This is a genomic window from Streptomyces chartreusis (genome assembly GCF_008704715.1).
Lineage (GTDB): Bacteria > Actinomycetota > Actinomycetes > Streptomycetales > Streptomycetaceae > Streptomyces > Streptomyces chartreusis.
The window spans coordinates 6,630,414-6,686,015 of record NZ_CP023689.1; the positions used below are offsets into that span (position 1 = coordinate 6,630,414).

At 70.3% G+C, this 55,602-nt stretch carries 52 protein-coding genes and 1 pseudogene (2 of these 53 running past the window's edge); 29 read left to right on the top strand and 24 right to left on the bottom strand.

Annotated elements, in window-relative coordinates; all coding sequences use genetic code 11:
* The 3 genes in view from CP983_RS29150 to CP983_RS29160 are tightly spaced (at most 46 nt apart) and all read right to left on the bottom strand, a layout consistent with a single transcriptional unit that may run on beyond the window.
* Window positions 1-617, bottom strand: the start of a protein-coding gene (locus CP983_RS29150; protein ID WP_150502783.1) for a GH1 family beta-glucosidase. Its footprint begins 730 nt before the window's first position; 617 of the gene's 1,347 nt are visible here — the first part of the coding sequence; it begins with the start codon at window positions 615-617; its stop codon lies off the left edge, out of view.
* Between the two features lie 46 nt (window positions 618-663).
* Window positions 664-930 carry a protealysin inhibitor emfourin gene (locus tag CP983_RS29155; protein ID WP_107906625.1) on the bottom strand — a complete coding sequence of 89 codons (267 nt, stop codon included), beginning with the start codon at window positions 928-930 and terminating at the stop codon, window positions 664-666.
* Between the two features lie 21 nt (window positions 931-951).
* Window positions 952-2,022 (bottom strand): M4 family metallopeptidase, encoded by a 1,071-nt coding sequence (locus tag CP983_RS29160; RefSeq protein ID WP_150502785.1) that lies wholly within the window; start codon window positions 2,020-2,022, stop codon window positions 952-954.
* Window positions 2,023-2,341: 319 nt separating this feature from the next.
* Here CP983_RS29160 and leuA point away from each other — a divergent pair, with 319 nt between their 5' ends.
* The 7 genes from leuA to CP983_RS29200 all read left to right on the top strand — a co-directional run bounded on the left by leuA (window position 2,342) and on the right by CP983_RS29200 (window position 14,470).
* Window positions 2,342-4,063, top strand: a complete 1,722-nt coding sequence (gene leuA, locus CP983_RS29170) for a 2-isopropylmalate synthase (RefSeq protein ID WP_107906626.1) — start codon at window positions 2,342-2,344, stop codon at window positions 4,061-4,063.
* A 227-nt stretch (window positions 4,064-4,290) separates the two neighbouring features.
* The gene (locus CP983_RS29175; RefSeq protein ID WP_150502787.1) at window positions 4,291-4,989 is read left to right on the top strand and encodes a TerB family tellurite resistance protein; all 699 of its coding nucleotides are present in this window, start codon (window positions 4,291-4,293) and stop codon (window positions 4,987-4,989) included.
* A gap of 97 nt (window positions 4,990-5,086) precedes the next feature.
* A complete protein-coding gene (locus tag CP983_RS29180) occupies window positions 5,087-9,085 on the top strand; it encodes a tetratricopeptide repeat protein (RefSeq protein WP_150502789.1) in 3,999 nt (1,332 codons plus the stop codon).
* 93 nt (window positions 9,086-9,178) lie between these two features.
* Entirely contained in the window at window positions 9,179-11,263 is a 2,085-nt protein-coding gene (locus CP983_RS29185; protein ID WP_150502791.1) for an MMPL family transporter, read from the top strand.
* A gap of 103 nt (window positions 11,264-11,366) precedes the next feature.
* Complete coding sequence (locus CP983_RS29190; protein ID WP_150506959.1) at window positions 11,367-12,581, top strand: sensor histidine kinase; 1,215 nt, start codon at window positions 11,367-11,369, stop codon at window positions 12,579-12,581.
* A complete protein-coding gene (locus CP983_RS29195) occupies window positions 12,578-13,240 on the top strand; it encodes a response regulator (protein WP_150502793.1) in 663 nt (220 codons plus the stop codon). Before CP983_RS29190 ends, CP983_RS29195 begins: the two co-directional genes overlap by 4 nt.
* Window positions 13,241-13,279: 39 nt before the next feature.
* Window positions 13,280-14,470 carry a sialidase family protein gene (locus CP983_RS29200; protein WP_150502795.1) on the top strand — a complete coding sequence of 397 codons (1,191 nt, stop codon included), beginning with the start codon at window positions 13,280-13,282 and terminating at the stop codon, window positions 14,468-14,470.
* 22 nt (window positions 14,471-14,492) lie between these two features.
* On the opposite strand, the gene CP983_RS29205 is transcribed toward CP983_RS29200, so the two are convergent.
* The 5 genes from CP983_RS29205 to CP983_RS29225 are packed head-to-tail and all read right to left on the bottom strand — an operon-like array spanning window position 14,493 to window position 21,042.
* On the bottom strand, window positions 14,493-15,425 hold the full coding sequence (locus tag CP983_RS29205; protein ID WP_150502797.1) for a dihydrodipicolinate synthase family protein: 933 nt from the start codon (window positions 15,423-15,425) through the stop codon (window positions 14,493-14,495).
* 2 nt (window positions 15,426-15,427) lie between these two features.
* Window positions 15,428-16,462 carry an oligopeptide/dipeptide ABC transporter ATP-binding protein gene (locus CP983_RS29210; protein ID WP_150502800.1) on the bottom strand — a complete coding sequence of 345 codons (1,035 nt, stop codon included), beginning with the start codon at window positions 16,460-16,462 and terminating at the stop codon, window positions 15,428-15,430.
* Complete coding sequence (locus tag CP983_RS29215; RefSeq protein WP_150502802.1) at window positions 16,459-18,447, bottom strand: dipeptide/oligopeptide/nickel ABC transporter permease/ATP-binding protein; 1,989 nt, start codon at window positions 18,445-18,447, stop codon at window positions 16,459-16,461. Before CP983_RS29215 ends, CP983_RS29210 begins: the two co-directional genes overlap by 4 nt.
* Window positions 18,444-19,403, bottom strand: a complete 960-nt coding sequence (locus CP983_RS29220; RefSeq protein WP_150502804.1) for an ABC transporter permease — start codon at window positions 19,401-19,403, stop codon at window positions 18,444-18,446. Before CP983_RS29220 ends, CP983_RS29215 begins: the two co-directional genes overlap by 4 nt.
* A 10-nt stretch (window positions 19,404-19,413) precedes the next feature.
* Entirely contained in the window at window positions 19,414-21,042 is a 1,629-nt protein-coding gene (locus tag CP983_RS29225; protein ID WP_150502806.1) for an ABC transporter substrate-binding protein, read from the bottom strand.
* A gap of 248 nt (window positions 21,043-21,290) precedes the next feature.
* Between CP983_RS29225 and CP983_RS29230 the strand changes: the two genes are divergently transcribed.
* The 4 genes from CP983_RS29230 (at window position 21,291) to CP983_RS29245 (ending at window position 25,720) form a co-directional block, all read left to right on the top strand.
* The gene (locus tag CP983_RS29230) at window positions 21,291-22,031 is read left to right on the top strand and encodes a FadR/GntR family transcriptional regulator (protein ID WP_373309812.1); all 741 of its coding nucleotides are present in this window, start codon (window positions 21,291-21,293) and stop codon (window positions 22,029-22,031) included.
* 257 nt (window positions 22,032-22,288) lie between these two features.
* Entirely contained in the window at window positions 22,289-22,699 is a 411-nt protein-coding gene (locus CP983_RS29235) for a VOC family protein (protein ID WP_107907345.1), read from the top strand.
* A gap of 60 nt (window positions 22,700-22,759) precedes the next feature.
* Complete coding sequence (locus CP983_RS29240) at window positions 22,760-25,123, top strand: ATP-binding cassette domain-containing protein (protein ID WP_150502810.1); 2,364 nt, start codon at window positions 22,760-22,762, stop codon at window positions 25,121-25,123.
* 180 nt (window positions 25,124-25,303) lie between these two features.
* The gene (locus tag CP983_RS29245) at window positions 25,304-25,720 is read left to right on the top strand and encodes a helix-turn-helix transcriptional regulator (RefSeq protein WP_229914758.1); all 417 of its coding nucleotides are present in this window, start codon (window positions 25,304-25,306) and stop codon (window positions 25,718-25,720) included.
* 66 nt (window positions 25,721-25,786) lie between these two features.
* Here CP983_RS29245 and CP983_RS29250 read toward each other — a convergent pair whose 3' ends face one another.
* Genes CP983_RS29250 through bla form a run of 3 tightly spaced genes read right to left on the bottom strand, consistent with a single transcriptional unit; the run spans window position 25,787 to window position 28,159 of the window.
* Window positions 25,787-26,713, bottom strand: coding sequence for a hypothetical protein (locus CP983_RS29250; protein WP_150502814.1), 927 nt, complete (start codon window positions 26,711-26,713; stop codon window positions 25,787-25,789).
* Complete coding sequence (locus tag CP983_RS29255; protein ID WP_030961023.1) at window positions 26,710-27,234, bottom strand: SigE family RNA polymerase sigma factor; 525 nt, start codon at window positions 27,232-27,234, stop codon at window positions 26,710-26,712. The genes CP983_RS29250 and CP983_RS29255 overlap by 4 nt, the downstream gene beginning before the upstream one ends.
* A 58-nt stretch (window positions 27,235-27,292) precedes the next feature.
* Complete coding sequence (bla, locus tag CP983_RS29260) at window positions 27,293-28,159, bottom strand: class A beta-lactamase (protein WP_150502816.1); 867 nt, start codon at window positions 28,157-28,159, stop codon at window positions 27,293-27,295.
* Between the two features lie 161 nt (window positions 28,160-28,320).
* On the opposite strand from bla, the gene CP983_RS29265 reads away from it, so the two are divergent.
* On the top strand, window positions 28,321-29,451 hold the full coding sequence (locus CP983_RS29265; RefSeq protein ID WP_150502818.1) for an abortive phage infection protein: 1,131 nt from the start codon (window positions 28,321-28,323) through the stop codon (window positions 29,449-29,451).
* Window positions 29,452-29,531: 80 nt separating this feature from the next.
* Here CP983_RS29265 and CP983_RS29270 read toward each other — a convergent pair whose 3' ends face one another.
* The gene (locus tag CP983_RS29270; RefSeq protein ID WP_150502820.1) at window positions 29,532-31,013 is read right to left on the bottom strand and encodes an alpha/beta hydrolase; all 1,482 of its coding nucleotides are present in this window, start codon (window positions 31,011-31,013) and stop codon (window positions 29,532-29,534) included.
* An 82-nt stretch (window positions 31,014-31,095) separates the two neighbouring features.
* Window positions 31,096-31,542 carry a GNAT family N-acetyltransferase gene (locus tag CP983_RS29275; protein ID WP_229914747.1) on the bottom strand — a complete coding sequence of 149 codons (447 nt, stop codon included), beginning with the start codon at window positions 31,540-31,542 and terminating at the stop codon, window positions 31,096-31,098.
* Window positions 31,543-31,809: 267 nt separating this feature from the next.
* Here CP983_RS29275 and CP983_RS29280 point away from each other — a divergent pair, with 267 nt between their 5' ends.
* The 6 genes from CP983_RS29280 to CP983_RS29305 all read left to right on the top strand — a co-directional run bounded on the left by CP983_RS29280 (window position 31,810) and on the right by CP983_RS29305 (window position 38,390).
* A complete protein-coding gene (locus CP983_RS29280) occupies window positions 31,810-32,604 on the top strand; it encodes an SCO2525 family SAM-dependent methyltransferase (RefSeq protein WP_229914746.1) in 795 nt (264 codons plus the stop codon).
* An 85-nt stretch (window positions 32,605-32,689) separates the two neighbouring features.
* The gene (locus tag CP983_RS29285) at window positions 32,690-34,540 is read left to right on the top strand and encodes an SCO2524 family protein (RefSeq protein ID WP_125526060.1); all 1,851 of its coding nucleotides are present in this window, start codon (window positions 32,690-32,692) and stop codon (window positions 34,538-34,540) included.
* Window positions 34,541-34,543: 3 nt separating this feature from the next.
* Window positions 34,544-35,461, top strand: coding sequence for an SCO2523 family variant P-loop protein (locus tag CP983_RS29290; RefSeq protein WP_125526061.1), 918 nt, complete (start codon window positions 34,544-34,546; stop codon window positions 35,459-35,461).
* The gene (locus tag CP983_RS29295) at window positions 35,458-36,438 is read left to right on the top strand and encodes an SCO2522 family protein (RefSeq protein WP_125526062.1); all 981 of its coding nucleotides are present in this window, start codon (window positions 35,458-35,460) and stop codon (window positions 36,436-36,438) included. The genes CP983_RS29290 and CP983_RS29295 overlap by 4 nt, the downstream gene beginning before the upstream one ends.
* 1 nt (window position 36,439) lies before the next feature.
* Window positions 36,440-37,411 carry an SCO2521 family protein gene (locus tag CP983_RS29300; protein ID WP_107906645.1) on the top strand — a complete coding sequence of 324 codons (972 nt, stop codon included), beginning with the start codon at window positions 36,440-36,442 and terminating at the stop codon, window positions 37,409-37,411.
* A gap of 106 nt (window positions 37,412-37,517) precedes the next feature.
* Window positions 37,518-38,390: a DUF6879 family protein gene (locus CP983_RS29305; RefSeq protein ID WP_229914745.1), complete on the top strand. Its 873-nt coding sequence runs from the start codon at window positions 37,518-37,520 to the stop codon at window positions 38,388-38,390.
* Here the strand turns inward: CP983_RS29305 and CP983_RS29310 are convergent.
* Entirely contained in the window at window positions 38,374-38,568 is a 195-nt protein-coding gene (locus CP983_RS29310) for a DUF397 domain-containing protein (protein ID WP_150502824.1), read from the bottom strand. The genes CP983_RS29305 and CP983_RS29310 overlap by 17 nt on opposite strands.
* Window positions 38,550-39,383, bottom strand: coding sequence for a helix-turn-helix domain-containing protein (locus CP983_RS29315; protein WP_150502826.1), 834 nt, complete (start codon window positions 39,381-39,383; stop codon window positions 38,550-38,552). Before CP983_RS29315 ends, CP983_RS29310 begins: the two co-directional genes overlap by 19 nt.
* A 317-nt stretch (window positions 39,384-39,700) precedes the next feature.
* Here CP983_RS29315 and CP983_RS29325 point away from each other — a divergent pair, with 317 nt between their 5' ends.
* The 5 genes from CP983_RS29325 to CP983_RS29340 are packed head-to-tail and all read left to right on the top strand — an operon-like array spanning window position 39,701 to window position 42,325.
* A complete protein-coding gene (locus tag CP983_RS29325; RefSeq protein ID WP_107906648.1) occupies window positions 39,701-39,916 on the top strand; it encodes a hypothetical protein in 216 nt (71 codons plus the stop codon).
* Between the two features lie 30 nt (window positions 39,917-39,946).
* Complete coding sequence (locus CP983_RS29330) at window positions 39,947-40,567, top strand: DUF1266 domain-containing protein (protein WP_150502828.1); 621 nt, start codon at window positions 39,947-39,949, stop codon at window positions 40,565-40,567.
* Window positions 40,568-40,593: 26 nt separating this feature from the next.
* The gene (locus CP983_RS45100; RefSeq protein ID WP_327597064.1) at window positions 40,594-40,725 is read left to right on the top strand and encodes a hypothetical protein; all 132 of its coding nucleotides are present in this window, start codon (window positions 40,594-40,596) and stop codon (window positions 40,723-40,725) included.
* Window positions 40,722-41,468, top strand: a complete 747-nt coding sequence (gene recO / locus CP983_RS29335) for a DNA repair protein RecO (protein ID WP_107906651.1) — start codon at window positions 40,722-40,724, stop codon at window positions 41,466-41,468. Before CP983_RS45100 ends, recO begins: the two co-directional genes overlap by 4 nt.
* A 17-nt stretch (window positions 41,469-41,485) precedes the next feature.
* Window positions 41,486-42,325 carry an isoprenyl transferase gene (locus CP983_RS29340; RefSeq protein WP_125526066.1) on the top strand — a complete coding sequence of 280 codons (840 nt, stop codon included), beginning with the start codon at window positions 41,486-41,488 and terminating at the stop codon, window positions 42,323-42,325.
* Between the two features lie 70 nt (window positions 42,326-42,395).
* On the opposite strand, the gene CP983_RS29345 is transcribed toward CP983_RS29340, so the two are convergent.
* The 5 genes from CP983_RS29345 to CP983_RS29365 all read right to left on the bottom strand — a co-directional run bounded on the left by CP983_RS29345 (window position 42,396) and on the right by CP983_RS29365 (window position 46,064).
* Window positions 42,396-42,788 carry a hypothetical protein gene (locus tag CP983_RS29345; RefSeq protein ID WP_150502830.1) on the bottom strand — a complete coding sequence of 131 codons (393 nt, stop codon included), beginning with the start codon at window positions 42,786-42,788 and terminating at the stop codon, window positions 42,396-42,398.
* Between the two features lie 136 nt (window positions 42,789-42,924).
* Complete coding sequence (locus CP983_RS29350; RefSeq protein ID WP_107906654.1) at window positions 42,925-43,341, bottom strand: Fur family transcriptional regulator; 417 nt, start codon at window positions 43,339-43,341, stop codon at window positions 42,925-42,927.
* Window positions 43,342-43,402: 61 nt separating this feature from the next.
* On the bottom strand, window positions 43,403-44,305 hold the full coding sequence (locus tag CP983_RS29355) for a metal ABC transporter permease (protein ID WP_093745953.1): 903 nt from the start codon (window positions 44,303-44,305) through the stop codon (window positions 43,403-43,405).
* Window positions 44,305-45,096, bottom strand: coding sequence for a metal ABC transporter ATP-binding protein (locus tag CP983_RS29360; RefSeq protein ID WP_107906655.1), 792 nt, complete (start codon window positions 45,094-45,096; stop codon window positions 44,305-44,307). Before CP983_RS29360 ends, CP983_RS29355 begins: the two co-directional genes overlap by 1 nt.
* Window positions 45,093-46,064: a metal ABC transporter solute-binding protein, Zn/Mn family gene (locus tag CP983_RS29365; RefSeq protein ID WP_107906656.1), complete on the bottom strand. Its 972-nt coding sequence runs from the start codon at window positions 46,062-46,064 to the stop codon at window positions 45,093-45,095. Before CP983_RS29365 ends, CP983_RS29360 begins: the two co-directional genes overlap by 4 nt.
* Window positions 46,065-46,226: 162 nt before the next feature.
* On the opposite strand from CP983_RS29365, the gene CP983_RS29370 reads away from it, so the two are divergent.
* Entirely contained in the window at window positions 46,227-47,609 is a 1,383-nt protein-coding gene (locus CP983_RS29370; protein WP_107906657.1) for a glycine--tRNA ligase, read from the top strand.
* Window positions 47,610-47,669: 60 nt separating this feature from the next.
* On the opposite strand, the gene CP983_RS29375 is transcribed toward CP983_RS29370, so the two are convergent.
* Window positions 47,670-48,779 (bottom strand): endonuclease/exonuclease/phosphatase family protein, encoded by a 1,110-nt coding sequence (locus CP983_RS29375; RefSeq protein WP_150502832.1) that lies wholly within the window; start codon window positions 48,777-48,779, stop codon window positions 47,670-47,672.
* A 189-nt stretch (window positions 48,780-48,968) separates the two neighbouring features.
* On the opposite strand from CP983_RS29375, the gene CP983_RS29380 reads away from it, so the two are divergent.
* Window positions 48,969-49,580, top strand: a complete 612-nt coding sequence (locus CP983_RS29380; RefSeq protein ID WP_107906659.1) for a LysE family translocator — start codon at window positions 48,969-48,971, stop codon at window positions 49,578-49,580.
* A 342-nt stretch (window positions 49,581-49,922) separates the two neighbouring features.
* On the opposite strand, the pseudogene CP983_RS45105 reads toward CP983_RS29380, so the two are convergent.
* Window positions 49,923-50,744: pseudogene (locus CP983_RS45105) on the bottom strand (methyltransferase domain-containing protein); the annotation flags it as partial.
* A 174-nt stretch (window positions 50,745-50,918) separates the two neighbouring features.
* Here CP983_RS45105 and CP983_RS29390 point away from each other — a divergent pair.
* Together CP983_RS29390 and CP983_RS29395 are read left to right on the top strand one after the other, a co-directional pair.
* A complete protein-coding gene (locus CP983_RS29390; protein WP_150502834.1) occupies window positions 50,919-51,584 on the top strand; it encodes a maltokinase N-terminal cap-like domain-containing protein in 666 nt (221 codons plus the stop codon).
* A 26-nt stretch (window positions 51,585-51,610) separates the two neighbouring features.
* Window positions 51,611-52,147, top strand: a complete 537-nt coding sequence (locus CP983_RS29395; RefSeq protein ID WP_150502836.1) for a GNAT family N-acetyltransferase — start codon at window positions 51,611-51,613, stop codon at window positions 52,145-52,147.
* Here CP983_RS29395 and CP983_RS29400 read toward each other — a convergent pair.
* Window positions 52,125-53,171, bottom strand: coding sequence for a chitinase (locus CP983_RS29400; RefSeq protein WP_150502838.1), 1,047 nt, complete (start codon window positions 53,169-53,171; stop codon window positions 52,125-52,127). The two genes, CP983_RS29395 and CP983_RS29400, sit on opposite strands and share 23 nt — an antisense overlap.
* A 170-nt stretch (window positions 53,172-53,341) precedes the next feature.
* Here CP983_RS29400 and CP983_RS29405 point away from each other — a divergent pair, with 170 nt between their 5' ends.
* Both CP983_RS29405 and CP983_RS29410 read left to right on the top strand, forming a co-directional pair.
* Window positions 53,342-54,349 carry an aldo/keto reductase gene (locus CP983_RS29405; RefSeq protein ID WP_150502840.1) on the top strand — a complete coding sequence of 336 codons (1,008 nt, stop codon included), beginning with the start codon at window positions 53,342-53,344 and terminating at the stop codon, window positions 54,347-54,349.
* A 29-nt stretch (window positions 54,350-54,378) separates the two neighbouring features.
* A complete protein-coding gene (locus CP983_RS29410; protein ID WP_150502841.1) occupies window positions 54,379-54,978 on the top strand; it encodes a TetR/AcrR family transcriptional regulator in 600 nt (199 codons plus the stop codon).
* Window positions 54,979-54,982: 4 nt separating this feature from the next.
* Here the strand turns inward: CP983_RS29410 and CP983_RS29415 are convergent, their stop codons facing one another.
* Window positions 54,983-55,602, bottom strand: the 3' portion of a protein-coding gene (locus tag CP983_RS29415; protein ID WP_150502843.1) for a GNAT family N-acetyltransferase. The gene runs 4 nt beyond the window's last position; 620 of the gene's 624 nt are visible here — the last part of the coding sequence; its start codon lies off the right edge, out of view; the stop codon is at window positions 54,983-54,985.

Consider the following 55,602-nt stretch of genomic DNA (forward strand, 5'->3'; position numbering starts at 1 on the left):
CGTACCGCCAGGCCGTGCCCGAGCAGCTGGTGGTGGGCGACCGGGAGGGCGTCGAAGAGCAGCCGTTTGCCGGGGGCGTGGGTGCCGAGGGCGTGGCCCAGCAGGGTGTGCTCGGCGGGTTCGTTGAGGGTGATCCACTTCTTCACGCGGTCGCCGAGGCGCTCGGCGACCACGGACACGTACTCGGCGAACCGGGCTGCCGTGTCCCGCTCCAGCCAGTCCAGCGTGAGGGGCAGATCCCAGTGGAAGAGGGTCGGGACCGGGCGTACGCCCGCCGCGCACAGCTCGTCGACCAGGCGGTCGTAGAAGTCGAGGCCCTTCGGGGAGTTCACCCGGGGCCAGGAGACCGAGAAGCGGTACGCGCCCACTCCCAGGCCGGCCAGCAGGGCCACGTCCTCGCGGTAGCGGTGGTAGTGGTCGCACGCCACCTCGGCCGTGGAGCCGTCCTTCACCGTTCCCGGCTCGGCCGTGAAGGCGTCCCACACGGACCGCTCGCGCTCGTCCACGGCGCCCTCGATCTGGTGGGCGGACGTCGAGACGCCCCACAGGAAACCGGCCGGGAAACGGGGTATCGGGCTCTGCGCAGCGCGCTCATCGATCGCCATGCGCCGGATCATCCGTACCGGCGGTAACGGAAGTCAACGCCCCGGCGTGAACTGCCCGTTACGCTCCCTCCTTCAGCACCCTGGTGATCAGCCTGCGCTGCTCGTCGGTGAGCCGGGGATCCGAGCAGTACACCGTCGTGCCGTCCACGGTGATCTGGTAGCTGAAGCCGTCCGGAACCCCGACCGGGGGCGTGCCCCGGCCGGACGCGACCGCGCTCTCGGCCAGGGCCTGCCACTCCGCCGCGTCGGGCCGCCCCGAGGTGTCCACCTCGGCGAACCGCTCGATGCCCGCGAATCCGCCCGTGCGCCGTACCTGAATACGCATGGGTCCCTGTCTAGTACGGAGCTACGGGATCCGCACCCCGACCTGCTCCCAGGCCTTCGAAACGGCCTGAAGCTCCTCGCCGCCGTCGCCGAAGCGCTCGCGCGCGGCCTTCACGGTGAGCGCGGCGAAGTCGGTGAACATGGCCCGGTCCGACAGCTCGCCGCCGGTCAGCACGTCGTACCAGATCCGTCCGGCCTTCTCCCAGGCATGTCCGCCGAGCGCGGTGGCGGCCAGGTAGAAGGCGTGGTTGGGGATGCCGGAGTTGATGTGGACGCCGCCGTTGTCGCGGCCGGTGCGGACGTAGTCGTCCATCGTCGCCGGCTGCGGGTCCTTGCCGAGCACGTCGTCGTCGTACGCGCTGCCCGGCTCCTTCATGGAGCGCAGGGCCTTGCCGGAGACGCTCGGGGCGAGGAGTCCGGCGCCGATCAGCCAGTCGGCCTCGGCGGCGGTCTGGCCGAGGGTGTACTGCTTGATCAGGGAGCCGAAGACGTCCGACATCGACTCGTTCAGCGCGCCCGGCTGGCCGTAGTACGTGAGGTTGGCCGTGTACTGGGTGACGCCGTGGGTGAGCTCGTGGCCGATCACGTCGATCGGGATGGTGAAGTCGAGGAAGATCTCGCCGTCACCGTCGCCGAACACCATCTGCTCGCCGTTCCAGAAGGCGTTGTTGTAGTTCTCGTCGTAGTGGACGGTGGCGTCCAGCGGCAGGCCGTCGCCGTCGATGGAGTGGCGGGCGTAGGCCTTGAGGAAGAGCTCGAAGGTGGCGCCGAGCCCGGCGAAGGCGCGGTTGACCGTGGCGTCCTGGCCGGGGTCCGTGCCCTCGACGCGGACCTCGGTGCCGGGCAGGGCGGTGCCGTGCCCGGCGTCGTAGATGGTGCGCAGCGGCCGGTCCGACGGTGCCTTCGCCGTCGGGGCGGCCGCGAGGGCGAACTCGGTCGTGACACGGCGGCGGCCGCGCAGCTCGCTGTCGCGCATCAGGGTGCGGCGGGCGGGACCGGCGAGTGCCGGGTCGTCATTGCGGGCCAGTTTGTCCAGCACGTGTGGTGGTACGACGGTGCAGAAGACGGGCTCGAAGCCCCCGTTGGTCGTCATGTCCGGCACCATTGCACTGCGTTAGTCCGGTGTCACTAGCCGCAACCATGATTGGTGAAATATGCGGATAGGGAGCGCCACTCTCCGTGACGAAGTGGTATGGCGCACGTTTTGCCCTTTTCGTCCCTGGGGTCCCGCATACTGATACAGCGCCCCGCATCCGGAGAGGCTCGGCTAGCATGCTTCGCATCATGCGTTTCGGGCTGCTTCTTCTTAGCTGCCGCGGCGAGGGCCTGTAGTCCAGGTCGACTCCCTCCCCGCGGAGCTTCGCGTTGCGTCGTCGGCCGTCCTTCCGGACATCCTGAGGAGCCCCGCAGACATGGCGAACCGCCAGCAGCCCAGCACCATGCCGATCCACAAGTACGGCCGCTACGAGCAGGTCGACATCGCCGACCGGACCTGGCCCGGCAAGCGCGTCACCGCCGCCCCCCGCTGGCTCTCCACCGACCTGCGTGACGGCAACCAAGCCCTGATCGACCCGATGTCGCCCGAGCGCAAGCGCCGGATGTTCGACCAGCTGGTCAAGATGGGCTACAAGGAGATCGAGGTCGGCTTCCCCGCGTCGGGCCAGACCGACTTCGACTTCGTACGCTCCATCATCGAGGAGCCCGGGGCCATCCCCGACGACGTCACCATCTCCGTACTGACCCAGGCCCGCGAGGACCTGATCGAGCGCACGGTGGAGTCCCTGAAGGGCGCCCACCGGGCCACCGTGCACCTGTACAACGCCACGGCCCCCGTCTTCCGCCGCGTGGTCTTCCGCGGCTCCAAGGACGACATCAAGCAGATCGCCGTCGACGGCACCCGTCTGGTGATGGAGTACGCCGAGAAGCTGCTGGGCCCGGAGACCGAGTTCGGCTACCAGTACAGCCCGGAGATCTTCACCGACACCGAGCTGGACTTCGCGCTGGAGGTCTGCGAGGCGGTGATGGACGTCTACCAGCCCGGTCCCGGCCGCGAGATCATCCTCAACCTGCCCGCCACGGTGGAGCGTTCGACGCCGTCCACGCACGCCGACCGCTTCGAGTGGATGCACCGCAACCTGACGCGCCGCGAGCACGTCGTGCTGTCGGTCCACCCGCACAACGACCGCGGTACGGCGGTGGCGGCGGCCGAGCTGGCGCTGATGGCCGGCGCCGACCGCATCGAGGGCTGTCTGTTCGGGCAGGGCGAGCGCACCGGCAACGTCGACCTGGTCACCCTGGGCATGAACCTGTTCTCGCAGGGCGTCGACCCGCAGATCGACTTCTCCGACATCGACGAGATCCGTCGTACGTGGGAGTACTGCAACCAGATGGAGGTCCACCCGCGCCACCCGTACGTGGGCGACCTGGTCTACACGTCCTTCTCCGGCTCCCACCAGGACGCCATCAAGAAGGGCTTCGACGCCATGGAGGCCGACGCGGCCGCCCGCGGGGTCACCGTCGACGACATCGAGTGGGCCGTCCCGTACCTGCCGATCGACCCGAAGGACGTCGGCCGCTCCTACGAGGCGGTCATCCGCGTCAACTCGCAGTCCGGCAAGGGCGGTATCGCGTACGTCCTGAAGAACGACCACAAGCTGGACCTGCCGCGCCGGATGCAGATCGAGTTCTCGAAGCTGATCCAGGCCAAGACGGACGCCGAGGGCGGCGAGATCACCGGCGGCGACATCTGGGCGGTCTTCCAGGACGAGTACCTGCCGAACCCCGAGAACCCGTGGGGTCGCGTCCAGGTCAAGAACGGTCAGTCGACGACCGACACGGACGGCGTGGACACGCTGAAGGTGGAGGCCACCGTCGACGGCGCCGACACGGTCCTGGCAGGTACCGGCAATGGTCCGATCTCGGCCTTCTTCGACGCCCTGGCGAAGATCGACATCGACGCGCGGCTGCTGGACTACCAGGAGCACACGATGAGCGAGGGTGCGTCCGCGCAGGCCGCCTCCTACATCGAATGCGCGATCGACGGCAAGGTTCTGTGGGGCATCGGCATCGACGCCAACACCACTCGTGCCTCGCTGAAGGCGGTCGTCTCGGCCGTCAACCGGGCGGCGCGTTGACGGTGTGCCCGCCGTGCGCCCACTGACGAGTGAGTGAGTGCGGCGCCGTCGTGGCTGGTCGCGCAGTTCCCCGCGCCCCTCAGGGGCGCGGGGAACTGTCTGTTTTCGGCCATCGGCACGTGCAGGTCACGGAAAGGTCTCGTCCGGGGTACTGACTCCGCGTCCGTGATGTGGCTAACATCACGCAAGCGCGGCGACGTTGCCGCGGGGTTTCGCGGAGGTGCGACGTGCTGCCAGGACGGGGACGAGACGGCCGTGCCGCCAGGCTTGCGCGCATCCTGGGCACCCGCACCGCATGGTCGGCCGTGGGCGACGGTGAGTTCTTCTGCCCCGGCTGCGGAGGCGACCGCAACTACCAGCGGCTGACCGGCCATCGTCGTTTCACGCTGCTCGGCGTGCCCGTGCTGCCGCGCGGCGAGACCGCCCCCGTGGTGGAGTGCGCGGCCTGCCGCCGGCACTTCGGCACCGAGGTCCTCGACCATCCGACCACCACCCGCTTCTCCGCGATGCTGCGCGACGCCGTCCACACGGTCGCCCTCGCGGTGCTGGCGGCTGGCGGCACCTGCGCCCGCCCGTCCCTGGAGACGGCCACGGCCACCGTGCGCGCGGCCGGCTTCGACGACTGCACGGAGGACCAGCTGAGCGCCCTGGTCGAGGCGCTCGCCGCCGACACCGGCCGGGTCTTCTCCGAGCCCTGCGGCGCCGGCCTCGCCATAGAGCTCCACGAGGCCCTGGACCCCCTCGCCCCGCACCTCGCCCCCGCCGGCCGCGAATCGATCCTCCTCCAGGGAGCCCGCATCGCCCTCGCCGACGGCCCCTACACCCCCGCCGAACGAGACGCCCTCGCGACGGTGGGCGCGGCCCTCACGATCTGCACGGACGACGTGACAAGCCTGCTGGCGGCAGCGGCCCGCACGCCTTCATGAGCTTCACGGGCCGACTCGGCCGTTCGCCTTCCTGAGCTGCCCGCCCTCCCGCACAATCGTGCCGTGCGCCGGAGGGGCGGCGCCTGAAGGGGGCGGCATGCGGCCGGGAGCGCGCTGGGCGGTGGCGATCGGGCTCGCCCTCCTGGGATTCGGAGCCACCTTCGCGGTCTTCTACGGCGGGGGCCTGCCCCTGCTGCCCTCGGAAGAAGGCGATCGCGCCTCGGTCGCCGTCGGCGCCGGCACGGTCGTGGCCGCAGCGATCACCGCCTGGAGCGCCTGGTACGCCACGAACAGAACCGCGCCCGCCCCGGCCGCCGACGCTCCGGTCCGGCTCGACTTCGCCCACTCGACCGTCTCCGTCACCGCCAACGGGCAGCCGGCCGAGCCGACCGGACCCCTGGTACGCATGGGCGACCTGCCCCGTCGGCCGGTCGGCTTCCAGCCGCGGGAGGATCTCGTCGCCGAACTCGCCCGGACCGCCGCGGACCACCGCCTGGCGGTCGTGCGCACGGTGACCGGAACCCGGGGCGTCGGCAAGACCCAGCTCGCCGCCGCGTACGCCCGTCGGCGCATCGAGGACGAGTGGCCCGTCGTCGCCTGGATCAACGGCGAGACGCGCGGCCAGCTGGTCTCCGGGCTCGCCGAACTCGCGGCCCAGCTCGGCGTGCGGGAACCGGGAGAGGACGCCGAGACCTCCGCGCGGGCGGCGCTGACCTGGATCGGTCGCACCGACGAGCAGTGCCTGCTGGTCGTCGACAACGCCGTCGACCCTGACGAGGCCGCCGACTGGCTGCCCACGGTGGGGCGCGCGGAGGTGGTCGTGACCACCACCAGCCGGGCCTTCGGGAACATCGCGGCGGGCGGCCAGGTGGACGTCGGGGTCTTCACCCCGCAGGAGTCGCTCGCCTTCCTCCGGGAGCGGACCGGACTCGACGACGACGAGGGCGCTCGTGACCTCGCCGAGGAACTCGGCAGACTGCCCGTCGCCCTCGCCCAGTCGGCGGCTGTGATCAAGAGCGAGCACATCGGGTACGAGGGGTGCCTGCGGCGACTGCGGACGATGCCGCTGGGGCAGTTGCTGGCGGCGGTGCCGGGCGAGCGGTATCCGCACCGCGCGGCCGAGGCCGTACTGGTGTCCGTCCAGCAGGTGGAGGGCGACGACGACACGGGCCTGGTCCGGCATCTCCTGGACGCTCTCGCCCTGTTGTCCCCCGCGGGGGTGCCCGGCGCGCTGCTGCGAGCGATCGCGCGGCGGCAGGGGCAGGAGTCCGTCACGGCGGTCGAGCGCGCGGCCGGCCGACTCGTCGAGGCCTCGCTCGCCACGCGGATGGGAGCCGAGAGCATCGCCGTACACCGGCTCACCCGCCGTGTGCTCCAGGACCGGGTTCGAGGAGAGGGGGCTCTCGCCGGGGCCGCGGCGACGATCGGGGAGTGCCTGGAGGAGGACCGGGTTCCGCTGGGCGAGGCATGGGACCGCCGGGAGGAGGGCGGTCAACTCGTGGATCAGATCGACGCGTTGTGGAACGCGGTGGTGACCGACCTCGCCTCGTTGGGGCAGGGGTGCACGGAAGGGCTGGCGCGGCTGCGCGACTGGATGGCGCGGTATCTGTACGAGGTCGGGGAGTCGGGGCGGGCCCTGGACTCGGCCGAGGAGACCCTGTTGTGCCTGGAGACGGGGCCGGGCACACGGTCGGGGGCCCTGCCCGCCGCCTTGAGATCTCTGGCCGTCATCCGGGCACGGTCCGGTCGCGCCGAGGGTGCCGTTGCCGCTCTCCAACGGCTGCACGGCCTCTTGGAGCAGGCGAACGGTCCCGACGACGAGGAGACGCTGACCGTCCGCATGGACCTGGCGCAGGCTCACAGCTCGGCGGGCCACTTCGATGTCGCCGTATCCATGTGCGAACGCCTCGTTGAGGACTTCGAGCGGCTCGGCGGGCCCGACCACAGTCGCACCATGGAAGCCCGGGCCACCTTGGCGGAGATGTACGCCGAGGCGGGACGGCTGGCCGAAGCCGTCGCCGTGTCGGAGTCCCTGCGCGAGCGGTTGATGCCGGCGGACGCGGTGGACCCCCTCCGCAGCTCCGACGAGCTGAGCCGCCTGGCTGACTTCTACGACTCTGTGGGCCGCGCGGCCGACGGTGTGGACCTGCTGCGGCGCCTGCTCGCGGAGCGGGAGGCCAGTGGGGACCACGACGAGCCGGAGGCGGTGTGGATCAGGAACCGCCTGGCCTACAACTGCATGTCGGCCGGCCTGTACGACGAGGCACTGGAGACCGCCCGACGCGCGCTGCGTGATGCCGAGCGGCTGTTCGCCGACACCCCGGCGCGGATCGCGACGATACGCGTGACCTGGGCGGACGCCCTGACACAGCAGGAACGCTATACCGAGGCACTGGACGAACTCCGGCGTGTCGTCGACGACTTGGCGGCCCTGCGCGGTCGTGACCACCCCGAGGTCCTCGGCGCCCGGCGCTCGGTCGTACGGGCCCTGAGCAGTGCGGCCAGGTACCAGGAAGCCTACGAGCAGGCACAACAACTCCTGGCGGACTACGAGCGGTTACTGAGTCCCGATGACACCGCCACCCTTCACGCCCGCGACCTGTACGCCGACACTTGTGCGGACGCGGCACAGCACACCGAGGCGATCACGGTGTCGCGGCAGGTCCTTCGGGACGCGGAGCGGATCCACGGCCGGGGTCACCCCTGGACACTCGCCTGCCGCATCGACCTGGCCGTCGCGCTGAACGGGGCCCAGTCCCAGGACGAGGCCGAAACCCTGCTCCGGAGCACGCGTACGGACATCGCCCGCCACCTCGGCCCGCGGCACCCGCTGCTGCGCCGGGTGGACGACGTACTGGCATGGGTGCTCCAGTCCGCCAACAGGCTGCAGGAGGTTCGCGACCTGCGGGCCCGTGCGCTGGAGGAGCGCATCGCGGACCACGGCGCCGACGATGCCGCCGTTCCCTGGCTCGGCGCCATGCTCGGCCAGGCCGAACTGCACCTCGGCGACTACGACAGTGCCGTGACCCGCTACCAGGAGGCCCTGACCACGGCGGAGCGGCGCAGCGGGGCCGGGCACCGGCACACGATCGTCCTGCGACGCAGGCTGGCAGGCGCCTACGGCAGTGCCTACCGCGTGCAGGAATGGCTGGCGACCATCACGCAGGTTGTCGATGAGTACACGCGGTTCTACGGCGAGCAGCACCACTGGACGCTGGTCGTGCGGTCCGAGCGGGCCGCCGCCGTGCGCCGCTCAGGGAAACGCAGGCAGGCGCTGCGGCTGCGCCGGGCCCTGTACCCCGACTACGTGCGCGCTCTCGGGCCGGATCATCCCTACACCATCGAGCTCCTGGACGACCTGGCCGACGACCACAGAGCGGCCAACCGCCGCCTGAAGGCGCTCGGACTGCGGCGCAGGGTGCTCGCGCTGGAGACCGCCAGGACCGGAGAGGACAGCAGCGAGAGCCTGCGAGCCCTGCAAGCACTGGGCCACGCCTACTGGTCGGTGGGCCTGGTGTGGAGGTGCGCCGCCGTGCAGCGACGGCTGCTGAGCAGAATGCTCGGACTCTACGGACCGGACCACCCCGAGGTGCTGAGCCAGCGCCGGTACCTGGCCGGGAGCCTGCGCGCCACGGGCAGACTGAGGCGGTCGCTCGCCGCCTACCGGAGCCTTGTCGTCGACAACGAGCGGATCTACGGCCCCGATCACCGCGAGACGCTGTACGCCCGCGGCAACGAAGCCTGGGCTCTCCGCCTGACCGGACGGGCCCACAAGTCCGTCAGGGCCTACGCCGAACTCGTCGAGCACAGCACTCGCCTGCACGGCCCGGACCACGCGGGAACCTGGCAGCGGCGGCGGCTCCACGCCTACGCGGTCCTCTGGTCCGGGCACCCCCGTCGCGCCTTCGACCTGGCCGTCCCCGTCTACGCCGACGGCATCCGCACGCTCGGCGCCGACCACCCCGACGTACGCCGGGGCCTGCGCAGACTCGCGCTTCTCGCGCTGGCCACCGGCCACCCCCGCAAGGCGCTCGACGCGTTCCGCCGGAGTACTCCCCAGGGAGTAACGCCCACCTCGGGCCACCCCGGGCAGTAGCCCCCAACTCGCCCTCACGTCCGACGATTCGGCACCCCCCTGACGGAAGTCTTGGAGTCGTCCAGACATCCGATCGGAAGGGGGGCCCGTCTCATGGGGGCCGTAGGGACGAGTGCGCGGCGGCGGGGTGTGCCCTGGCTTGTGCTCGGGTTGTGGGTCGTCGCTCTGGTGGCCGTGTCGCCGTTCGCGTCGAAGCTCGCGGACGTGCAGCGGGACCGGGCCGTGGACTATCTGCCGGCCAGTGCGGATTCCACGCAGGTGGCCAAGATCCAGGAGCAGCTGCCGGGGGGCGAGGCCACCGAGCTGGTCGTCGTATACCACCGCGACGGCGGGCTGACCGCCGGGGACCGGGCGACCGCCGCCGGGCAGATCGAGCGGATCGCGGGGGAGCACAAACTCACCGGTGAACCGCGAGGTGTGCCGTCGCGGGACGGGACCACCCTGATGTACCCGATCGCGACCACCGAGCCGGGGACCGACGAGGAGGCACGTGACCTGCTCGTCAACGACGTCAGGGACGTCGCGCGGAGCAGCGACGGGCTGAGCGTCGAGGTCGGTGGGGCGGGGGCGCTCGCCACCGACGCGAGCGAGGTCTACAACTCGCTCGACGGGCCGCTGCTGTACACCACGGCCGCCGTCGTCGCGCTGCTGCTGATCATCATCTACCGCAGCCCGTTCCTGTGGCTGGTGCCGCTCGCCGTCGCCGGCATGGCCGACTACCTGTCGATGGGCGTCGCCTACGGACTCAACCAGGGCTTCGGGACGTCGGTTTCCGGCCAGAGCTCCGGGATCATGACCATCCTCGTGTTCGGGGCGGGGACGGACTACGCACTGCTGCTCGTCTCCCGCTACCGGGAGGAGCTGCGGCGCATCGAGCGGCCCTACGACGCCATGGTCGCCGCGCTCAAGGGCTGCGGGCCCGCCGTGCTCGCCTCCTCCGGCACCGTCGCCGCCGGACTGCTGTGCCTGCTCGCCGCCGACCTCAACTCCAGCCGCGGCATGGGCCCGCTCGGCACCGTCGGTGTGCTGTGCGCCCTCGTCGCCATGCTGACGCTGCTGCCCGCGGTCCTCGTCCTGCTCGGCCGGCGCGTGTTCTGGCCCCTCGTGCCGCGCCTCGGCAGCACACCCAAGGCCCGCCGGTCCCTGTTCACGGCCATGGGCAGCTCGGCCGGACGCCGGCCCCTCACCGTCCTCGCCGGCGGCGCCGTCCTGCTCGGCGCGCTCGCCCTCGGCACCCTCAACCTGCCCGGCAACCTCAAGCAGGAGGACTCCTTCACCTCCAAGCCCGACGCGGTCGCCGCCATGGAGACCCTCGCCGCGGCCTACCCCGAGCGCGGCACCCAGCCCATCAGCGTCATCACCCCCGAGGACCGGGCGGAGGCGACCCTCGCGTCGATCCGGGACACGCGCGGCGTCGACAGCGCGCAGGAGGGCCGTACCGGAGACGGCTGGACCGAGATCTCCGTCCTGGCCACCGCGGCGCCCCAGTCCGCCGGGGAGACCGCCACCATCGAGGCCCTGCGCGACCGGCTGGAGGGCTCCTACGTCGGCGGTGCCAGCGCCGAGCAGCTCGACCTGAAGGACACCAACGCCCGCGACCGTCTGGTCGTCGTGCCGATCGTGCTGCTGTCGGTGCTGCTGATCCTCGTCGTCCTGCTGCGCTCGCTCGTCGCGCCGCTGATCCTGGTCGCGGCCGTGGTCGCGGTGTGGGCCGCGGCGCTCGGCATCGGCGGACTCGTCTTCGAGCCGCTCTTCGGCTTCGAGGGCACCGACCCCGGACTCGGGCTGCTGTCCTTCGTGTTCCTCGTGGCCCTCGGCGTCGACTACGGCATCTTCCTGATGCACCGGATGCGCGAGGAGTGCCTGAACGGCGCCGAACCGGCAACGGCCGCGCTCACCGCGCTGCGTACGACGGGCGGCGTCATCGCCTCCGCCGGGCTCGTCCTGGCCGCCACCTTCGCGGTGCTCACCAACATGCCGATGCTGCAGCTCGTGGAGCTGGGCTTCGTCATCGCGGTCGGCGTGCTCCTCGACACCTTCCTGGTCCGCACCTACCTGGTCACCAGCGCCAGCGTCGCGCTCAAGCGCAAGGTGTGGTGGCCGGGTCCGCTGTCCCGGAAGCCGGAGCCGCCCGTGCCGCCGAAGGAACCGGAGCGGGTGACCGTGTCCGCCCACTGAACCGACGGGCGCCCCTCCCTGCCGGAGGGGCGCCCCCATCGCGGAGGATGAGCCCGTGCAGGAAAACAGGACACACGTACGGCCCCGCGTCGGCGAACGGGTCATGGCGGCGATCAACCGCGACCCCATGACCGCCCCGCATCGCACCCGCAACGACGCCCTGCTGGCCGCCGGGTGGGCCGTCCTCGCCACGGCGATGGCCCTGCTCGCCGACGACGGGCGTCGACCCGACGCGCTCGGCTGGGCTCTGCTGCTGGTGGCCCATGTGCCCCTCGTGTGGCGGCGCCACCGTCCGGTGCCGGTCCTGCTCGCGGTGATGGCCTGCATCGCTCCGTACCACGCCCTCGACAACAACCACGCCGCGCCCATCTTCGCGACCATGGTCGTGCTGTACACGGTCGCGGCAACCGGCACGGTGCGCCGCACTCTGCTCACCGGCGGCGGCGTCCTCGGCGTGACACTGATCCTCAACGGCATCACCAACCCCGACGGGACGGCGGAGCTCCTGCGGATATCGGGCTGGGTCTTCGCGTTCCTCTTCTGCGGCATCGACGTGCGCTACTACCGCCAGTACTTCGCCGCCGTCGTCGAACGCGCCGAGCGCGCCGAACGCACCCGCGAGGAGGAGGCCCGCCGCCGCGTCGCCGAGGAGCGCCTGCGCATCGCACGGGACCTGCACGACCTGCTGGCCCACAGCATCACCCTCATCGGCGTGCAGACGTCGGTGGCCGCGCACGTCCTGGCGGCCGACCCCGAGCGGCTGGACCGCGCGACGATCGCCAAGTCGCTCGACGACATCGCCGAGACCTGCCGCACGGCTCGCGGTGAGGTGCGCGGCACCCTGGAAGTCCTGCGCGAACAGGGCGTCGCGGGCGAGACACGCGGGCCGCTGCCCGGACTGGACGGACTGCCCGACCTGGTGGAGGCGGCGCGGCTCGCAGGGGCGCGGGTGGAGTCCGACGTACGGGTGCGGGAGGCGCCGCCCGCGGTGGGGGCGGCGGTCTACCGGATCGTGCAGGAGGCGCTGACGAACGCGGTCCGGCACGCGGGACCCGAACCGGCCGTGCGCGTCTCGCTGTACGAGGAGATGGGCGCCCTGCGGCTGTCGGTCGCCGACGACGGCCGTGCCGCGCCCTGCGCGCAGAGCCCCGGCTACGGTCTGGTCGGGATGCGTGAACGGGCCCGCAGCGTGGGTGGCACACTCGACGCCGGGCCGCGCGACGAGGGGGGTTTCGAGGTGAGCGCCGTACTGCCCACCGGGACCGGACTGCCCGAGGAGAGCCGGGTGTCCGTCGGGACCGGCCGGGAGGGGGAGTGATGATCCGCGTCCTGCTCGCGGACGACCAGACGCTCGTCAGGGAGGCGTTCGCGATGCTGGTCGAGTCGGCGCCGGACATGGAGGTCGTCGGCCAGGCGGCCACCGGCCGGGAGGCCGCGGAACTGGCCCGCACCTCGCGCCCCGACCTCGTCGTGATGGACATCCGCATGCCCGACCTCGACGGCATCGAGGCGACCCGGCTGATCGCGGCCGACGAGGACCTGGCCGGGGTGCGCGTGCTGGTGCTGACCACCTACGACACCGACGAGAACATCGTGGACGCGCTGCGGGCCGGCGCCTCCGGGTTCCTCGTGAAGGACACCCGCCCGGCCGAACTCCTCGACGCCATCCGTACGGTGACCGCGGGCGACTCCCTGCTGTCGCCGGGACCGACCGCACGGCTGATCGAGCGGTTCCTCCGCAGCCCCTCGGCACCCGCGGCCGGCGGGCCCGAATGCCTGTCCGAACGTGAACGCGAAGTGCTGACGCTGGTCGCGCGCGGGCTCAACAACACGGAGATCGCGGAAGCGTTGGGACTCAGTCCGCTCACGGCCAAGACCCATGTCAGCCGCATCATGGGCAAGCTCGGGGCGCGGGACCGGGCACAGCTGGTCGTCGTGGCGTATGAGTCAGGGATGGTGACTCCGGGGAACCTGTGACGGACAGGTCAATGTCTGACCCTCCGTCAAGGGAGTTCGATGACCCTCCTGAGCCGCACACTCCTGGCCACCGCGGTACTGCTGACCGCCCCGCTCACCACCGCCGGCACCGCCTCGGCGGCCCCCGGCTGCACGTCCTCCGTGCCGTACGTCTCGGGCGAGGGCGGCTACGACACGTACCGCATCCCGGCGACGGTCACGACCGCGCTGGGCACGGTGCTGGCCTTCGCCGAGGGCCGGCACGACGGGGCCGGTGACACCGGCGACATCGATGTCGTCCTCAGACGGTCCCTGGACGGCGGCTGCACCTGGGGACCGGTCGCGGTGGTCGCCGCCGGGGACGGGGACACGCGGGGCAACCCGGCGCCGGTGGTGGACCCGCTCACCGGCGCGGTCGTGCTGGTCACCTCCTACAACAGCGGGGATGTGACGGAGGCGCAGATCATGCGGGGCGAGGCGACGGCGGAGCAGAGCCGCCGGGTGTTCGTGCAGCGCAGCACGGACGACGGGCGGAGCTTCGGCTCGCCCCGCGATGTCACGGGGGACGTGAAGCCGGCGAACTGGCGCTGGTACGCGACCGGCCCCGGGCACGCGATCGCGCTCCGGCACGGCAGGCACGCGGGCCGGCTGGTGGTCCCCTCGAACCACTCGGTGGCCCCGCCGGCGGGCTCCGGCCACACCGGGCAGGAGGCCAGGTACTACGGCGCCCACGCCATCTACAGCGACGACGGCGGGCGTACGTGGCAGACGGGCTTCGTCGACGAGACGTACGACGGCTACAGCAACGCCAACGAGTCCACCGCCGCCGAACTCCCCGACGGCAGGGTGTACTTCAACTCCCGCGACCAGAACGGCACGAGCGCGGGCAACCGCCTCGACAGCGTCTCCAGCGACGGCGGCGAGAGTCTGGACCGGCCGTACACGATGCAGCCCTCGCTGAACGACGTGCCGGTGGTCGAGGGCAGCGTTCTCCAACTCCCGGGCGCCGGCGCCCCGTTGCTGTTCTCCGGTCCGTCCGTGCCCACCGCCCGGCAGTCGATGGCCGTGTGGCGCAGCACGAACGGCGGGGCGACCTTCACGAAGGTACTGACGCTGTCGCAGCAGCGGGCGGCGTACTCCGACCTGGTGCGGCTCGACGGGCAGACGGTCGGGCTGCTGTACGAGACGGGGCAGTCGGGCACCTACGAGACGATCGAGTTCCGCCGGCTGCCGGTCACCGAGCTGAGCTAGCGGCCGCCGGGGCGGAACCGGCCTAGAGCAGCCCCGCTCCGGCCAGGAACTTCCCCACCCGTTCGACTTCCTCCGGCGACAGCGGCACCTGAGGCTCCGCTGTCGCCGGGCAGTCGATGACGCCCCGCAGGTGCAGTGCCGCCTTGAACGCGCCCAGCGCCGAGGAGCTGCCGCCCATCCGCTCGGTGTCGCCGACGGTCACCATCCCGAACAGGGCGCACAACCGTTCCTGCTCGGCTCGGGCCGACTCCCGGTCGCCGGAGCGGTACAGGCGGTCGAGGCGGACGTAGCCCGCCGGGTCGACGTTCGCCAGGCCCGGCACCGCCCCGTCGGCGCCGACCGCGAGAGCCGCGTCCACGATGAGCTCGGAGCCCGTCAGCACGCTGAAGCCCTTGAGGTCGGGCCGGTTGCGGACGCCCATGACGACCTCGCGGAAACCGGCCAGATCGCCGCTGGAGTCCTTCAGGCCCGCCAGCACACCCTCGGCGGCCAGGTCCAGGACGACCTCGGCGGGCAGCTTGGTGTGCACGCCGGACGGCAGGTCGTAGGCGATGACCGGGACCGGGCAGGCCGTCGCGATCAGCCGGTAGTGGTGGGCGATCTCGGCGGGGTGGGTGCGCGCGTAGAACGGGGCCGTCGCCACCACAGCGTCCGCGCCGGCCTCCGTGACCTCGTGTACGTGGTCCAGGACCCGCGGCGTCGTCATGTCGATCACGCCGGCCAGGACCGGGAGCCGCCCGGCGGTGTGCCGTACGGCCGTGTCCACCACCAGCCGCCGCTGCCGGTCCGTCAGATACGCCACCTCCGACGTCGAGCCGAGCACGAACAGGCCGTGCACCCCGCCCTCCATCAGATGGTCGATCAGCCTGCGCAGTGACGGGACGTCCACCTCGCGGTCCGGTGTCAGGGGCGTGCAGACGGGCGGGACGACACCGGTGAGCGGGGTGGGGATCATGGTCAGGGCTCCCTGGAACTGTGGCTCTGTCGTACGAGGTCGCGGGTGGCCTCGCCCTCCTCCACTGGATGGTGACACCTGTAACGGTGCGCGGGGCTCGACGCGGCCGAGAACTCCGGCATCACCTCCGCACATACCCCGTCCGCCTTCCAGCACCTGGTCCGGAAGGGGCATCCACTGGGCGGCCGGGTCGCCGACGGGACCGGCCCGACCAGCGGGATCGGATCGATCGGGTCCAGCAGCCCCGGGGTCGCGGAGAACAGGGCGCGGGTGTACGGGTGCCGGGAGCCGTCGGTGACACCGGCCGCCGGGGCCTCCTCGACGATCCGGCCCAGGTACATCGTGATCACCCGGTCGCTCATCCGCCGTACCGTCTGGATGTCGTGCGAGACGAAGACCAGGGCCAGGCCGAGGCGCTCCTTCAGGTCCAGCAGGAGGTTCAGGATCTGGGCGCGCACCGACACGTCCAGGGCACTCGTCGGCTCGTCCGCCACCACCAGGTCGGGGTCCAGGGCCAGCGCGCGGGCGATGGCGACGCGCTGGCGCTGACCGCCCGACAGCTGGCCCGGCAGGGCGTCGGTCAGGGCGCGAGGCAGGCCCACCAGGGACATCAGCTCCCGCACCCGGTCCTCGCGCTCGCGCTTGGTGCCGCGTTCGTGCACGTCCAGCGGGTCCCGCAGTATCTGCCGGACCGGCAGCCGGCGGTTCAGGGCCGTCGACGGGTCCTGGAAGATCATGCCCGTGCCGGCGCCCACGGCCGTCCTGCGCTCGGCAGGCGTCATGGCCCACAGATCACGGCCGCGGAACGCCACGCTCCCCGACGTCGGCCGCTGCACCCCGACCAGCACCTTCGCCAGCGTCGACTTGCCGCACCCCGACTCGCCGACCACGCCCACCGTCTCGCCGGGCGCGATGGTGAGCTCGGCGCCGGTCAGGGCGTACACCTTGTCCCGGGTGAACAGCCCACCACTGCGCGCCTTGTGCACGACGTGCGCGTCGGACAGCTCGACCAGAGTGTTCGTCTCGCTCGCGCTCATGTCACCGCCTCGCTCTCGGAGCGGTCCGTCGGGGACAGGAGGATCGCCGGGTGGTGGCAGGCCGCCGTGTGCGTCGGTGTTCCCGCGAGGGCGGGCGCGGTCGTCCGGCACACCTCGCTCGCCAGCGGGCAGCGGTCCGCGAAGCGGCAGCCCGCGGGGAAGTCGGCGGGGGAGGGGACCACGCCCTTGATCTGCGTCATCCGCTCCTGCGCCGACTCCAGCGAGAGCACGCTGCCGAGCAGACCCCGCGTGTAGTGGTGCGCCGGTGCCTCCACCAGGTCGGCGGTCACGCCCGTCTCCACGATCTGGCCGCCGTACATCACGACCACCCGGTCGGTGACGTCCGAGACCAGCGCGAGGTCGTGCGAGACCAGGATCAGGGCGAAGCCCAGCTCCTGGCGCAGCCTCAGCAGCAGCTCTATGATCTGCGCCTGCACGGTGACGTCCAGCGCGGTCGTCGGCTCGTCGGCGACGATCAGCTTCGGGTCCCGGGACAGGGCCATCGCGATCAGCACGCGCTGACGCTGGCCGCCGGAGAGCTCGTGCGGATAGCTGCGCAGGGTGCGTTCGGGGTCGAGGCCGACCAGGGTGAGCAGCTCGTGCGGGCCGCGCCGGCCGCCACGGCGTACGACCTGCTTGAGCTGCGAGCGGATCGTCATCGCCGGGTTCAGGGACGACAGGGCGTCCTGGTAGATCATCGCCATCTCGTGGCCCAGCAGCTTGCGGCGTACCCGCATCGGCTCGCCCACCAACTGCCGCTGGTTGAACCGGACGTGGCCGCGCACCCGGGCGCCCTTCGGCTCCAGGCCCATCACCGCGAGCGCGGTCAGCGACTTCCCGCAGCCCGACTCGCCGACCAGGCCGAGGACCTCGCCGGGCTGCACCTCGAAGCTGATGCCGTCGACGATGTCCACACCGTTGTGCCGGCCTTCGAAGCCGATCGCCAGGTTCTCCACCGCGAGCACCGGCAGCCGTCCCCCGGGCAGCGGCCGGGCCCGTGACCGCAGCCGGGCCGCCGCCTCCGTGAGCCCGGGCAGCTGGAGCACCTCGCCGCTGCCCGGCTCAGGTGCCTCCAGGTGGTCGCGCTGCTCCTTCACGTCGACCTCGCGTGCGGACGGCGCCGCCCACGCGTCCGAGACGCCCTCGGAGAGGATGTTCAGGCACAGGACGGTCACCAGCATCAGCAGCCCGGGGAAGACGGTCGCCCACCAGCCGCCGGTCAGGACCATGTTCTTGCCGTCCGCGATGACGCTGCCCCAGGACGGGTCCGGCGGCCGCACGCCCGCGCCGATGAACGACAGCGACGCCTCGAAGACGATCGCCTCGGCCACCTGCACGGTGCAGAACACCAGCACCGGGGCGGCGCAGTTGATCGCCACGTGCTTGATGACGATGTGCGGGGTGCGGGCGCCGATGACCCGTTCCGCCGTCACATAGTCCTCGCCGTACTGGTCGAGGACGTTCGCCCGGACCACCCGGGCCACGGGCGGTGTGAACAGGAAGGCGATCGCGCAGATCAGGACGGTGATGCCGCCGCCGAAGACCGCGACGAGCACCGCGGCCAGCGCGATGCCCGGGAACGCCATCACCACGTCCAGACAGCGCATCAGCGTCTCGTCGACCGCCTTGCGCGAGGTCGCCGCGACGGCGCCGATCAGAGCGCCGACCACGAGCGCGAGCAAGGTCGCGCCGAGCCCGATCGCCAGCGACCAGCGGGCCCCGTACATCAGCCGGCTCAGGATGTCCCGGCCGAGGCTGTCCTGGCCCATCCAGTGGTCGGCGGACGGATGCCCGGTGCCGTCGACCGGCGGCTGCTGGTCGAGCGGGTCGTGCGGGGCGAGCAGCGGGGCGAACAGCGCGACCACCACGACGACGGCCAGGAAGCAGACGGCCACCTTCGACAGCATCGGCAGCTTGCGCCAGCCGCGCAGACGGATGCCGGGCCGGGACAGCGCCTCGGCCAGACGCTTGCGGTTGAACGTCATGTCGCCTCCCGCAGCCGCGGGTTGACCAGCAGATACAGGATGTCGATGACGAGGTTGACGACGACGAAGCCGATCGCCGTGGTGATGACGACGCCCTGGACCACGGCCGGGTCACCGTTCTTCACCGCGTCGATCATCAGCTTCCCCATGCCCGGCAGGGAGAAGATCGTCTCGATGACGACCGCGCCGCCCAGCAGATAGCCGACCCGCAGCCCGAGCACGGTCAGCGGGTTGATCAGGGCGTTGCGGAGCACGTTCCGGCCGACCACGACCCGCGGCGGCAGGCCGCTGCCGATCGCCGTGCGGACGTAGTCCTTGTCGAGTTCCTCCACCACCGACGTGCGCACGATCCGGGTCAGCTGCGCCGCCACCGGCAGCGACAGCGCGAGGGCGGGCAGGGTCATCGTCTTCAGCCAGCCGGTGAAGGAGTCGGCCGGGTTGATGTAGCCGCCGGTCGGGAACCAGCCGAGGTCGACGGCGAGGTACTGGATCATCAGCAGCGCCAGCCAGAAGCCGGGTGCGGCGACCCCGGTGAGGGAGACGACGCGGATGATCTGGTCGGGCAGGCGGTCGCGGTAGATGGCCGCGGTGACGCCGCCGACCAGCGACAGGACGACCGCGATGCCGAGCCCCAGGAAGGTGAGCTGGATGGTCAGCGGCAGCGCGGTCATCACCTGGTCTACGACCGGCGCCCGGGTCAGGGCGCTGGTGCCCATGTCGCCGTGGACCAGGTCGCCGATGAAGACGACGTAGCGGACGGGCAGGGGATCCAGCAGGCCGTTCTGCTCGCGGAAGTCGTGCAGCTGCTGCGGCGTCGGGTTGGCGCCCTGGAAGAACGCGGACGCCGGGTCGACGTCCGAGAACCGCATGACCAGGAACACGAACAGCACGATGCCCAGCATCAGCGGCACGAGCAGCAGAACGCGCCTGGCCAGGATCCTGACGACGGTGATCACTCAGTGACTCCTAGGCCCACTTGGCCTGGAGGAGGTTGATGCCGGGGTACGGCTGTGCCCTTATCCCGGTGAGCTCCCTCGGGTTCCACGCGGTCATCAGCTCGTTGTGGACGACCGGGTAGAGGACGGCCTGCTCGGCGACGATGTCGATGTAGTCCTGGACCATTGTCTTCTTCTTCTCGGCGTCCGGCTCCTGGGTCGCCCGGTCCATGTCCTTGAACAGCGCCTTGGCGACGGAGTTGTCGGCCCACCGCGTGTACTGCATCCACAGGTTCTCGGGCCCGTAGTTGTAATGCATGATCAGATCGGCGTCGAGGCCGAACTGGTTGGGGTTCGAGGCGGCGGCGACGACCTGGTAGTCCTGCTTCTGGTCCATCTTGGTGAAGACGGCCGTCGTCTCCTGCGGGGACAGGGTCGTCTTGACGCCGATCGCGTCCCAGGACGCCTTGATGGTCGGCAGGCAGTCCACGATCCAGCTGACGTTCACCGCGAGGATCTCGATCTTCAGCCCGCTGACCCCGGCCTGCTTCAGCAGCGCCTTCGCCTTGTCGGGGTCGTAGTCGTAGACCGTCCTGGCGGGCCGGAAGCTGGGGTTGGACTGGTTCAGGAAGGACGACGACGGCTTCCCGTGCCCCTTGAGCGCGACCTCGATCATCTTGCCGGTGTCGATGGCGTAGTGCAGGGCCTGGCGGACCCGGACGTCGTCGAAGGGCTTGTGCCTGGTGTTGAACATCAGGAACAGGTTGTTCATCCCGGCGCCGCCCGCGACCGTGAGACCGCCGCTCTCCAGCTGCCCGATGTTGGCGTAGGGGATGTTGTCGGCGATCTGCGCGCCCGCGCTGGCCCCCGAGATGCGGGCCACGCGCGGTGCCGCGTCCACGATGGTCAGCCAGTTCATCTTCTTGAAGGCCGCCTTGCGCGGGCCGTTGTAGTCCGCGTACGCCTCGAAGGTGGTGTTGGACTTCGGGTGGTGCGCGGCCTGCATGTACGGCCCCGACCCGATCGCCTTGCCCTTGATGGCCTCGTCCCACGCGCCGGGCTGCGAGAACACGTGCTTCGGCATGATCTTGGCGAGGGTGAGCCGCGAGAGCCCGTCCGGGAAGGGGAACTTCAGCACCAGCTCGACGTTCTGCGCGTCGATCTTGCGCACTTCCTTCAGCCAGCTGACGAAGAAGCCCTTGGCGAGGGTCTGGGTCTTCGGGGCGAGGATCCGGTCGAAGACGAAGACCACGTCGTCGGCGGTGACCGGCTTGCCGTCGTGGAACCTGGCGCCGGCGCGCAGGGTGAACTTCCAGGATGTGGCGTTCGGGTCGGCCGGCACCTGGGTGGCGAGCGCGGCGTACGGCTCGCGGGAGATGGGGTCGGTGTCGAGGAGGCCCTCGTAGATGTGGTTGTTGGCGGCCATGCAGAAGGCGGACGCCGTCTGGGTGGGATCCCAGCTGCCGTCGTTGCCGTAGCCGATCACTGCGGTGAGGGTCCGGTTCGCGCCACCGCCCCCGCCGGTCTCGTTCGTGGACTCCGGCCCGGACGAGCAGGCCGAAAGGGACGCGGAGACGGCGGCGGCCGCGCCCAGCGCGCCGGTGTACTTCAGGAACGACCGGCGGTGCAGCGCCGGCACGTCGTGGGTCACGTCGCGCACGGTTCCTCCAGCGGTGGGTGGTGAGCTCCGGCGATGGGTGATGCGAGGAGAAGCGAGGAGATACGACGTCCTACGTCCTGACGGTCAGCGCGACCATAGGTGGGGCGCTGGGGGCGGTCAAGGGATCTCACACGAATGGCGCATCTGCCACAGGTCGGACCAATGGCGCTGTGAAATGGCGCGAGTTGACCCCCCGTCAGGGGCGATTGCGGGAGACATGGGACGTGGGACGTCCGGGTGCGCGTACGATGCGCCGCATGCCCGGGCAGCCCAGGAACAGTCGTACGTCCGAGGAGTCCAGGAACAGCCGGATCCAGCGCCAGGTCATGCAGTTGATCATCGACCGCAGGCTCCAGGCGGGCGCCCTGCTGCCCACCGAGGCCGAGCTGATGGAGGACCTCGGCGTCAGCCGCAACTCCGTGCGCGAGGCGCTCAAAGCGCTCCAGGCCCTCGACATCGTGGAGATCAGGCACGGCTACGGGACGTATGTCGGCCAGGCCTCGCTCACCCCGCTGATCGACGGGCTGACCTTCCGCACGCTCGCCCGGCACGACCACGACACCGGTGCGCTCGCCGAGATCCTCCAGGTGCGGGAGGTGCTGGAGGAGGGGCTGATCCGGCGGGTGGCGGCGACGGTGAGCGAGGGTGAGCTGGACCGGCTGGATGCGGTCGTGTCCCGGATGGAGGCGGCGGGACGGTCCGGGCGGCCCTTTCCGGAGCTGGACCGCGAGTTCCACGAGCTGCTCTACGCCTCGCTCGGCAACGACCTCGTGCCGCAGCTCCTCGCCGCGTTCTGGACGGTCTTCCGCCGTGTGAACGGCGCCCGCGGCCGCCCCGACGACCCCTCGCCCGAGGTCACGGCCCGCTGGCACCGCGATATCGTCACCGCCTTGCGTGCCGGGGACGTGGAGGGAGCGCAGCGGGCGATGGCCGTCCATTTCCGGGGGATCTCGGCGAGGGCGGGGCGGGAACCGGGGGGCGGAGGATGAGACCCGCGAGCCTCTCCTCGCCCCCGCCGCCCCTACCCGTCCCGTCCCCGGGGGCTGCCGCCCCCGGACCCCCGCTTCGGCCCTGAAGGGGCCTTGTCCTCAGACGCCGGACGGGCTGAAGATCCAGCCCCTCCGGCGTTTGAGGAGCGGGGTCTGGGGCGGAGCCCCAGAAGGACGGGACGGGTAGGGGCGGCGGGGGCGAGAAGGCATCAGGAATCGAGAAGCGCGGCACCAGCGCCACGGCTAGCGTGACGGGCATGGACATCAGCATTCACGCCAGTTTTCTTCCGCACGACGACCCGGACGCGTCCCTGGCCTTCTACCGCGACGCCCTCGGCTTCGAGGTGCGCACCGACGTGGGCCAGGGCAAGATGCGCTGGATCACGGTCGGCCCGGCGGGTCAGCCCGGCACGTCCATCCTGCTCGCGCCGCCCGCCGCGGACCCCGGCGTCACCGACGACGAGCGCCGTGTCATCGCCGAGATGATGGCCAAGGGCACCTATGGCTGGATCCTGCTGGCCACCGGGAACGTCGATGACACCTTCGAGAAGGTGCAGGCGAGCGGCGCCGAGGTCGTCCAGGAGCCCACCGACCAGCCTTACGGCATCCGCGACTGTGCCTTCCGCGACCCCGCGGGCAATCTGGTCCGTGTCCAGGAGCGGGGCTGAGCCCACCCCCGCGCCCTCACCGGCGACGTTCCCGACCGAGTTGCAGATGGAGACTTCACGATGACCGAGCCGCACGTTGCCGACAGCCACGAACTGATCCGTGTGCACGGTGCCCGGGAGAACAACCTCAAGGACGTCAGCATCGAGATCCCCAAGCGCCGGCTGACGGTGTTCACCGGGGTCTCCGGCTCGGGCAAGAGCTCCCTGGTGTTCGACACGATCGCCGCCGAGTCGCAGCGGCTGATCAACGAGACCTACAGCGCGTTCCTGCAAGGGTTCATGCCGAACCTCGCGCGGCCCGAGGTCGACGTCCTGGACGGCCTGACCACCGCCATCACCGTCGACCAGCAGCGCATGGGCTCCGACCCGCGCTCCACCGTCGGCACCGCCACCGACGCCAACGCGATGCTGCGGATCCTCTTCAGCAGGCTCGGCAAGCCGCACATCGGCCCGCCCGCCGCGTACTCCTTCAACGTCGCCTCGGTCTCGGCGCAGGGCGGCTTCACCATCGACCGGGGCGCCGACAAGACCAAGACCGAGAAGGTCTCCTTCAGCCGCACCGGCGGCATGTGCACCCACTGCGAGGGCCGGGGCCGGGTCTCCGACATCGACCTCACACAGCTCTACGACGACTCCAAGTCGCTCTCGGAGGACCCGTTCACCATCCCCACCTACACGGGAGACGGGTGGGTCGTGCGGGTCATCGCCGAGTCGGGCTTCTTCGACAAGGAGAAGCCGATCGCGAAGTACACCAAGAAGGAGCGGCACGACTTCCTCTACCGCGAGCCGACCAAGGTCAAGATCAACGGGGTCAACCTCACCTACGAGGGTCTGATCCCCAAGCTCCAGAAGACCTTCCTTTCCAAGGACCGCGAGTCGATGCAGCCGCACATCCGGGCCTTCGTGGACCGGGCGGTCACCTTCGCGGAATGCCCTGACTGCGGCGGCACCCGGCTCAGCGAGCAGGCCCGCTCCTCGAAGATCGACAAGGTCAGCATCGCCGACGCCTGCGCGATGGAGATCCGCGACCTCGCCGAATGGGTCCGCGGGCTGAAGGAGCCGTCGGTCGCGCCGCTGCTCGCCAAGCTCCAGCACAGCCTCGACTCGTTCGTGGAGATCGGCCTCGGCTACCTCTCCCTCGACCGGGCCTCGGGCACGCTGTCCGGCGGTGAGGCGCAGCGCACCAAGATGATCCGCCACCTCGGCTCCTCGCTCACCGACGTCACGTACGTCTTCGACGAGCCCACCATCGGTCTGCACCCGCACGACATCCAGCGCATGAACAACCTGCTGCTGCGCCTGCGGGACAAGGGCAACACGGTGCTCGTGGTCGAGCACAAGCCGGAGACGATCGCCATCGCCGACCATGTCGTGGACCTGGGCCCCGGCGCGGGCACGGCCGGCGGCACCGTCTGCTTCGAGGGCACCCTCGACGGGCTGCGGGCCTCCGACACCGTCACCGGCCGCCACCTCGACGACCGGGCGAAGCTCAAGGAGACGGTCCGCGAGGCCACCGGCAAGCTCGCGATCCGCGGCGCCGGCGCCAACAACCTCCAGGACGTCGACGTCGACATCCCGCTCGGCGTGCTCTGTGTCGTCACCGGCGTCGCCGGCTCCGGCAAGAGCTCGCTCGTGCACGGCTCGATCCCGGCGCCGGAGGGCGTGGTCTCGGTGGACCAGACGCCGATCCGCGGCTCGCGGCGCAGCAACCCGGCGACGTACACCGGACTCCTTGAGCCGATCCGCAAGGCGTTCGCCAAGGCCAACGGCGTCAAGCCGGCCCTGTTCAGTGCCAACTCCGAGGGCGCCTGCCCGACCTGCAACGGCGCCGGGGTCATCTACACCGACCTGGCGATCATGCAGAGCGTCGCCACGACCTGCGAGGACTGCGAGGGCAAGCGGTTCGACGCGTCGGTGCTCGAGTACCACTTCGGCGGGCGGGACATCAGCGAGGTGCTCGCGATGTCGGTGACCGAGGCGGAGGAGTTCTTCCGCGAGGGCGACGCGCGGATCCCGGCCGCGCACCGGATCGTCGAGCGGATGGCGGACGTCGGCCTCGGCTACCTCACCCTCGGCCAGCCGCTGACCACGCTGTCCGGCGGTGAGCGCCAGCGGCTGAAGCTGGCCGTGCACATGGCCGACAAGGGCGGGGTGTACGTCCTCGACGAGCCGACGACCGGTCTGCACCTGGCCGACGTCGAGCAGCTGCTCGGCCTGCTGGACCGGCTCGTGGAGTCCGGCAAGTCGGTCATCGTCATCGAGCACCACCAGGCCGTCATGGCGCACGCCGACTGGATCATCGACCTCGGCCCCGGCGCCGGTCACGACGGTGGCCGGATCGTCTTCGAGGGCACCCCCGCCGACCTCGTCGCAGAGCGCTCCACCCTCACCGGTGAGCACCTCGCGGCGTACATCGGCGGCTGAGCGGCGATGTGCATGGAGGCCGCACCGGTGCTGGCCCTGCTCTCGTCCCGCTCCCGCCGGTCGCGGGAGTGGACGGGGTGGCAGCCGGCCCGGGAGGATACGGGTGTGGGATCCAGCCGATCGACGTCCGACGAACAGCGCCTGAGCACGCTCGTCGCGCTGCGGCGCGTCCGTGACCGGATGGACCGGGAGTACGCGCAGCCGCTGGACGTCGAGGCGCTGGCGCGGGGCGTGCACATGTCGGCGGGTCACCTCAGCCGCGAGTTCCGGGCCGCGTACGGCGAGTCGCCCTACAGTTACCTGATGACGCGGCGCATCGAGCGGGCCATGGCGCTGCTGCGCCGCGGCGACCGCAGCGTCACCGAGGTGTGCTTCGAGGTCGGCTGTTCGTCCCTCGGGACCTTCAGCACCCGCTTCACGGAGCTGGTCGGCATGTCGCCCAGCGCCTACCGCCGGCAGGAGGCGGACGCGACGGACGGGATGCCGTCGTGCGTGGCGAAGCAGGTGACCAGGCCGCTCAGGAACCGGCCGGCGCCGTTCAGCCTCGCGGCCGCTGTCAACGGAGTGGTGCCGGGCGACGGTCAGCGCTCGGCATGACGACGGGTCGGGCGTGCCGTCCCCGGTGCGGCGCCCCCGACCCGTCCATGCCATTGCGCAGTGCCGCTACGGCAGGGTCCGCTCGTAGTACCTGTCCTCGTCGGAGTCGTAGATCAGCTTGCCGGCGGCGTCGTAGCCCTTGATGTGCGGCGCCCGCGTGACCTGCTCGTTCAGTACGCCGGATGCCACGAACCGGCCGTGGGTGAGGGTGGCCTCGGCGTCGGAGTCGCCGTAGGCGACCGTCACCCTGGCCACCGACGGCTTGACCGTCCCCACCACACCCCAACGGAACGGCAGCTTCCATTTTCCGCGGTCGAGGAACGACTGCTGGTAGAGCTTGCCCCCGTTGGGGTTGACCAGCACCGGCCCCTCGTCCGGGATGATGCCGCTCTCGTCGGTGAAGGCACTGATGCCCTGGGTCACCCCGTCCTTGAGGTTGCAGATCAGATAGGACTGCTCCTGGGCGTCCGTCGCCGCGACCACGTACATGCCGTCGCCCGGGGCGTTGGAGTCGCCGGTGCTGCGCATCGCCAGCACGATCGCGTACTCGTCCGCCGGGTCGAGGCCCGCCCCGCCCGGTGCGTGGCTGTTCGACAGTTCGGAGTCCAGGCAGTTCGCCAGCCCGTCCGCCGCCTGCTCGGCGGTGATCCCGTCGAGCAGCTGCCCCTCGACCGCCGGGGGCGTGCTGCCACTCGGCGTCGGCGAGGGGCTGCGCGAGGCACTGGCCGAGGGCGTCGGGGACGCGGCCGTGGTCGTGGCCGGCCCCCCGCCGCTCAGCGCGTACGCACCGACCGGCATCGCCGCCAGCGTCACCAGCGCCGCCCCGGCCGCGGCCACCCGGCGCCGCCGCTCGACCACGCCCCGCCTGCGGATCGCCGGATACGGAGCCGGAGAGGGCCGGATCGTGTACGCGTCCTCGGCGAGCAGCTCTCGCAGCCGCTCCTCGAAGTCCCGCTCGCCGTCCGCTTCCTGCCGCCGCTCGTCGTCGTTCACCTGCTGCCTCCCTGCCCGGACGGCGTCATCCGGGCGAGCCCCGGACACGCACGCAACTTCGCCAGCCCCTTCGACGCCTGGCTCTTGACCGTGCCGACGGAGCAGCCGAGCACATCGGCGACCTCCGACTCCGACAGGTCCTCCCAGTAGCGCATGACCACCACCGCCCGCTGTTTGGGCGGGAGTTGGGCCAGCGCGCCGATGAGCGCACCGCGCTCGTCCACGCCCGCGTAGCCCTCGTCGCGCCCCGCCACGTCGGGCGGCGCGGCGGTCAGCGCCTCGGCCACCCGTCGCTTGCGGAACCGGTCGCTGTTGCAGCTGACCAGCATCCGCCGGACGTAGGCCTCCGGACTGTCGGCACGCGCCACCCGCCGCCATGAGCGGTACGCCTTCGCCAGCGCCGTCTGCGTCAGGTCCTCGGCGTGGTGCGTGTCACCGGTGAGGAGATACGCGGTCCGCACCAGGTGGGACCACCGCGCCCTGACGAACTCCTGGAACTGGGCCTCTTGTTCGGCCTGCATCAAGCACCCTCCCTCGCCCTCCAGACCACCGGAGGTGAGGAATCGGTTGCCCGGTGTGTCAGACGAGGAGGTCGGAGAGCAGTGCGGCGGTCTCCGCCACCAGGGCGTCGTCCCACGCCGCGTCCTGGGCGGGCTTGGTGGACAGCACCGAGAGGACGACCGGGGTGCCGTCGGGGGTCCAGGCGACGCCGACGTTGTTGGTGGTGCCGTAGGAGCCCGAACCCGTCTTGTCGGCGACGGTCCAGGTCTTGGGCAGCCCGGCGCGGAACCGTTTGCCGCTGGTGGTGTTGCTCAGCAGCCAGTGGGTGAGCAGACGACGGTCCGGGCGGTTCAGGGCGTCGTCGTCGAGGACGAGCCGGCCGTAGGTGCGGCCGATCGCACGGGGGCTCGTGGTGTCGGTGACCCGCCACGGCTCCGCCGAGTTGAGCTCCGTCTCCCGGCGGTCGAGGCGGGTCACCGGGTCGCCCAGGGAGCGGGCGAAGCGGGTGATGGCGGTGGGGCCGCCGAGTTCGCGCAGCAGGAGGTTGCCCGCGCCGTTGTCGCTGTAGGTGATGGCGACCTCGCACAGCTCGGCGACGGTCATCCCCTCGGCCAGGTGCTCCCTGGTCTTGTCGGAGCCGGACTTCGGCAGGTCCGCCTCGGTGTAGTGGATCCGGCGGCCCAGGAACTCGCCGTCGCGGTCGAGGTCCCGCAGGACGGCCGCCGAGGCGAGCGTCTTGAAGACCGAGCACATCGGGAAGAGCTCGTCGGCCCGGTGGGTGACGGTCCTCCTCGTACGGACGTTGTACGCGAACACGCCCAGCCGGGCGCCGTGCTGCTGCTCCAGTAAGCGCAGGCGGCCGGTGGTGGCGTGGGCGGGTGCGCCGGTGAGGAGCGCTGCGGCGGTGGCGGTGCCTGCGGTGAGCAGGGTGCGTCGGCCTAGGATCTCGGTCTCCTTCGCTCGATTTCGTCGGACGGATGGTGACGATCTCGTCCGACGGTGGTGACGATCTCTTCAGTGATCGACGCCGTACGTCATTCCTTGGTTGCCGTGTCGTAGACCAACGGCCGACAGTCGACGGCGCCCGCGCCCGCCACAGTGGCCGTATGGAGAACACCAAGGGCATCAGCAGGGCACGGTTTCTCGCGGGGACGGCGGCTGCGGGACTGGCGGGCGCGGCGGCGCTGCCGGCGGGGCAGGCCGTCGCGGCCCCCCGGAAGCGGCGGGGCCTGAAGCACCGGGGGGTCGTCTACACCGTCGGCGCGGGGGAGACGCCCGGCACGGCCTGGAGCGCCGCGCGGATGCGCCGGGACGTCCGCCTCATCCGTGACGACCTGCACGCCGACACGCTCGACGTCACCGGCGACGGCGTCGACCGCCTCACCGCCACGGCCGCCGAGGCCGCCGAACGCGGGCTGCACGTCTGGCTCCAGCCGACCCTCGGGGACGTCCCGGAGCGGGAGATCCTGGACTCGATCACCGAGTGCGGCCGGTTCGCGGAGCGGCTGCGCCGGCAGGGCGCGAGCGTCGACTTCAGCGTGGGCTGCGAGTTCTGGCTGTTCGTGCCGGGGATCATCCCGGGCGAGACGGTCCTGGACCGCGTCGAGAACCTTCAGAAGGGCAACGTCGACATGGCGCGGATGCAGCGCCGCCTGGCCCGCTTCACCGCGAAGGCAGCGGCGGTGGGCCGCTCCGTCTTCCACGGCCGCCTCAGCTACGCCGCCGCCCAGGACGAGGAGTTCGAGCCGGTCGACTGGCGCCTCTTCGACATCATCGGCATCGACTACTACTCCTACTTCCGCGACCCTTCCGACCACGTCCGCGAACTGCGCCGATACCTGCGCTGGGGCAAGCCCCTGGCGATCACCGAGTTCGGCACGTGCGCCTACGTCGGCGCCCCCGAGACAGCCGGCATGGGCTGGAACATCGTCGACTACACGAAGGAGCCGAACGAGATCAAGGGCGACCCGGTGCGCAGTGAGCGCACACAGGCCGCCTACCTCGTCGATCTGCTGGACGTCTTCGAGTCGATGGACCTCTACGCGGCGATGGCCTTCGAGTTCGTCACCCCCGACGCCCCCCACCGCGCCGACAACCCCCGCTACGACCTGGACCTGGCGAGCTACGCCATCACCAAGCCGATCAGGAAGCACCCGAACGACCCGAACTCGAAGTGGCACTGGGAACCGAAGGAGGCCTACCGAGCCTTGTCACACCGTTACGCACAGCATCCCTAGGGGCGCGGGGCTGTATCGATATGCGGCTCCGCCGCGCGGGCGCGACCAGCCACAACGGCGCCGCACCCGACCGACGACCCTCATTCGCAGTACAGGTCCTTCCCCGGCCGCTTCCCCGTCACAAGGTACCGGGACACCGCAGCGTCCCCACAAGCGTTGCCGTTCTCCAGATAGGCGTCATGCCCCGTGGAGTTCACGGTGACCATGACGGCCCTCCTGCCCAACGCCTCGCGCAAGCGAATCGCCCCACTGAGCGGCGTGGCCACATCCCGCTCGTTCTGGATCATCAGCACATTCGACGGCCCCCGGTCGGTCACCCGCACCGGCGCCTCCCGCGGCTCCCACGGCCACGCGGTGCACGGCAGGGCGTTGCGCGGCATACCCGCGGTGAGCGGGTACTTCGCCCGGCTCTCGGCGACCCCCTTCTCGTACACGGCCGCCGACTCGGGCCACGCCACGTCGTTGCAGATCGTCCCGGCGCCGACCGCCAGGTAGTTCTGGAGCGCGGACTCCGGCGGACGCGGCGCAGCGGCCGGCAGTGTCCCGCTCTCGGCGGCCAGCATCAGCTTCGCCAGCACCGGATAGTCGTCGGGGTCGTACATGCTCGACAGCATGGTCTGACGCAGCACGTTGCCGTTCAGCTCCGCCGGGTTCGCACCCGGCCACGGGAGAGGCTCACGGTCCAGCCGGGCGGCGAGGGCGAGGAAGCGGGAGCGCACCTGGGCCGGGGTGTCCGCGACCCGGTCCGGATTGCCGGGCCGGGAAGCCCACTTGGCGAACTCGGGGAAGTTGTCCTCGACTCCCACCTCGAACGCCCGCAGCCAGGCGCGCTCCGCCTGCACGGGGTCTGGGTTGTCGCTGCTGTCCAGCACGATCCGGTCGGTGCGCCGCGGGAACAGCTCGGCGTAGGCGGCGCCGACATAGGTGCCGTACGAGACGCCCCAGGCGGACAGCTTGCGCTCGCCGAGGGCGGCCCGGATGCTGTCGATGTCCCGGGCGTTGTTGAGCGTGCTGATGTGCTTCATCAGCTCACCGCCGTTGCGGGCGCAGGCGTCCCCGAGGCGCCGGCCCATCGCCATGTTCTCGGTGACGGAGCCGTCGGGCGCGGGCCAGGGCAGCAGGCTGGTCGCGGACAGATCGCCGGATCCGACGTCACAACTGACCGACGTGGAGGGCGCGTTGCCGCGCGGTGCGAACCCGATCAGGTCGTAGGCGTCCCGCACCTGGCGGGGCATCAGCTTCCCCTTGTCGGACGGATGGGCGAGGCTGTCGCCGCCCGGCCCGCCGGGGATCATCAGCAGCGCGCCGCGGCGGGCGGACGGGTTCTCGCTCCGGATCCGGGACACGGCGATGTCGATCTTCGGGCCGCCGGGGTCGGCGTAGTCCATCGGTACGGACACGGTCGTGCACTCCTGGCGCGGGTCGAGCCCGTCACCCTCGCACTCGGTCCACTTCAGCGGCGCGGGCGCGCCGGTGGCGGACGCGGTGAGCGGGGTGACGAGTCCGAAGACGACTCCGGAGGCGGCGGCGATCAGGGCGGCACTCTTCGTGATCTGCTTCATGCACAGCAGCCTGACGGACCGTGACGGAGCGTCACATCCGGCCAACTCCCGGATCTTCCCTGGGGATTACCCCCGGCCCGTCCTACGCGGAACCCAACCCCAGCACCATGATGATCCGGTCCTCCCCGGGGCCCAGATAGTCCCGGTGCACGCCGCCGTCGGTGCCGAACCCCAGGGTGCGGTACAGCGTGATCGCCGCCGCGTTGGTCGGCTCGACGGTCAGCCGCACCTCGTGCACCCGCTCCCTGCGCAGCTGCCGCAGCACCTCCAGCATCAGCCGTTTGCCCAGCCCCCGCCCGCGCTGGTCGGCGCTGACAGCCAGGCTCAGCACCCAGCACACATAGCCGTCCGACGTGGTCACGAAGAGGACATAGCCGTGCAGGTACTCCCCGTCGTCGAGGACCAGGATCCGGTCGCCGTGCACGTCGATGTGCTGGCGCAGCACGAAGTACGGGTATGGATCCTCGGGGAAGACCTCCCGGTCGACACGGAGGAGTTCGGGCAGGTCCGTATCGGTGACGCCCCTCATGGTCAGCGGCCGATCGCTGCTGTCGGCGAGAAACGCCTGATCAGCGCGGCGACCCAGAAGAGGGAAACGTTCCTCCGGTACAGCCATCAACTGCCCCCTATGTGATGGAATGGTGTCACTCGTGCGGGTGAGCACCCGTTGCCCGCCGTTTCAGGCGCTCAGTTGGAGATCCGCCCATCTTGAGCAGGGCAATCCAGAGGTTCAAGAGTGCGAGATGCTTATGCCTCGACGCGCTCCCAGTGCGCCTTCATTTGGTACCGTGAGTGAATGACCCAGAGATCGTCGGGGGGCGTCCAGTTGAAGAACGCTGAGGTGCGCTGGGCGGCATTCGACCCGATCGCCTACGTTGATCACAACTACCGCGACTTACAGGCAGAGGACGCGGAGATCCTGCATATGCTGCGGGATCATTTCGGCGATCATTTCCGGAAGCGGGGCAGCGGCCCCGTCTCCGGTATCGATGTGGGTGCCGGCGCCAATCTCTATCCCGCCCTGTCCATGATGCCGTGGTGCGACGAGATCACGCTCTTCGAGCGCTCGCCCGCCAACGTCGGCTACCTCAGAAGCCAGATCCAGTCCTACGGCCCCAACTGGGACCAGTTCTGGAGCGCCCTGTGCAAGCACGAGGCGTACAACTCCCTTGGTGCGGACCCGCGTGAGCGGTTCAGCAAGGTCGTCTCGGTCGAGCAGGGCGACCTCTTCGACCTCGCGCGGTACGAGCGGCAGTGGTCCATGGGGACCATGTTCTTCGTCGCCGAGTCCATGACCACACTCCACCAGGAGTTCCGCCTCGGCGTCGAGCGTTTCATGCGCGCCCTGGCCCCCGGCGCGCCCTTCGCGGCGGCCTTCATGGAACATTCCAAGGGCTATCACGCCGGTGAGCATTTCTTCCCGGCCTGTGACGTGGGAGAATCCGAGGTGCGCGCGAGCCTTGAGACATTCGCGGGCGACTTCAAGGTCCAACGGCTCGAATCCGCGGCCGAAGTGCGGGACGGGTATTCCGGAATGATCGTCGCCTACGGGTGGCGCAGCAATTCGGACTCGATCATTCCGATCGACTGATCGGTGAATTTTCACAGTGAATCTTCACAACAGAAGAGGGATATTCCTCAACTGATGGCAGGGCGGCCTGTGTGAGGGGCATGGGATGCAGATCAAGCCACGCCAGCATCTGCTGGACATCTGGCAGGGAATCGCTCGCCACTCTTTCGACGGGGGAGAGTGGGAATGGGGCGAATGGGGCGGAGAGAGCAGTGTGGCCGACGCCGAGCGGCTGCTCTGCCTGCTGTACCCGGCAACCGAGATCCCCGCGTTCCGGCTGGACGACCCCGACACCACACAGGAGGACGTGCAGCAGGTCCTGAAGAAGGCCGGCGGACGGCTGGACATCCCGGCCAATCTCGTGAGCGCCGCCGCCGACTTCATGCGCACCCACACCGGTGACGACAAGCGGCCCACCTTCGCCGGCGGCTACTACTTCGGCTCGGCGGACAAGAAGAAGGAAGTCACCGAGGAACAACGCCAGTTGGGCGTGGTCGACTCCTTCTCCATGTCGATCACCCTGTGCCTGGCGACCCTCGGCTTCCTCAAGATCTACGAGACCAGAACCCGGCGCAGCGACGTCCGGGACACCATCGCCGAGCTGCGCCAGGCCACCAGCAACCGGCTGACCGCCGCCATGGTGAGCCTGCTGCGCTCCTTCGTCGTCAACGTCTTCGACACCGACTCCTCGCAGGGCCGCACGCTCACCGAACTCCTCGGCCAGGGACGGCTGTCGCAGCGCCAGGTGCTGAACATGTTCCAGAGCCGGTTCCGCGCGCTACGCGCGGCGATCGTCGAGAGCGTGTACCTCGGCATCGACGTCCAGGAGGGCCTCAAGGACGAGAACCAGCTGTTCGAGTGCGGCTGGGCCTGGACCATGGTCAAGGACTCGCCCGAGGTCGAGACGACGGAACCGGTCGGACCGCAGCCCGAGGGCGTCGCCAACTCGGTGCCGTACCTGTACTTCACCGTGGTCGCCCTCGACGGTATCCAGGACCTCTTCTCCGACCGCACCCTGACCCTCGGCCTGCTCAACAACGAACAGCAGCGGCTCGCCGAGGCGCTCCGCCTGCGGTGGGAACTGACCCAGCAGTACTGGTCCCGCATCGCCCGCTTCGACGACGACCGCTGGCCCCTGGAGGACATCCCCTGGCGTACGACGGGACAGAAGCTGGAGTCCGAGTACTTCTCCCTCTCCGTCGCCGCCATCCTCGTGCACGACCTGATGCGCCGCCGGGCCACCGACGACGACCTCACCCGTACCGTCGGCATCATGGAGCGCCTCGCCGAGCGCGGCCGCATCACCAGCCGTATGACCCGCGACGACCCGATGGTGCACGAGCTGCACAACGTCGGCGTCGCCCTGCCGTTGCAGGGCAGCGAGCGGCTCGGACCGCCCATGACCTGGGCCATGACCGACTTCTCGGCCCAGCTGCTGAAGCGGACCGTCCAGCTGTGCACCCTGTCCCGCAACCTCGGCTCGCACGACCGGCTGCTGCGGCTCTCCGAGGACATCTTCGACCACATGTGGCGCCGGCGTATCCGGGATGGCGAGGGCGCCGGCCTGTGGGACAACGTCCACGCCGCGTATCCCGAGGCGGAGATCCACAAACGGCGCGTACCGGTGTCATGGAGCATCACCGAGCGTGTCACCGAGGTCATGGTGCAGGCCCACGCCATGTACCGGCAGCCCCCGATCCGCAGCCTCGAACTGACCGACCTCGCAAGGGCGTTGCTCAGTGAGTCCGCGCACCTGCTGGGCAACGAACAGATGGAACCCGCGCCCTCGGACGCCGGCCGGCACGGCATGCAGCTCAGGAACATCGAGGTCAAGCTGCGCCGGGCCCGCAGCCTCGTGGACGAACAGCCGGGTACCGCCTACGCGTTGACGCTCGACGTGCTGGGACAGCTCGACTCGCTCGCCCGCGCCCGCGAAGCCGCGGACCGGGGAGTGTGAACCGTGCTGATCTTCGCCGCCTCCGACAAAGGAGGCACGGGCCGCTCCGTCACGAGCGCCAACCTCGCCTACCACCGCGCCATGGCCGGGGACGACGTCTGCTACCTGGACTTCGACTTCGGCTCACCCACCGCGGCGGCCGTCTTCGACGTGGGTGACGCCCGTCAGGCCACCGAGGACCGCGGACTGCACGCCTACCTCATAGGAGAGGTCAGCGAACCGGCCCGGATCGACGTGTGGGCCGAGACGGAACACCAGGTACTGCGGTTCCCGCCGCCGGGCAGCGGACGCCTTGTGCTGATGCCGGGTGACGTCAGCGGCGGCGAGTTCGCCACCAGCGACGACAACCTGCGCCGCTGCGTCGACCTGCTGATGACGCTGTACTACGAGTTCGACCTGGTGATCGTCGACCTCAGCGCCGGCCGCTCCTACGCCGTCGACATGGTCCTGGAGGCCACCGCACAGACCGAGATGAGCGAGGTCACCGCCCGCTGGCTGGTCTTCCACCGCTGGACCCGCCAGCATGTCGGAGCCGCGGCCAGCCTGGTGTTCGGCAAGCGCGGCATCGTCGCCGGCGGGGTCGAGCGCGGCCACGGCGAGGACGCGCTGCGCAACTCGATCCGCTTCGTGCGGGCCGCCGTACCCGACCCCGAGTCGCCGCTGTGGTCGCAGGTCTCGCCCACCCAGTCCGCCTGGATGCGCAAGACCGACGGCGACCTCAAGCAGCTCGCCTCCACGCACGGCATCGGCTACAGCCAGGTCCTCGGCTCGGTACCGCTCGAACCGGTCCTCCAGTGGCGTGAGCAGCTCATCACCGACGAGGACGTGCTCGACAGCCAGATCGCCAACCAGGAGACCTGGCAGGCGCTCAGCCAGCTCGCCGGCCGCCTGACCGACGACAAGTACTGGGAGCAGGTGTGACCGAAGCCGTGTTCCAGGAGACCACCGCGGAGCGGCGCACCCAGTCCGTTCCGCTGGCCCACCTGTCGCTCGAGCTGGGCCACCTGTACATGGAGGACTTCGAGGCGGGCCCCAAGCGGCTGGCCGAGCACTTCGCCGAGGTGCGGATCTGGGTGGACGCCGTGCGCGCCTCGGCGGCCCGCCGCAGCAAGCGGCCCCGGATCAGCACCTGCTTCCTGATCGACGACTACTTCACGCGCTTCTCCACCCCGGCCGAGCTGATCCCGATGGTGCTCAAGGAGGCCGAGAAGGCGGGCCTGGTCATCGACTACCTCGCCCGCGAGTCGGCGTGCGCGGTCGCCGAGCGCATCGAGCTCGCGGAATCGGTCATGCACCGCCTCGTCGAGTCGCCGCCGCCCGGCAGCTACGGCTCCCGCCCCTCGGTGAGCCACAGCGGCTGGCTCGCCAACGGCCAGCGCACACCGTCGACTTCACGCAGCGCCCTGGGCGCGGTCAAGGGCTGGGCGGCACCCCAGGAGACCGCGGCCCGCAACCACTCCATCTTCATGGACGTGGAGCTCTGGTCCGAGAAGGACGGCAAGCGGCTGTGGTCCTGCCCTTTCCTGGCAGCCGTCTGGCAGCTCGCCCGGCTCGGCCTGTTACGGCACCTCGGCGAGCCCGTGCTGCTGCCGGCCCAGTGGGAGGGCGCGGACTTCCCCCAGGACTGGGACCGGCTCCCGCCGCTGATCAGGCTCACCGACACCAAGGCGGCCTTCAGCGCGTACCGCACCTGCACCCTGATGCCGAACCGCTTCCTCGCCGTGGAGGACGCCGTACGGCTCATCCTGGACCAGATAGACGTCGACGCCGGTGCGCTCCAGCAGGTCGCCGAGCGGTCCGCGGGCGAGGGGATGCCGGTTCCCGCGGCGGTCGCACAGCGCGCCACCTACGTCTTCTACGAGGAGCCCGGCGACTCCTCCGAGGCTGAGGGGACCTGAGATGACGGCGGCCTTCGGACAACCCGCGCGCTCGGTCCTCGCCTGCGGCGAGGTGCGCACCTGTCTGCTGCCGTCCCATCAGGCCATGGACGGCCGGGCCGCCGCCCAGCTGCTCAGGCTGCGGGCCGACGAACACGTCCGGGTCTCCGAACGGCCGTCCATGTACGCCCTGTCGCCCGAGGTCCTGACCGGTGTGGACTGCCGGCTGCCCGCCTCCAACGGCTCCAAGGTCCGGGCCGTCGGTACGGTCGCCGCCCGCGCGTCACTGACCGAGGGCCGGCTCCTGCAGTCGACGGCGTACTTCAGCCTCCCGGCGTCCGGCCCCGACATGCGCCGCCCCTGGGGGCAGTATCTGGTCCGCCCCGGTCTGGTCGAGCCCTTCGGCAAGCTGCCCCAACAGGCGACCGCCGAGGGCGTGTTGCAGGGCGCACGGCGCGGTGAGCTCGACCTCGGGATGATCGCCGAGGGCCTGCTGGCCGAGCTGCGCCGCCATCCGCTCCTCGACCGCCGGGTGCCGTTCAAGTCCAGCCCGACGAGGCTGCGTTGGGTCGCCCGGCGCACCTCCGACGGGGAGCGGGCGGCCCTGGTGAACTTCACCCTCGCCGAGGGCGGGCTGCGGACCATGGAGCTACGGCTGCCGGAGCACATTCCGGCGGCATCCGCGGCGGGCATTTGCGAAGATCTCGCCCTGCACGACTGGCTTTTGACGACTGTTCAGCACATGCTTGACAACAGCCGGCTCGGTGCGGCGGACGGGCCCTCCGTGGTCGAGACGCTGCAACCGGTCGTCGTACATCTGCTGCATCTGTGGATGCCGCGAGCGCACGTGGACCCGGCGCTGGGTCATTTGTGGGACGTGCTGGAAGAGAAACCGGGCTTCTCCCGCCAGTGGGAGAACCTGAGCCGGCGCATCCGAGATCGACTGGCCCTCCAGGCCGTGGCCACGCCCCACCAGGCGCTGAGCACACGCTGAGGGGCAGTACCGGAAAGAAACACCCGACGGGGGATGAGAGATGAGTGGAGCGTCATCGTTAGGAGCAGGAAGTAACGGACACGCGGTACCGCGACAGGAACAGCGGATGCCGAAGATGTTCTGGCGGATCCTGATCACGGCCGGAGCGGCGGGCGGGGCCTTCCTGCTCACCAGCATTCTCAGCGAGGACGACGGCAACATCTGGCAGTGGGTGGCGTCCATCGTCATCGGCAGCGCGGCGCTGATAGTGCAGTACCTCATCGACTTCGGCGAGCGGTTCGAGAAGGTCGACACCCGCTTCAACGAGATCCTCGCCGCGACGACGCTGTTCAGCCAGGTCGACGGTTCGGTGCTGCGGTCGGACGAGGTGACCCGGCTGGTCCTCGGCTACACCAAGGTCCGTGAGCAGGGCGGCGACATCGTGCAGGCCTTCGCGGAGAAGGAGCTCGGCCGGCTGGCCAAGATGATGGAGGGTCTCGGCAGCGGCAGCGCGGACTGCCCCGGCGAGAACCACGAATGGCTGATCGACATCACCGACTGCGTGAAGATGACCCTCGACGCCACCAGCACCTCGGTGGACCGGGAGTTCTGGAACAGCGGGCCGGCCGAGCGGTACCTCGCCGCGCAGGAGAAGGCGATCAAGCGGCGCGGCGTGGAGATCCGGCGGCTGTTCATCGTGCGGGACCCCGACGAGGTCACGTCGGAACTCAGAGCGCTGTGCGAGAGCCATCGCCGGCGGGGCATCGACGCGCGTATCGCGGTGCGGTCGCTGATGCAGTCCAACCCGAGGGTGAGCGACTTCATCGTCTTCGACGGGGAGCTCTGCCACGAGACCAAGCCGGACCAGGAGAACAACCCGGACAGCACGCTGCTGAGCACCGAGCCGGACCACATCGAGGACCACATCACCCAGTTCACCGAGCTGTGGGCGGAGGCGGAACGTCAGCAGACGGCTCCGCGGGTCACCTCAGACACGTGAGGAACCTGTCCCAGGCGTGAGCGGGAACGAGGAGTACGGGGCTGTCCGAGGCCAGTTTGGAGTCTCGGACAGGGATGACGCCGGGGACTCCGTCGGCTACCTCGACGCAGTTGCCGCCCTCGCCGTTGCTGTAACTGCTCTTGTACCAGCTGGCGTTGCTCAGGTCGTACTCGCGCATCGTCTGTAGTCCTCAGCAGTCGATTCGATCAGGGCCAGGGATGCCGACGGCGACACTGCGGCGCCCCTGAGTAGATCGTATGCGCGGTGTGCCCGCTTCACCACAGCCGGATCGTCCAGCAACGTCCCCGAAAACGACGTCTCTGTATAGGCGACTGGCGGGGCGTCCTCGAATTCCATGAGCCGCAGGTCACCGGTCATCGACGCGTGTGCTCCAGCTGTGTACGGGACCACCATCACCCACACCGTGCGCTTGCGCATCAGCCGCGCGATGTGGTCAAGCTGCTCGGCCATCGCCGCCGGGCCACCCACCGGGATGCGCAGCGCGTTCTCGTGGAGGACCACCCAGTACTCGGGCCTTGTGGCGTCCTTGAGGATGCCCGCCCGCTCCAGGCGAGCTGTGACCTTCTCCCTGATGTACTCGTCGGTGACGAACGGGTTGGCCGCGAGGGTGATCGCCTCGGCGTATACCGACGTCTGCAACAGACCCGGCACTACCGAGGGCGCGAACTCGCAGATCTTCGTCGCTTGCCGCTCCAACTGCACGACCTCGGCGAAGTAGTCGGCGTACCGCTTGTCATTGATGAGCTGCCGCCACATCCGCTCGAAAATACCGTCGGTTTGCAGGGACTCGTCAATCCGCTGAGCCACATCCAATTGCGGCTTTCGAATTGCCTGTTCGAACTGGCCGATGTATCCACCGGAGACAAATACCCGGGAACCCAGTTCCACCTGAGTGATACCCGCGTTCTCCCGGCGCCGTTTCAGCTCCGCCCCGAAGAACTCCCAGGCCGCCTGACGCGAACCGTTGGCCATGGCCAACCCCCTTGCACTGCCCTGCACTTGTAGGGCACAGACTCCTGCCGAGTGTAGGCGTCGCAGGTCACCATGGAGATGGAAAGGGTGAAACCCGAATTCGAGGGGAGTCAGGTGACGGCACGACACTCGGCGCGCTGCGTCGAAGAAGCGGAGGAAGTAGTGAAGGAATTGCGGGCGGCGCTGGAGAAGGCAGGAATTACGCTCCCGACACTCCGGATCGATCCGGCGAGTCTTGCGCGTGAAGCTCCGTGCCCGCTCGTCGAATTGGGCCGTTGTTCCGTGGAGACCGCGAGGCGCCTCGTCGCGGTGCTGCGATGAAGCCACCCATCGGGTCGTACGTGATCGACACTCGTTCGGGTCGGATCGGGATCGTGATGGGACACGAGGGACCGTATGTGCAGCTGAGACCGTACGGCGGCGGCAAGGAATGGGACGTGGAGCCGGGGGTCGTACGCAATGCGACGCCCGCCGAGCGGCTGCGGGCCGCGACGGCGTACGCGAACGCACGCAGCAGGGGTGAGGTTCCTTGACGTAGGCGGGTGCGCATAGGGTGCGGCGGCATGGCCTTGTGGAGATGGAGAAGGCGTCGTGTGAAGGCGGCCCGCCGCTACCCCGTGCCGCTCACCACGCACCAGCTGTGGATGGTGTCGCTGAGCGCGCCGGTGAGCCGGGACAGGAGCGCCTCGCGGACGACGCTGTACCCGTATGTGCGGATCGACGACGACAGCGCCCGGAGCTGGTTGGCCGACCAGTGGGAGATCACCTCGCGTGAGGCCCTGGTCGGCCGGCTCGACGACCTGTCCCGCAGCGGCTACCGGGCGCGGGCGTACCAGCAGATTGGTGTCTCCCCGCTGGCCTGGGACGCGGCGCTGTACGTCGACATCACGCGCCGGGGCTTCGCGTGCGGGCTGATCGGCGAGGCCGACGCCTGGACCGCGCTGAAGAACATCGTGCCGACGGTGGTGAGGCAGTACGCCTCCTGGCAGGAGTACGCCGATCACTATCTGCTGGGCCGGCAGGTGTGGCGGGCCGGACTGCGGGACGCGGCGGACTCCGATCTGCCGGCGTCGCAGGCGATCGCCGACGAGCATCTGAGGGCCCTGCTGGACCCGGAGAACCGCGCCAGCCCGTGGAATCAGGCCCCCTGGGAGGCCATAAGCCACCCCGACCGCACCCGCTGACCCCTGCCGTACGCGAGAATGAACCCATGAGTCTGTTCCGCGACGACGGCATCGTGCTGCGCACCCAGAAGCTGGGTGAGGCGGACCGGATCATGCTGTGCCTACCCGGGGGACAACCCCCGGACCCCCGGCCGGAGCCCCGCGGAGGCCTGCGATGAGCCTGTTCCGCGACGACGGCATCGTGCTGCGCACCCAGAAGCTGGGTGAGGCGGACCGGATCATCACGCTGCTCACCCGCGGGCACGGGCGGGTGCGGGCCGTGGCGCGGGGTGTGCGGCGCACGAAGTCCAAGTTCGGTGCCCGGCTCGAACCCTTCTCCCATGTCGACGTGCAGTTCTTCGCGCGGGGGAGCGAGCTGATCGGGCGCGGTCTGCCGCTGTGCACCCAGAGCGAGACCATCGCCCCGTACGGCAGCGGGATCGTCAGCGACTACGCCCGCTACACCGCCGGCACGGCAATGCTGGAGACCGCCGAGCGGTTCACCGACCACGAGGGCGAGCCGGCGGTGCAGCAGTATCTGCTGCTGGTCGGGGCCCTGCGCACGCTGTCCCGCGGCGAGCACGCCCCGCACCTCGTTCTCGACGCCTTCCTGCTGCGGTCCCTCGCCGTGAACGGCTACGCCCCGACCTTCAGCGACTGTGCGAAGTGCGGCATGCCCGGACCGAACCGCTTCTTCTCGGTCTCCTCCGGGGGCTCGGTCTGTGTCGACTGCCGGGTGCCCGGTAGCGTCGTACCGTCGCCGCAGACCCTGGAACTGCTCGGGGCGCTGCTGACGGGAGACTGGGGGACCGCGGACGCCTGCGAGCCGCGGTACGTCCGGGAGGGCAGCGGGCTGGTGTCGGCCTATCTGCACTGGCACATGGAGCGCGGGCTGCGTTCGCTTCGGTACGTGGAAAAGTAGAGGGAGACGACAAGCACATGGCGGTAAGTGGGTTCCTCGGGCGCCGGCGACGCGAGTACAGCACGCCGGAGCCGCACCCGTCCGGCGCCCGGGCGCCGAAGCTCCCGGGCGAGCTGATCCCGAAGCATGTGGCGATCGTCATGGACGGGAACGGCCGCTGGGCCAAGGAGCGCGGGCTGCCGCGCACCGAGGGCCACAAGGTCGGTGCCGAACGGGTGCTGGACGTCCTCCAGGGCGCCGTCGAGATGGGCGTGGGCGCGATCTCGCTGTACGCCTTCTCCACCGAGAACTGGAAGCGCTCGCCCGACGAGGTGCGCTTCCTGATGAACTTCAACCGCGACTTCATCCGCAAGACCCGGGACCAGCTCGACGAGCTGGGGATCCGGGTGCGGTGGGTCGGGCGGATGCCCAAGCTGTGGAAGTCGGTCGCCAAGGAGCTGGAGATCTCCCAGGAGCAGACCAAGGACAACGACAGGCTGACCTTGTACTTCTGCATGAACTACGGCGGCCGGGCCGAGATCGCGGACGCCGCGCAGGCCCTCGCCGAGGACGTACGGGCCGGGCGGCTGGACCCGTCCAAGGTCAACGAGAAGACCTTCGCGAAGTACCTCTACTACCCGGACATGCCGGACGTGGACCTGTTCCTGCGCCCCAGCGGTGAGCAGCGCACCTCCAACTACCTTCTCTGGCAGAGCGCTTACGCCGAGATGGTCTTCCAGGACGTGCTGTGGCCGGACTTCGACCGGCGTGACCTGTGGCGCGCCTGCGTGGAGTTCGCCTCCCGCGACCGCCGGTTCGGCGGCGCGATCCCGAACGAGGAACTGCTCGCCATGGAAGGCCGCACCGAGGAGAGCTGACCTCCGGCGCATACGGGAACGGCCCCGCTCCACCGAAGTGGAGCGGGGCCGTTCGCGGTTCCGGCCGACCTTAGTGGTCGTTCAGGAACGTGTAGTCCTTGCACTCGCCGTCGGGCGCGCGGCAGAACTTGAAGCCGATGCGGGTGTTCTCCGGCAGGTCGTACTTGCCGCCCATGCTGGCCTTCTTGGTGGCGGTGTTGCCCTCGCCACCGACGGTGAAGGAGTAGCGCGGGTTGCCGTCCGGGCTGCCGATGTACACGTTCATCGTGACACCACGGCCGTCGGCGTCGTTGTCCTTGATCGTGACAACGTCACCGTACTCGTTGAAGAAGCCGGTGCCGCTCCAGTCGACGCCGGGCACGTTGCCCCAGGCGTCCCCCGTGTGCATGGTGTGGTCGGCGGCGGAGGCGGTGTTCGCGACAGCCAGCACGAGCGCGGCGCTCGCGGCGGCCACACCTGCCATACGTCCCAGTCTCAAGTTGTTCTCCCCTGTGATCTGTGCGGCTCCTGTGGTCGCAGGAGCCGTAATGATCATATGAACACAAGATCACGAAGGGATCACAAGGGGTCTATCTTTTGGCCAACTGGCCTGATTTACCTCAGCCGTTGGCGGCTGCGCACTCCGCACATGTGCCGAAGATCTCAACCGTGTGCGCCACGTTCACATAGCCGTGTTCGGCCGCGATCGCGTCGGCCCACTTCTCCACGGCCGGGCCCTCGACCTCGACCGCCTTGCCGCAGACACGGCAGACGAGATGGTGGTGGTGCTCGCCGGTCGAGCAGCGGCGGTAGACCGACTCGCCGTCGGAGGTGCGCAGGACGTCGACCTCGCCGGCGTCGGCGAGGGACTGGAGGGTGCGGTAGACCGTGGTGAGGCCGACCGAGTCGCCCTTGTGCTTGAGCATGTCGTGGAGCTCCTGCGCGCTGCGGAACTCGTCGACCTCGTCCAGGGCCGCCGCCACAGCGGCCCGCTGCCGCGTCGCGCGGCCCTTCACGGGCGGTCCAGCGGTCGTCACCGGTTTGCCTCCTCACGTCTGCGCCTTGCCGGGCCATTGTGCCAGCCCCGGCTGAGCGCGGTCAGACGCTCACCTTCCCGTCGCTCTCCCTGCTGGCCGGAATCGCGCACTCCGCCGGGTCTCCGGAAGGTTGTGCCGCCGCCAGGGCACGGGCCCTGCGCCGGGCCAGCGGGGTCGCCAGCGCGGTCAGCGCGATGAACGCGCCGATGGTCAGCAGCACGATCGTCGCGCCGGGCGGCACGTCCTGGTAGTACGAGGTCACGGTGCCGCCGATGGTCACCGTGATGCCGATCGCCACGGCGATGGCGAACGTCGCCGCGAAGCTGCGCGTCAGCTGCTGCGCCGCCGCCACCGGCACCACCATCAGCGCGCTCACCAGCAGCAGCCCGACCACGCGCATGGCGACCGTCACGGTCACCGCCGCGGTGATCGCAGTCAGCAGGTTCAGGGCGCGCACCGGAAGGCCGGTGACCCTCGCGAACTCCTCGTCCTGGCTCACCGCGAACAGCTGGCGGCGCAGCCCGAGCGTGACGAGCACCACGAAGGCGGCGAGCAGGATGATCGCCGTCACGTCCGACTCGCTCACCGTGGACAGCGAACCGAAGAGGTACGACGTCAGGTTCGCGTTGGAGCCGTTCGGCGCGAGGTTGATCAGCATCACGCCACCGGCCATGCCGCCGTAGAAGAGCATCGCGAGGGCGATGTCGCCGCGGGTGCGGCCGTACCAGCGGATCAGCTCCATCAGCACCGCGCCGAGCACCGACACCAGCGTCGCCATCCACACCGGCGACCAGGACAGCAGGAAGCCGAGGCCGACGCCGGTCATCGCCACATGGCCGATGCCGTCGCCCATCAGGGCCTGGCGGCGCTGGACGAGGTAGATGCCGACGGCGGGGGCCGTGATGCCGACCAGGACGGCGGCGAGCAGCGCCCGCTGCATGAATTCGTAGTTCAGGAAGTCCATCAGCTCAGCAGTCCCGTCCGGATCGGTTCGGCGTCGTGAGCCGCGTGCGGGTGTACGTGGTCGTGGCCGGGCAGCGCGTGCTGGCCGAGCGCCTTCGGGGGCGGTCCGTCGTGCATGACGCAGCCGTCGCGCAGGACGACCGCCCGGTCGATCAAGGGCTCCAGGGGCCCCAGCTCGTGCAGCACGAGCAGGACCGTCGCACCGCCCGCGACCTGCTCGGTGAGCGTGTGCGCGAGCACTTCCTGGCTGGCCAGGTCCACGCCCGCCATCGGTTCGTCCATGATCAGCAGCTCGGGTTCGGAGGCCAGCGCGCGGGCGATGAGCACCCGCTGGTGCTGGCCGCCGGACAGGGCGTTCACGGAGTCCTTCACCCGGTCCGCCATGCCGACCAGCTCCAGGGCGTGCCGTACGGCCGCGTGGTCGGCCTTGCGGAAGACGCCGAAGCGGGTGCGGGACAGGCGGCCCGAGGAGACGACCTCGCCGACCGTGGCGGGCACCCCGCCGGCGGCCGTCGTGCGCTGCGGGACGTAGCCCACCCGCGCCCAGTCGCGGAACCGGGCCCGCGCGGTGCCGAACAGCTCGATCTCGCCGGCGCTGACCGGCACCTGGCCGATGACGCTGCGCACGGCCGTCGACTTGCCGGAGCCGTTGGCGCCGAGCAGGGCGACGACCTCACCGCGGTGCACGGTGAGGTCGATGCCGCGCAGGACGGGGCGCGAGCCCAGCTCGGCGCGGACGCCGCGCAGCGAAATGACGGGCTCGGTCATGCCGTCCTCCGTAGGGTCGATCATTTGGCTCCCAGGGCGGTCTTCAGGGCCGCGAGGTTGGCCTCCATGACCCCGAAGTAGTCGTCGCCCCTGGACTTGTCGGTGATGCCCTCCAGCGGATCGAGCACGTCCGTCTTCAGGCCGGCGTCGTCGGCGAGGGTCTTCGCGGTCTTGTCGGACACGAGTGTCTCGTAGAACACGGTGGTCACACCGTCCGCCCCGGCCTCCTTCTGGAGCTCCTTCATCCGGGCCGGACTCGGCTCGCTGTCCGGGTCGACGCCGGTGATGGCCTCCTGCGTCAGGCCGTAGCGCTCGGCGAGGTAGCCGAAGGCGGAGTGGTTGGTGAAGAAGACCTTGGAGCGGGTGTCCTTCAGGCCGTCCGCGAACTCGGTGTTCAGCGCGCCGAGCCTCTTGACCAGGGCCTCGGTGTTCTTCTTGTAGTCGGCCGCGTGGTCGGGGTCCGCCTTCTCGAAGGCCGTGCCGACGCCCTTGGCGATCTCGGCGTACTTCACCGGGTCGAGCCAGACGTGCGGGTCGAGGGCGTGCCCCTCCTCCTCGGAGTGCGATTCCTCGGAGTGGGCCTCCTCGCCCTCGTGGTCGTGCTCGACGTCGCCGTGGTCCTCCAGCTTCGTGAGGGTGGCGGCGTCGATCTTCGTGTCGAGGCCGGACTGGCCGATGGCCTCGTCCACCGAGGGCTGCAGGCCCTTGAGGTAGAGGGCCGCGTCGGAGTCCTCCAGCTGGGCCCGCTGCCGGGCGCTGATCTCCAGGTCGTGCGGCTCCTGGCCGGGCTCGGTGAGGCTGGTGACCTTCACATGGTCCTTGCCGATCTGCTCGGCGAGGAAGGCCATGGGGTAGAACGACGCGACGACGTCGAACTTGTCCGTGTTGCCCGCGGCGGCGCTGTCCGAGGAGCAGGCCGTCAGGGTGCCGATACCGACTGCGGTGACGGCCGCGAGGGCGATCCCGGATATGTGAGGTCGTCGTACGTTCATGACAGTCATTTTCAGCGAAGTTGGAAACGGTTGTCAACAAGCGTGAGCGGCCGTCCACAGAGGGCTACCGATTTGATTGAGGGGGAGTGCCCGCCGGTACCCTGAAGCATTCGCTGTGAAGCGCCTCGCTTCGTCGCCCGTCGTCGTAATGAAGAGAGCACCGTGGCCGCCGACAAGATCGACACCATCGTCAGCCTGAGCAAGCGCCGTGGCTTCGTTTTCCCTTGTAGTGAGATCTACGGCGGCCAGAAGGCCGCCTGGGACTACGGGCCGCTGGGTGTCGAGCTCAAGGAGAACCTCAAGCGCCAGTGGTGGCGCTACATGGTGACGTCGCGCGAGGACGTCGTCGGGCTCGACTCGTCCGTGATCCTGGCGCCCGAGGTCTGGGTCGCCTCCGGCCACGTCGCCACCTTCACGGACCCGCTCACCGAGTGCACCTCCTGCCACAAGCGGTTCCGCGCGGACCACCTGGAGGAGGCGTACGAGGCCAAGAAGGGCCACCTCCCGGAGAACGGCCTCGCGGACATCAACTGCCCGAACTGCGGCAACAAGGGCCAGTTCACCGAGCCCAAGCAGTTCTCGGGTCTTCTCTCCACCCACCTCGGCCCGACGCAGGACTCCGGCTCCGTCGCCTACCTGCGCCCCGAGACCGCCCAGGGCATCTTCACCAACTTCGCCCAGGTGCAGACCGCTTCGCGCAAGAAGCCGCCGTTCGGCATCGCCCAGATGGGCAAGTCCTTCCGCAACGAGATCACGCCCGGCAACTTCATCTTCCGCACCCGCGAGTTCGAGCAGATGGAGATGGAGTTCTTCGTCAAGCCGGGCGAGGACGAGAAGTGGCAGGAGTACTGGATGGAGCAGCGCTGGAACTGGTACACCGGCCTGGGTATGCGCGAGGAGAACATGCGGTGGTACGAGCACCCGAAGGAGAAGCTCTCCCACTACTCCAAGCGCACCGCTGACATCGAGTACCGCTTCCAGTTCGGCGGCAACGAGTGGGGCGAGCTGGAGGGCGTCGCCAACCGCACCGACTACGACCTGAACGCCCACTCCAAGGCCTCCGGTCACGACCTCTTCTACTACGACCAGGAGGCCCAGGAGCGCTGGACGCCGTACGTCATCGAGCCGGCCGCCGGTGTCGGCCGCGCGATGCTGGCGTTCCTGCTCGACGCCTACGTCGAGGACGAGGCGCCGAACGCCAAGGGCAAGATGGAGAAGCGCACGGTGCTGCGCCTCGACCACCGCCTGGCGCCGGTGAAGGTCGCGGTGCTCCCGCTCTCCCGCAACCCCGAGCTCTCCCCGAAGGCCAAGGGCCTCGCCCAGGCGCTGCGGCAGAACTGGAACATCGAGTTCGACGACGCGGGCGCGATCGGCCGCCGCTACCGCCGTCAGGACGAGATCGGTACGCCGTACTGCGTGACGGTCGACTTCGACACGCTCGAGGACAACGCGGTGACGGTGCGTGAGCGTGACTCCATGAAGCAGGAACGCATCTCCCTGGACCAGATCGAGGGCTACCTGGCCAGCCGCCTCATCGGCTGCTAACCCGCACCACGATCGCCGCACGGTTCCCCGCGCCCCACGAAGGGCGCGGGGAATTGTCGTTCACAGGTCCAGATCGGCGTAGAGAGCGGCGTGATCGGAGGCGGCGTCGGCGCTCGACTTCACGGTGTCGAAGGACTTGATGCCCTCGGCGTGGATTCCGCGCGTCTCCAGGGCGACGTGCTGTACGCCGCTGAACACCTGCGGCGACATGAGCAGGTAGTCGATCTTGCGGCGTGGTGAGTCGCAGTCCCCGAAGGTGCCGGGCAGTCCCCGGTAGGCCGGGTGACTCATCGCGTCCTGAAGGCCGGTCGTAAGGAGCGCTTGGGCGGGTTCGCTGTCGGGGGAGTCGTTGAGGTCTCCGGCGACCACGACCTGCGGCGAGCGCTTCAGGGCGGCCTGGTAGATCTCCGCCACCCGCCGGGCCTGGGCCAGTCGCAGTGCCGGGTCGTCCGAGCTCTTGCTCTTGAGGTGGTTGCCGAGCAGCCACAAGGGCTTCTCTCCGCCGAGATCGATCTCGAACTCGGGGCAGTCCCGGCTGAACAACGGCCGGTTGTCGTGGCGCTCGAAGAGGTGCGGCCGTATCGAGGTGATCGGGTGGCGGCTCAGGACTCCGATGTCGATACCGCGGATGTCGTTGCCGTCGATCAGCATGCTGTACGGGTACGGCTTCATCTTCAGGGCCCCGTCGAGGATCTGCTCGTTGAAGCGTTGCAGGGTGAGCCGGTCCTCCACCTCGACCATCAGCAGGATGTCGGCGTTGACCTCGGCGACCACCCGGCCGGTGTTCTTCACGGCGTCCCCGCCCAGGTCCTCCCGCACGAGTTCGGCCCAACCCGTCCAGTTTCCACGGCCGTTGGCGACGACCCGTACCTCGAAGTCGGCGCTGCCCGGCTCTCCGAAGGTCTGGAAGAGCTTGGCTCCGCCGATACGGGTCTGGTTGACGAAGATCGGCGGAGGGTTCTTCGGGTTCGTCTCGTAGGCCCGGTGCTTCTGGACGAGTTCGGCGATCCGCAGCTTCTCGTCCCGCTCGTACCTGGCCAGGTCCAGCAGCGACACCAACTCGGCGAAGTCGGCCAGGATGCGGCGCCGGCGTTCGACATCGGGGATGCCGAGGGCCTTGGGGCGGCGGAAGAGGTTCTCCGCGTTGAAGGTGGCGATACGAATGGTCATGGCGCCTCCTCTGCGGTGGCGCAGGGCCGTCCACGGAGCCGGGGGCAGGCGCCACCGGGGGCTGCTCGCCCGACACTTCGATTCTCCGGCCATCGCCCAACCGTGTCGAACGGAGCGGTGATTGGTCCCGGAACCGGGTGGGCGATTGGCCTTGTACGGCTCCGCGGTGGGCCCGGCAGGCTGGTCCGTATGAGTCTCGCCTTTCTGCTCACCACCCTCGTCGTCGTCGCGACTCCCGGTACCGGTGTCGTCTACACGCTCGCCGCCGCTCTGTCCCGTGGGCGGCGGGCGAGTGTCGTCGCCGCGTTCGGCTGCACCCTCGGGATCGTGCCGCACATGGTGGCCACGATCACCGGCGTCGCCGCGCTGCTGCACGCGAGTGCGACCGCTTTTCAGGTGCTGAAGTTCGCGGGCGTCGCCTATCTGCTGTACATGGCGTGGGCGACGGTCAGGGACAAGGACGCCCTCGTGGTGGACGAAGAGCCCGCGCCGCTGTCCGTGGGGCGGGTGATCGTGCGGGGCGTGCTGATCAACATCCTCAATCCGAAGCTCACGATGTTCTTCTTCGCCTTCCTGCCGCAGTTCGTGGACCCGGCGGAGGCGAACGCGCTGCCCCGCATGCTCGTGCTCAGCGGGGTGTTCATGGCGGCGACGTTCGTGGTCTTCGCGGCGTACGGCGTCCTCGCGGCCTCCGTGCGCAGCCACGTCACCTCCCGGCCCCGGGTGATGACGTGGCTGCGGCGGACCTTCGCCGGGTCGTTCCTGGCACTGGGCGCGAAGCTGGCGGTCACCGCCCGCTAGGGGCTCCGCCGGGCGCGCCGTTGTTCGGCTGCGGCGCCGTGGGGGCTGGTCGCGCAGTTCCCCGCGCCCCTCAGGCGTGCAGGGGCCCGGCGTTGGTGGTGTCGGCGTTCCAGGTGGATCAGGAGCGGTCGGCTGCCGAACAGGCTGAGGCGTTGGACGTGGACCGGGGACAGGCCGACCGTCAGGGCGTGAGCGAGGCTGCTCGGGTCCGGCAGGAGTGCGACCGCGCGGCCCTCGTCCGGTCAGGACCCTGGCGAGTTCGTGCCACCAGCGCTCCGGATGCCCGGCGAGGCGGCCGGCCGCGTCGACCTGCGCGCCCCACGGCGGGTTGCACAGCACGCGGTCCACGCTGCGGTCGGCGAGGGGGAGGGCCCCGGCGTCGCCGCGCCGGACCGTGACCGGCAGCGGGCCGGCGTTCTCCCGGGCCGCCCGGCGCGCGGCCGGATCGAGGTCGAAGCCGAGCAGGGTGGTGCCCGGCGCCGTGTGATGGGCCTCGATCAGCAGCGTGCCCGCGCCGCAGCATGGGTCCAACACCCGCTGTCCAGGGCGTAGTTCGGCCGCCTGGGCCATGGCGGCGGCGACCGGCGGGTGCAGGGTGCCCGGGATCGTCGCGTTCTTGTAGGCGCGCCGGTGCGCGGGGCGCCGGCCCAGACGCAGCAGCAGGGTGGCGTCGGTGCCGTCCAGGGTCAGCCGCCAGCCGCTGTGGCCGGGCGGGGGTGCCGCACCGTGCCGGCGCGAGTGGTACGGCAGTCCCGCCCGCTCGGCCAGCACCCGGCCGACGGTGTCCTCGATGTCGTAGCGGTTGTACGTCCTGCGGCCCAGGAAGGACGCCGAGATCTCGATGCCGTCGCCGAAGCCGGACGGGCCGCCCAGGGCCCGGCGGTCGCGGGCCAGGTCCGCCAGGTCGAACTCGCGGGCCAGGGCGGCCAGTTCGGGCAGGTCGCTCTTGTGCGGGCCGATGTCCGGCCGGCGGTGGGCCGACAGGAGGACATCGTCGGCGGTGCGGAGCCGAGGGGCGATGTCGTCGCCGGTCACCCGGAAGCCCACCTCGCGGTGGCCGATCCGGTCGATGGTCGCGGAGTGCGTCCGCAGAATCTCGGTGCCGAGGGCGGATTCCAGTCCGCGTACGCACCGGGCCACCAGGAACACGCGCGGTGTGCGCATGATGCTGTCTTCTCCCACGTCGAAGCCCGGGACGGTGGAGGACCGTCCCGCATCGCCGGCGCCGGGGTGTTCCGCGTCGTGCCGACGGAGCGGCTAGCGGAGGGGGAAGAAGTACGTCGTCATCATGATCGCAAAAGCGTACCAGTCGGTCGGGTTTCCGTGAGAGCCTGCGGCATGGCCATCATTCACCACACCACCCTCAAGCCGACGAAGCTGGAACTGCTCACCGCGTGGCTGCCCACCCGCCCGTGGTACGTCGGTGCCGGTGAACCCCGGCCGGTCAAGGCCGGTGGCTTCCGGCTGGACGACCCGGAGGGCGAGGTCGGGATCGAGTTCATGGTGGTGACGGACGACTCCGGTCCCGAGACGGTCGGCTATCTGGTTCCGCTGACCTATCGCGGCGCTCCTCTCGAAGGCGCCGAGCACGCCCTGGTCGGCACCATGGAGCACGGGGTGCTCGGGCCGCGCTGGGCCTACGACGGCTGCCACGACCCGGTGCTGGTCGACCGGTTGTGGGCGCTGATCGAGGGGCGGGCCGAGGCTCAGGCGCAGAGCGTCACCGACGCCGTCGACCGGGAGGTCACCCGCTCCCACGCCGGTGCGGGCCTCGGGCCGGGACAGGTCGCAGCCCCGGTCGTCGAGGACTCGGCGAGCGGCACCCTGCTGGCCGCGCCGGACGGCACGACCCTGCGGCTGCACCGCGTCCTGCGGCCCGCCCCGCAGGGTGCCCCGCTGCAGCCCGAGGGAGCCTCCGGCCATGTCGGCGGCGCCTGGCAGCTGCCCGACGGCACCCGTGCGCGGGGCCTGTTCGCCGCCCTGTACACCGACGGGCGGGGCTGAGGGCAGGCGTCCCGAGGCTGCGTGAGATGGAACTGTCCGACGGGGTGATCACCCTGTCCCCGCTGCGCACCGCCGACGCCGAGGCCCATCTCGCGGGCGAGGACGAGCAGTTGGTCCGCTGGCTCAGCGGCGGCCCCGGCACGCGCGAGGGCGTCGACGCCTACATCCGGCACTGCGCGGAACAGTGGGCGACGTCCGGCACGCTGCGCGCCTTCGGCATCCGCGCGGGCGCCGACGGGACGCTCGCGGGCACGATCGACCTGCGCTTCGCTGCGGAGGGCCTCACCCGCGGCCAGGTCAATGTCGCCTACGGCCTCTATCCGGCGTGGCGGGGACGCGGCCTGGCCACCCGCGCCGTCCTCCTGGTCTGCCGGTACGCGGCCGGCGTGGGCAGCAAGGAGGCCGTGATCCAGGTGGAGCCCGGGAACGCGGCGTCCATGGCCGTGGCCCGCCGGGCGGGGTTCACGCCCGGCGGGCAGAGATTCACCGATGACGGCACGCTGCTCGACCGGTATGTCCGGGACCTGCGTGCCCCCGGCGTCAACGGCCCTGCAACGACCTGACGTTGTCGCCGAAGGTCCAGTTCTTCGAGCCGTCCCAGTTGATCGACCAGGTCATCAGGCCCTTGAGCGAGGTGCCGTAGTGCCGCCAGGCCTGGGCGACGAGGGACGGTGACATGTAGCCGCCGCCCGCGCCGGACTGCGCGGGCAGGCCCGGCACCTGCTTGTCGTAGGGCACCTTGATGGTGGTGCCCTGCACTACAAGGCCCTTGTTGAGGCAGTCCGTCTGGGCGGTGAAGCCGGCGACGGTGCCCGCCGAGTAGGAGTCGCCGGAGCAGCCGTACATGCTGCCGTTGTAGTACTGCATGTTCAGCCACCACAGGCGGCCGTTGTCGGCGTACTTCTTGATGACGGGCAGGTACGCGCCCCAGATCGAGCCGTAGACGACGCTGCCGCCGGTGACGTACGCCGTCTCCGGGGCCATCGTCAGGCCGAAGTTGGACGGCATCTGCGCCAGGATCCCGTCGATGATGCGGATCAGGTTGGCCTGGGACGTGGAGAGCTGGCTGATGTTCCCGCTGCCCACCAGGCCCGTCTCGATGTCGATGTCGATGCCGTCGAAGTTGTACTTCTTCAGGATCGGCACGATCGTCGCGACGAACCTGTCCGCGACGGCCGTCGAGTTGAGGTCGATGCCGGCGGTCGCGCCGCCGATGGACAGCAGGATCGTCTGGCCGGACGCCTTCGCCGCGCACATCTCCGCGGGGGTGGCCACCTTCACCCCGCTGTCCATGCCGTCCTCCCACAGGGCCGTGCCGTCGGAGCGGATGACCGGGAACGCCGCGTTGATCACGTTGTAGCCGTGCGCGGCCATGCGGGAGTCGGTGATCGGGGTCCAGCCGAAGGGCGGGTGGACGCCGTTGGCGGCGCCGTCCCAGTTCTCCCAGTAGCCCTGGAGGACCTTGCCGGAGGGCTTGGGCTTCACCGCGCAGGTGTCGGCGGCTGACGCGGGGGACGCGGCGGGGAGCTGGGCGAGACAGACGGTCGCCAGAGCCGCGGTGAGCAGGCTGAGGGCGCGGCGGAGCATACGGGGCCTCCCGGTGGGGGTCGGGGCGCGCGATGTCGTAGGCATGACAGTGCTCGTGGTCCAGACCTTTCGTCAATAGGTCTGGACCACATTGGGTGGCCGAGAACCGTGCGGACAGGTATGGAATGACAGATATTGAAATCTGTCAGCTGTTAGGGCATGGTGGAGGCATGACGATGCAAACCCGCTCCCTCGGAATCACCGGCCCCCGGGTCTCCGCCCTCGGCCTCGGCTGCATGGGCATGTCCGCGCTGTACGGCGACGCGGACCGGACCGAGTCGATCGCCACCGTCCACGCCGCCCTCGAAGCGGGCGTGACACTGCTCGACACCGGCGACTTCTACGCCATGGGCCACAACGAGATGCTGGTCGGCGAGGCCCTGCGCACCGCACCCGCCGGCCGGCGCGAACAGGCCCTGGTCAGCGTGAAGTTCGGCGCCCTGCGCTCCCCGGACGGCGACTGGTCCGGCTACGACGGCCGCCCGGCCGCCGTGAAGAACTTCGCCGCCTACTCCCTCCAGCGCCTGGGCGTCGACCACATCGACGTCTACCGGATCGCCCGGCTCGACCCCGACGTACCGATCGAGGAGACCGTCGGCGCGATCTCCGAACTGATCGAGAAGGGGTACGTCCGCCACGTCGGCCTCAGCGAGGTCGGCGCCGACACCATCCGCCGCGCCGCCGCCACCGCCCCGATCGCCGACCTCCAGATCGAGTACTCCCTGATCTCCCGCGGCATCGAGGAGTCGGTCCTGCCGACCACCCGTGAACTGGGCATCGCCATCACCGCGTACGGCGTCCTGTCGCGCGGGCTGATCTCCGGCCACTTCGCCCGCGACCGGCAGCTCGCCGCCAACGACTTCCGGGCTTACTCACCCCGTTTCCAGGGCGAGAACCTCCAGCACAACCTCGACCTCGTCGAGGCCCTGCGGAAGATCGCCGAGCAGAAGGGCGTCTCCGTCGCCCAGATCGCCATCGCCTGGGTGCTCTCCCGCGGCGACGACATCGTGCCGCTCGTCGGCGCCCGCACCCGCGAGCGGCTCTCCGAGTCGCTGGGCGCGCTGGACGTCACGCTGGACCACGCCGACCTCGCGGCGATCGAGCGGGCGGTCCCGGCGGACGCCGCGGCGGGCGACCGCTACCCGGCCCCGCAGATGGCCCACCTGGGCAGCAAGTGACCAGGCCCCTGCCAGGTACGGTCTAGGGCATGCCACCGACGCCCCAGACCCTGACCGCCGAGCGCATCCTCGAAGCCACCGAGGAGGTGCTGCGCCGCCACGGCCCGGCCAAGGCCACCGTGGTCGACGTGGCCCGCGCGCTCGGCGTCAGCCATGGCAGCGTCTACCGGCACTTCCGTACGAAGGCGGCGCTGCGCGAAGCGGTCACCAAGCGGTGGCTGGACCGGACCACCCAGGTGCTCGCGGCCATCGTCGCGGCACCGGACCTGGACCCGGAGACCCGGGTGCGCAAGTGGCTCGCGGCGCTGTTCGCCGCCAAGCGCCGCAAGGCGTTCGACGACCCGGAGCTGTTCGCCACCTACACGGTGCTGACCACCGAGACCGCCGAGACGGTCGTCGGCGAGCACATCGCCGAACTCACCGGCCAGCTCACCGAACTCGTGCGCGCGGGCGTCGCCGCGGGCGCCTTCACCGCCGAGGACCCGGCCGCCACCGCGGGCGCCCTGTTCCGGGCGACCGACCGCTTCCACGACCCGCACTACGCCCGGGAGTGGGAACAGCCGGGCGTGGAGCGCGACTTCGAGGCCCTGACGGACCTGCTGCTGCGCGGGCTGCGGGCCCGCGGCTGAGCCGTCACAGGGTGTCGAGTGCGCCCGTAGTGCGGCCGAGGAAGGTGACCGGGCCCGGGTCCGGGACGGCTATCTCGTGGAAGCCCAGCCGGTCGTAGAACGCCCGCGCCGGGGTGTTGGCGGTGACCATCGTCAGATGCACCGCCGGGACCCCCTTGTCCCCGAGGGCCTTGAGCAGGGTGCGCATCAGCGCGCGCCCGTGGCCGCGGCCCTGCCAGCCGGGCAGCAGGTCGATGTGGAGATGGGCCGGGTAGGCGGCGACCTCCGGGACGAGCATCCGCTCCGGGTCGTGCAGCAGCCCGGCCAACTCCTCGTCCGGCGTACGGGGCGGCCCCTCGGGCCGGGGATACCGGCCCGCGGCCGACGGCAGCCACCGCGTGCGGAACGCCGCCACGAAGCGCGGGGTGTCCGCGGTGCCCACGACATAGCCGACGGCCCGCCCGTCCCCGTCGTCCAGGACGAACGCCAGGTCCGGCTCAAGCACGGCGTACGGGACCGCGAAGGCCGCCGGGAAGATGCCGGGGTCCCGGTAGTGCGGCCGGCTGTCGCCGCCCAGGTGCGCCGTGCGGACGCAGATGTCCTCGACGGCCTCGCGGTCCCCGGCCCGGTAGAGGCGGATGAGGC

Excerpts from the sequence above, each read along its gene's own strand:
- CP983_RS45100 (WP_327597064.1), top strand. The coding sequence starts at position 40,594 with ATGAGTCTGTTCCGCGACGACGGCATCGTGCTGCGCACCCAGAAGCTG.
- CP983_RS29270 (WP_150502820.1), bottom strand. The coding sequence starts at position 31,013 with ATGAAGCAGATCACGAAGAGTGCCGCCCTGATCGCCGCCGCCTCCGGA.
- CP983_RS29355 (WP_093745953.1), bottom strand. The coding sequence starts at position 44,305 with ATGGACTTCCTGAACTACGAATTCATGCAGCGGGCGCTGCTCGCCGCC.
- CP983_RS29160 (WP_150502785.1), bottom strand. The coding sequence starts at position 2,022 with ATGACGACCAACGGGGGCTTCGAGCCCGTCTTCTGCACCGTCGTACCA.
- CP983_RS29345 (WP_150502830.1), bottom strand. The coding sequence starts at position 42,788 with ATGGCAGGTGTGGCCGCCGCGAGCGCCGCGCTCGTGCTGGCTGTCGCG.
- CP983_RS29380 (WP_107906659.1), top strand. The coding sequence starts at position 48,969 with ATGAGTCTCGCCTTTCTGCTCACCACCCTCGTCGTCGTCGCGACTCCC.
- CP983_RS29235 (WP_107907345.1), top strand. The coding sequence starts at position 22,289 with ATGGACATCAGCATTCACGCCAGTTTTCTTCCGCACGACGACCCGGAC.
- CP983_RS29200 (WP_150502795.1), top strand. The coding sequence starts at position 13,280 with ATGACCCTCCTGAGCCGCACACTCCTGGCCACCGCGGTACTGCTGACC.
- CP983_RS29155 (WP_107906625.1), bottom strand. The coding sequence starts at position 930 with ATGCGTATTCAGGTACGGCGCACGGGCGGATTCGCGGGCATCGAGCGG.
- leuA (WP_107906626.1), top strand. The coding sequence starts at position 2,342 with ATGGCGAACCGCCAGCAGCCCAGCACCATGCCGATCCACAAGTACGGC.
- CP983_RS29365 (WP_107906656.1), bottom strand. The coding sequence starts at position 46,064 with ATGAACGTACGACGACCTCACATATCCGGGATCGCCCTCGCGGCCGTC.
- CP983_RS29395 (WP_150502836.1), top strand. The coding sequence starts at position 51,611 with ATGGAACTGTCCGACGGGGTGATCACCCTGTCCCCGCTGCGCACCGCC.
- CP983_RS29190 (WP_150506959.1), top strand. The coding sequence starts at position 11,367 with ATGGCGGCGATCAACCGCGACCCCATGACCGCCCCGCATCGCACCCGC.
- CP983_RS29315 (WP_150502826.1), bottom strand. The coding sequence starts at position 39,383 with ATGGCCAACGGTTCGCGTCAGGCGGCCTGGGAGTTCTTCGGGGCGGAG.
- CP983_RS29275 (WP_229914747.1), bottom strand. The coding sequence starts at position 31,542 with ATGAGGGGCGTCACCGATACGGACCTGCCCGAACTCCTCCGTGTCGAC.
- recO (WP_107906651.1), top strand. The coding sequence starts at position 40,722 with ATGAGCCTGTTCCGCGACGACGGCATCGTGCTGCGCACCCAGAAGCTG.
- CP983_RS29230 (WP_373309812.1), top strand. The coding sequence starts at position 21,291 with ATGCGCCGCATGCCCGGGCAGCCCAGGAACAGTCGTACGTCCGAGGAG.
- CP983_RS29330 (WP_150502828.1), top strand. The coding sequence starts at position 39,947 with ATGGCCTTGTGGAGATGGAGAAGGCGTCGTGTGAAGGCGGCCCGCCGC.
- CP983_RS29300 (WP_107906645.1), top strand. The coding sequence starts at position 36,440 with ATGACGGCGGCCTTCGGACAACCCGCGCGCTCGGTCCTCGCCTGCGGC.
- CP983_RS29410 (WP_150502841.1), top strand. The coding sequence starts at position 54,379 with ATGCCACCGACGCCCCAGACCCTGACCGCCGAGCGCATCCTCGAAGCC.
- CP983_RS29180 (WP_150502789.1), top strand. The coding sequence starts at position 5,087 with ATGCGGCCGGGAGCGCGCTGGGCGGTGGCGATCGGGCTCGCCCTCCTG.
- CP983_RS29255 (WP_030961023.1), bottom strand. The coding sequence starts at position 27,234 with ATGCAGGCCGAACAAGAGGCCCAGTTCCAGGAGTTCGTCAGGGCGCGG.
- CP983_RS29305 (WP_229914745.1), top strand. The coding sequence starts at position 37,518 with ATGCCGAAGATGTTCTGGCGGATCCTGATCACGGCCGGAGCGGCGGGC.
- CP983_RS29360 (WP_107906655.1), bottom strand. The coding sequence starts at position 45,096 with ATGATCGACCCTACGGAGGACGGCATGACCGAGCCCGTCATTTCGCTG.
- CP983_RS29390 (WP_150502834.1), top strand. The coding sequence starts at position 50,919 with ATGGCCATCATTCACCACACCACCCTCAAGCCGACGAAGCTGGAACTG.
- CP983_RS29210 (WP_150502800.1), bottom strand. The coding sequence starts at position 16,462 with ATGAGCGCGAGCGAGACGAACACTCTGGTCGAGCTGTCCGACGCGCAC.
- CP983_RS29400 (WP_150502838.1), bottom strand. The coding sequence starts at position 53,171 with ATGCTCCGCCGCGCCCTCAGCCTGCTCACCGCGGCTCTGGCGACCGTC.
- CP983_RS29310 (WP_150502824.1), bottom strand. The coding sequence starts at position 38,568 with ATGCGCGAGTACGACCTGAGCAACGCCAGCTGGTACAAGAGCAGTTAC.
- CP983_RS29325 (WP_107906648.1), top strand. The coding sequence starts at position 39,701 with ATGAAGCCACCCATCGGGTCGTACGTGATCGACACTCGTTCGGGTCGG.
- CP983_RS29405 (WP_150502840.1), top strand. The coding sequence starts at position 53,342 with ATGACGATGCAAACCCGCTCCCTCGGAATCACCGGCCCCCGGGTCTCC.
- CP983_RS29265 (WP_150502818.1), top strand. The coding sequence starts at position 28,321 with ATGGAGAACACCAAGGGCATCAGCAGGGCACGGTTTCTCGCGGGGACG.
- CP983_RS29215 (WP_150502802.1), bottom strand. The coding sequence starts at position 18,447 with ATGACGTTCAACCGCAAGCGTCTGGCCGAGGCGCTGTCCCGGCCCGGC.
- CP983_RS29205 (WP_150502797.1), bottom strand. The coding sequence starts at position 15,425 with ATGATCCCCACCCCGCTCACCGGTGTCGTCCCGCCCGTCTGCACGCCC.
- CP983_RS29240 (WP_150502810.1), top strand. The coding sequence starts at position 22,760 with ATGACCGAGCCGCACGTTGCCGACAGCCACGAACTGATCCGTGTGCAC.
- CP983_RS29245 (WP_229914758.1), top strand. The coding sequence starts at position 25,304 with ATGGACCGGGAGTACGCGCAGCCGCTGGACGTCGAGGCGCTGGCGCGG.
- CP983_RS29375 (WP_150502832.1), bottom strand. The coding sequence starts at position 48,779 with ATGACCATTCGTATCGCCACCTTCAACGCGGAGAACCTCTTCCGCCGC.
- CP983_RS29340 (WP_125526066.1), top strand. The coding sequence starts at position 41,486 with ATGGCGGTAAGTGGGTTCCTCGGGCGCCGGCGACGCGAGTACAGCACG.
- CP983_RS29185 (WP_150502791.1), top strand. The coding sequence starts at position 9,179 with ATGGGGGCCGTAGGGACGAGTGCGCGGCGGCGGGGTGTGCCCTGGCTT.
- CP983_RS29280 (WP_229914746.1), top strand. The coding sequence starts at position 31,810 with ATGACCCAGAGATCGTCGGGGGGCGTCCAGTTGAAGAACGCTGAGGTG.
- CP983_RS29285 (WP_125526060.1), top strand. The coding sequence starts at position 32,690 with ATGCAGATCAAGCCACGCCAGCATCTGCTGGACATCTGGCAGGGAATC.